Annotated in this window: 48 protein-coding genes, 6 tRNA genes and 1 other RNA gene (1 of these 55 running past the window's edge); 36 read left to right on the top strand and 19 right to left on the bottom strand. The window is 49.7% G+C overall.

All coding sequences use genetic code 11. The features are described 5' to 3' along the window. Window positions 1-1,301, top strand: partial view of a glycoside hydrolase family 1 protein gene (locus BIY29_RS13130; protein ID WP_121575559.1) — the 3' portion only. The gene continues 115 nt to the left of window position 1, outside the view; the window shows 1,301 of its 1,416 coding nt (coding positions 116-1,416); its start codon lies beyond the left edge, outside the window; its stop codon occupies window positions 1,299-1,301. After that, entirely contained in the window at window positions 1,294-2,586 is a 1,293-nt protein-coding gene (locus BIY29_RS13125; protein WP_121575558.1) for a carbohydrate porin, read from the top strand. The genes BIY29_RS13130 and BIY29_RS13125 overlap by 8 nt, the downstream gene beginning before the upstream one ends. Window positions 2,587-2,658: 72 nt before the next feature. Here the strand turns inward: BIY29_RS13125 and BIY29_RS13120 are convergent, their stop codons facing one another. Then, window positions 2,659-3,477, bottom strand: coding sequence for an acetoacetate decarboxylase family protein (locus tag BIY29_RS13120; protein ID WP_121575557.1), 819 nt, complete (start codon window positions 3,475-3,477; stop codon window positions 2,659-2,661). 230 nt (window positions 3,478-3,707) lie between these two features. Here BIY29_RS13120 and BIY29_RS13115 point away from each other — a divergent pair, with 230 nt between their 5' ends. The 6 genes from BIY29_RS13115 (at window position 3,708) to fhuB (ending at window position 12,826) form a co-directional block, all read left to right on the top strand. Next, window positions 3,708-4,586, top strand: a complete 879-nt coding sequence (locus BIY29_RS13115) for a LysR family transcriptional regulator (protein WP_121575556.1) — start codon at window positions 3,708-3,710, stop codon at window positions 4,584-4,586. Between the two features lie 359 nt (window positions 4,587-4,945). After that, window positions 4,946-5,923, top strand: coding sequence for a zinc-binding dehydrogenase (locus BIY29_RS13110; RefSeq protein ID WP_121575555.1), 978 nt, complete (start codon window positions 4,946-4,948; stop codon window positions 5,921-5,923). A gap of 494 nt (window positions 5,924-6,417) precedes the next feature. Further along, entirely contained in the window at window positions 6,418-8,910 is a 2,493-nt protein-coding gene (mrcB, locus tag BIY29_RS13105) for a bifunctional glycosyl transferase/transpeptidase (protein WP_121575554.1), read from the top strand. 217 nt (window positions 8,911-9,127) lie between these two features. Next, entirely contained in the window at window positions 9,128-9,925 is a 798-nt protein-coding gene (gene fhuC, locus BIY29_RS13100) for a Fe3+-hydroxamate ABC transporter ATP-binding protein FhuC (RefSeq protein WP_121575553.1), read from the top strand. Between the two features lie 2 nt (window positions 9,926-9,927). After that, window positions 9,928-10,848, top strand: coding sequence for a Fe(3+)-hydroxamate ABC transporter substrate-binding protein FhuD (gene fhuD, locus BIY29_RS13095; protein ID WP_121575552.1), 921 nt, complete (start codon window positions 9,928-9,930; stop codon window positions 10,846-10,848). Beyond that, window positions 10,838-12,826: a Fe(3+)-hydroxamate ABC transporter permease FhuB gene (fhuB, locus tag BIY29_RS13090; protein WP_121575551.1), complete on the top strand. Its 1,989-nt coding sequence runs from the start codon at window positions 10,838-10,840 to the stop codon at window positions 12,824-12,826. The genes fhuD and fhuB overlap by 11 nt, the downstream gene beginning before the upstream one ends. Before the next feature lies 1 nt (window position 12,827). On the opposite strand, the gene BIY29_RS13085 is transcribed toward fhuB, so the two are convergent. Beyond that, the gene (locus tag BIY29_RS13085; RefSeq protein ID WP_121575550.1) at window positions 12,828-13,418 is read right to left on the bottom strand and encodes a LysE family translocator; all 591 of its coding nucleotides are present in this window, start codon (window positions 13,416-13,418) and stop codon (window positions 12,828-12,830) included. Between the two features lie 138 nt (window positions 13,419-13,556). On the opposite strand from BIY29_RS13085, the gene BIY29_RS13080 reads away from it, so the two are divergent. Next, the gene (locus BIY29_RS13080) at window positions 13,557-15,017 is read left to right on the top strand and encodes an aminotransferase-like domain-containing protein (RefSeq protein ID WP_121575549.1); all 1,461 of its coding nucleotides are present in this window, start codon (window positions 13,557-13,559) and stop codon (window positions 15,015-15,017) included. Between the two features lie 9 nt (window positions 15,018-15,026). Here BIY29_RS13080 and BIY29_RS13075 read toward each other — a convergent pair whose 3' ends face one another. Both BIY29_RS13075 and hemL read right to left on the bottom strand, forming a co-directional pair. Then, the gene (locus BIY29_RS13075; protein WP_121575548.1) at window positions 15,027-15,650 is read right to left on the bottom strand and encodes a glutathione S-transferase family protein; all 624 of its coding nucleotides are present in this window, start codon (window positions 15,648-15,650) and stop codon (window positions 15,027-15,029) included. A 152-nt stretch (window positions 15,651-15,802) separates the two neighbouring features. Next, complete coding sequence (hemL, locus tag BIY29_RS13070) at window positions 15,803-17,083, bottom strand: glutamate-1-semialdehyde 2,1-aminomutase (RefSeq protein ID WP_121575547.1); 1,281 nt, start codon at window positions 17,081-17,083, stop codon at window positions 15,803-15,805. Window positions 17,084-17,356: 273 nt separating this feature from the next. Here hemL and erpA point away from each other — a divergent pair, with 273 nt between their 5' ends. Further along, window positions 17,357-17,701, top strand: a complete 345-nt coding sequence (erpA, locus tag BIY29_RS13065; protein WP_121575546.1) for an iron-sulfur cluster insertion protein ErpA — start codon at window positions 17,357-17,359, stop codon at window positions 17,699-17,701. A gap of 99 nt (window positions 17,702-17,800) precedes the next feature. Here the strand turns inward: erpA and BIY29_RS13060 are convergent, their stop codons facing one another. The 3 genes from BIY29_RS13060 to mtnN form a co-directional block, all read right to left on the bottom strand. Next, window positions 17,801-18,073, bottom strand: a complete 273-nt coding sequence (locus tag BIY29_RS13060) for a hypothetical protein (protein ID WP_121575545.1) — start codon at window positions 18,071-18,073, stop codon at window positions 17,801-17,803. Between the two features lie 151 nt (window positions 18,074-18,224). Beyond that, a complete protein-coding gene (gene btuF, locus BIY29_RS13055) occupies window positions 18,225-19,043 on the bottom strand; it encodes a vitamin B12 ABC transporter substrate-binding protein BtuF (protein ID WP_121575544.1) in 819 nt (272 codons plus the stop codon). 2 nt (window positions 19,044-19,045) lie between these two features. Beyond that, entirely contained in the window at window positions 19,046-19,747 is a 702-nt protein-coding gene (gene mtnN / locus BIY29_RS13050) for a 5'-methylthioadenosine/S-adenosylhomocysteine nucleosidase (protein ID WP_121575543.1), read from the bottom strand. Window positions 19,748-19,860: 113 nt separating this feature from the next. Here mtnN and dgt point away from each other — a divergent pair, with 113 nt between their 5' ends. The 7 genes from dgt (at window position 19,861) to BIY29_RS13015 (ending at window position 28,044) form a co-directional block, all read left to right on the top strand. Next, on the top strand, window positions 19,861-21,372 hold the full coding sequence (gene dgt, locus BIY29_RS13045; protein WP_121575542.1) for a dGTPase: 1,512 nt from the start codon (window positions 19,861-19,863) through the stop codon (window positions 21,370-21,372). Between the two features lie 132 nt (window positions 21,373-21,504). Beyond that, on the top strand, window positions 21,505-22,947 hold the full coding sequence (gene degP / locus BIY29_RS13040) for a serine endoprotease DegP (protein WP_121575541.1): 1,443 nt from the start codon (window positions 21,505-21,507) through the stop codon (window positions 22,945-22,947). A gap of 178 nt (window positions 22,948-23,125) precedes the next feature. Further along, window positions 23,126-23,899 (top strand): sugar diacid recognition domain-containing protein, encoded by a 774-nt coding sequence (locus BIY29_RS13035; protein ID WP_121575540.1) that lies wholly within the window; start codon window positions 23,126-23,128, stop codon window positions 23,897-23,899. Window positions 23,900-24,240: 341 nt separating this feature from the next. Next, entirely contained in the window at window positions 24,241-25,245 is a 1,005-nt protein-coding gene (locus BIY29_RS13030; RefSeq protein WP_420808420.1) for a sulfate ABC transporter substrate-binding protein, read from the top strand. Between the two features lie 111 nt (window positions 25,246-25,356). Continuing rightward, window positions 25,357-26,169, top strand: coding sequence for a sulfate ABC transporter permease subunit CysT (cysT, locus tag BIY29_RS13025; protein WP_121575539.1), 813 nt, complete (start codon window positions 25,357-25,359; stop codon window positions 26,167-26,169). A gap of 11 nt (window positions 26,170-26,180) precedes the next feature. Then, window positions 26,181-27,062, top strand: coding sequence for a sulfate ABC transporter permease subunit CysW (gene cysW / locus BIY29_RS13020; RefSeq protein WP_121575538.1), 882 nt, complete (start codon window positions 26,181-26,183; stop codon window positions 27,060-27,062). Further along, entirely contained in the window at window positions 27,052-28,044 is a 993-nt protein-coding gene (locus BIY29_RS13015) for a sulfate/molybdate ABC transporter ATP-binding protein (protein ID WP_121575537.1), read from the top strand. Before cysW ends, BIY29_RS13015 begins: the two co-directional genes overlap by 11 nt. 229 nt (window positions 28,045-28,273) lie before the next feature. On the opposite strand, the gene BIY29_RS13010 is transcribed toward BIY29_RS13015, so the two are convergent. From BIY29_RS13010 to BIY29_RS12990, 5 genes are all read right to left on the bottom strand, one after another. Continuing rightward, a non-coding RNA gene (locus BIY29_RS13010) (RtT sRNA) lies at window positions 28,274-28,401 on the bottom strand. 46 nt (window positions 28,402-28,447) lie between these two features. Continuing rightward, a tRNA-Lys gene (locus BIY29_RS13005) sits at window positions 28,448-28,523 on the bottom strand. 7 nt (window positions 28,524-28,530) lie between these two features. Next, a tRNA-Val gene (locus BIY29_RS13000) sits at window positions 28,531-28,606 on the bottom strand. A gap of 44 nt (window positions 28,607-28,650) precedes the next feature. Beyond that, a tRNA-Val gene (locus tag BIY29_RS12995) sits at window positions 28,651-28,726 on the bottom strand. A gap of 45 nt (window positions 28,727-28,771) precedes the next feature. Then, window positions 28,772-28,847: transfer RNA gene (locus BIY29_RS12990), tRNA-Val, on the bottom strand. A gap of 271 nt (window positions 28,848-29,118) precedes the next feature. Here BIY29_RS12990 and gltX point away from each other — a divergent pair. From gltX to BIY29_RS12975, 3 genes are all read left to right on the top strand, one after another. After that, a complete protein-coding gene (gltX, locus tag BIY29_RS12985; RefSeq protein WP_121575536.1) occupies window positions 29,119-30,534 on the top strand; it encodes a glutamate--tRNA ligase in 1,416 nt (471 codons plus the stop codon). 233 nt (window positions 30,535-30,767) lie between these two features. Further along, window positions 30,768-30,843 (top strand) — tRNA-Ala (locus tag BIY29_RS12980). Window positions 30,844-30,889: 46 nt separating this feature from the next. Further along, window positions 30,890-30,965 (top strand) — tRNA-Ala (locus BIY29_RS12975). 86 nt (window positions 30,966-31,051) lie between these two features. On the opposite strand, the gene ung is transcribed toward BIY29_RS12975, so the two are convergent. Beyond that, window positions 31,052-31,738, bottom strand: a complete 687-nt coding sequence (ung, locus tag BIY29_RS12970) for a uracil-DNA glycosylase (RefSeq protein WP_121575535.1) — start codon at window positions 31,736-31,738, stop codon at window positions 31,052-31,054. 364 nt (window positions 31,739-32,102) lie between these two features. Here ung and grcA point away from each other — a divergent pair, with 364 nt between their 5' ends. Next, window positions 32,103-32,486, top strand: a complete 384-nt coding sequence (gene grcA / locus BIY29_RS12965; protein ID WP_121575534.1) for an autonomous glycyl radical cofactor GrcA — start codon at window positions 32,103-32,105, stop codon at window positions 32,484-32,486. A gap of 89 nt (window positions 32,487-32,575) precedes the next feature. Here the strand turns inward: grcA and srmB are convergent, their stop codons facing one another. After that, on the bottom strand, window positions 32,576-33,904 hold the full coding sequence (gene srmB / locus BIY29_RS12960; protein WP_121575533.1) for an ATP-dependent RNA helicase SrmB: 1,329 nt from the start codon (window positions 33,902-33,904) through the stop codon (window positions 32,576-32,578). Window positions 33,905-34,037: 133 nt separating this feature from the next. On the opposite strand from srmB, the gene trmN reads away from it, so the two are divergent. After that, a complete protein-coding gene (trmN, locus tag BIY29_RS12955) occupies window positions 34,038-34,784 on the top strand; it encodes a tRNA(1)(Val) (adenine(37)-N(6))-methyltransferase TrmN (RefSeq protein ID WP_121575532.1) in 747 nt (248 codons plus the stop codon). Window positions 34,785-34,820: 36 nt separating this feature from the next. On the opposite strand, the gene nadB is transcribed toward trmN, so the two are convergent. After that, a complete protein-coding gene (gene nadB, locus BIY29_RS12950; protein ID WP_121575562.1) occupies window positions 34,821-36,422 on the bottom strand; it encodes an L-aspartate oxidase in 1,602 nt (533 codons plus the stop codon). Between the two features lie 364 nt (window positions 36,423-36,786). Between nadB and rpoE the strand changes: the two genes are divergently transcribed. The 11 genes from rpoE to acpS all read left to right on the top strand — a co-directional run bounded on the left by rpoE (window position 36,787) and on the right by acpS (window position 46,254). Further along, a complete protein-coding gene (rpoE, locus tag BIY29_RS12940) occupies window positions 36,787-37,362 on the top strand; it encodes an RNA polymerase sigma factor RpoE (RefSeq protein ID WP_121575530.1) in 576 nt (191 codons plus the stop codon). 57 nt (window positions 37,363-37,419) lie between these two features. Continuing rightward, complete coding sequence (gene rseA, locus BIY29_RS12935) at window positions 37,420-38,067, top strand: anti-sigma-E factor RseA (RefSeq protein ID WP_121575529.1); 648 nt, start codon at window positions 37,420-37,422, stop codon at window positions 38,065-38,067. Then, window positions 38,067-39,020, top strand: coding sequence for a sigma-E factor regulatory protein RseB (gene rseB, locus BIY29_RS12930; protein WP_121575528.1), 954 nt, complete (start codon window positions 38,067-38,069; stop codon window positions 39,018-39,020). The genes rseA and rseB overlap by 1 nt, the downstream gene beginning before the upstream one ends. After that, window positions 39,020-39,490 carry a SoxR-reducing system protein RseC gene (gene rseC, locus BIY29_RS12925; RefSeq protein WP_121575527.1) on the top strand — a complete coding sequence of 157 codons (471 nt, stop codon included), beginning with the start codon at window positions 39,020-39,022 and terminating at the stop codon, window positions 39,488-39,490. The genes rseB and rseC overlap by 1 nt, the downstream gene beginning before the upstream one ends. A gap of 284 nt (window positions 39,491-39,774) precedes the next feature. Beyond that, entirely contained in the window at window positions 39,775-41,574 is a 1,800-nt protein-coding gene (gene lepA, locus BIY29_RS12920) for a translation elongation factor 4 (RefSeq protein WP_121575561.1), read from the top strand. Between the two features lie 16 nt (window positions 41,575-41,590). Then, window positions 41,591-42,550, top strand: coding sequence for a signal peptidase I (gene lepB / locus BIY29_RS12915; protein ID WP_121575526.1), 960 nt, complete (start codon window positions 41,591-41,593; stop codon window positions 42,548-42,550). A 180-nt stretch (window positions 42,551-42,730) separates the two neighbouring features. After that, complete coding sequence (rnc, locus tag BIY29_RS12910) at window positions 42,731-43,411, top strand: ribonuclease III (RefSeq protein ID WP_121575525.1); 681 nt, start codon at window positions 42,731-42,733, stop codon at window positions 43,409-43,411. Next, complete coding sequence (gene era / locus BIY29_RS12905) at window positions 43,408-44,313, top strand: GTPase Era (protein WP_121575524.1); 906 nt, start codon at window positions 43,408-43,410, stop codon at window positions 44,311-44,313. Before rnc ends, era begins: the two co-directional genes overlap by 4 nt. Before the next feature lie 11 nt (window positions 44,314-44,324). Next, on the top strand, window positions 44,325-45,062 hold the full coding sequence (gene recO / locus BIY29_RS12900) for a DNA repair protein RecO (RefSeq protein WP_121575523.1): 738 nt from the start codon (window positions 44,325-44,327) through the stop codon (window positions 45,060-45,062). 80 nt (window positions 45,063-45,142) lie between these two features. Next, entirely contained in the window at window positions 45,143-45,874 is a 732-nt protein-coding gene (pdxJ, locus tag BIY29_RS12895; RefSeq protein WP_121575522.1) for a pyridoxine 5'-phosphate synthase, read from the top strand. Then, entirely contained in the window at window positions 45,874-46,254 is a 381-nt protein-coding gene (gene acpS, locus BIY29_RS12890) for a holo-ACP synthase (protein ID WP_121575521.1), read from the top strand. The genes pdxJ and acpS overlap by 1 nt, the downstream gene beginning before the upstream one ends. Window positions 46,255-46,257: 3 nt before the next feature. On the opposite strand, the gene BIY29_RS12885 is transcribed toward acpS, so the two are convergent. After that, a complete protein-coding gene (locus tag BIY29_RS12885) occupies window positions 46,258-46,518 on the bottom strand; it encodes a YfhL family 4Fe-4S dicluster ferredoxin (RefSeq protein WP_121575520.1) in 261 nt (86 codons plus the stop codon). Between the two features lie 361 nt (window positions 46,519-46,879). Between BIY29_RS12885 and pdeH the strand changes: the two genes are divergently transcribed. After that, window positions 46,880-47,671 (top strand): cyclic-guanylate-specific phosphodiesterase, encoded by a 792-nt coding sequence (gene pdeH / locus BIY29_RS12880; RefSeq protein ID WP_121575519.1) that lies wholly within the window; start codon window positions 46,880-46,882, stop codon window positions 47,669-47,671. 801 nt (window positions 47,672-48,472) lie between these two features. Continuing rightward, a complete protein-coding gene (locus BIY29_RS12875) occupies window positions 48,473-49,981 on the top strand; it encodes a sensor domain-containing protein (RefSeq protein WP_121575518.1) in 1,509 nt (502 codons plus the stop codon). 41 nt (window positions 49,982-50,022) lie between these two features. On the opposite strand, the gene BIY29_RS12870 is transcribed toward BIY29_RS12875, so the two are convergent. The 3 genes from BIY29_RS12870 to BIY29_RS12860 form a co-directional block, all read right to left on the bottom strand. Then, the gene (locus tag BIY29_RS12870; RefSeq protein ID WP_121575517.1) at window positions 50,023-51,384 is read right to left on the bottom strand and encodes an HlyD family type I secretion periplasmic adaptor subunit; all 1,362 of its coding nucleotides are present in this window, start codon (window positions 51,382-51,384) and stop codon (window positions 50,023-50,025) included. Next, window positions 51,371-53,557, bottom strand: coding sequence for a type I secretion system permease/ATPase (locus BIY29_RS12865; protein ID WP_121575516.1), 2,187 nt, complete (start codon window positions 53,555-53,557; stop codon window positions 51,371-51,373). The genes BIY29_RS12870 and BIY29_RS12865 overlap by 14 nt, the downstream gene beginning before the upstream one ends. Window positions 53,558-53,657: 100 nt before the next feature. Next, window positions 53,658-55,010 (bottom strand): TolC family outer membrane protein, encoded by a 1,353-nt coding sequence (locus tag BIY29_RS12860; protein ID WP_121575560.1) that lies wholly within the window; start codon window positions 55,008-55,010, stop codon window positions 53,658-53,660. A 380-nt stretch (window positions 55,011-55,390) separates the two neighbouring features. On the opposite strand from BIY29_RS12860, the gene BIY29_RS12855 reads away from it, so the two are divergent. Beyond that, the coding region (locus BIY29_RS12855; RefSeq protein WP_121575515.1) for a retention module-containing protein at window positions 55,391-57,671 on the top strand (2,281 nt) is incomplete at its 3' end.

Genomic DNA, 57,671 nt, shown 5'->3' with positions numbered 1-57,671 from the left:
TAGGGCTAATGCATGATATAAAAGAGCGCGTTGATGGTGATTTTAGTCTAAAAGATATCGCCATTGATTTTTACCATTTATATCCTGAAGATATTGCGCTATTTGCAGAAATGGGTTTTAAGTGCCTTCGCACTTCTATTGCCTGGACACGTATATTCCCGCAAGGTGATGAGGAATTACCCAATGAAACCGGCCTGGCATTTTATGACCGGCTCTTTGACGAGCTTGCAAAATATAATATTCAGCCGTTAATCACTCTTTCCCATTACGAAATGCCTTATGGACTGGTGGAGAATTACGGCGGCTGGGCCAATCGTAAAACTATTTCATTTTTCGAACGCTACGCAAAAATCGTTTTTGAGCGCTATAAGGATAAGGTCAAATATTGGCTGACGTTTAACGAGATCAACATCTCTCTGTTCAACTGTTTTACCGGGCTGGGCATACCCTTAAACAGCTCGCGGCAGACTATCTACCAAGGCATTCATCACCAACTGGTGGCCAGCGCCAAAGCGGTGAAACTGTGCCACGACATCATTCCGGACGCAAAAATCGGCAATATGGTTGCGGCCATGCCTCATTACCCACTGAGCTGTAGCCCGGATAATGTGCTGGAGGCGCAAAGAAAGAATCGTGAATGGCTATTTTTTTGCGATGTCCAGGCGCGCGGTGATTACCCTGCTTATATGGCGCGTTTTTTTGCAGAACAGAATATCTCGCTGGATATTACGGAGGATGATCGTCAGGCGCTTAAAGAAACTGTCGATTTTATTTCCTTCAGTTATTACATGAGCTGCTGCGCCACAACCGATCAAGATGTCATCAAAGCTGCGGGCAATATTATGAAACTGGTCAACAATCCCTATCTGGCCAGTTCTGAATGGGGATGGCAGATCGACCCGGAAGGAATGCGTTACTTACTCAACATGCTCTATGACCGGTATCAAAAGCCACTGTTTATCGTTGAAAACGGTTTGGGAGCGAAAGATGTTGTTGAACCGGACGGTTCTATCATTGATGACTATCGCATCAGCTATCTTAACGACCACCTATGGCAAGTGAGAGAGGCCATCGCGGATGGCGTTGTGGTGCTGGGTTATACCAGTTGGGGGCCTATTGATTTGGTCAGCGCTTCTACGGCTGAAATGTCAAAGCGGTACGGGTTCATTCATGTCGATCGTGATGACAATGGCGAGGGAACGCTGGCTCGCCGCCGCAAAAAAAGTTTCTTTTGGTATAAAGACGTCATCAGCAGTCAAGGACAAACCATAACTTCAAATCGGAGAAAAGAGAATGAATAAGAACTGCTCGATTTTATTTTTCCCCCTGTTGGCGTTCTCAATCGGGAATGCCTTTGCCGCTGGCAACAATTGCCAATCTTATGATCGGTTTTTGCCTAAAGGGGCGGAGACGCCAGCCATTTCTTCCGCTTGCGATACGGTATCGCCGGAGTGGGGCGGACTTAGGCAGGACATGGCCGACCACGGCTTTTATACGCAAGTGCAGATGTTGACGAACCTCACTTATGATGTAGCGGGCAACTGGCGCAATAACCCCAATTATGTCGGACAACGTCTGACCACCGGCAACTATATTACTGCGGATCTTACTTACGATTTGTCCCGGCTTGGCTTCGGCGAGGGGGCGCAGTTCGTTATATCGGGTACATACGCCTACAACAACTATAAGGGGAATGGTCAGGATGGGCATCCCTTTATCGCGAATGCCTATATTATTCAACCGGTATTTACCGACAGGGTAATCTTGCGTTACGGCTATACGCCTTTGCTTAACCACTTTTACGGTTTATATCTGGGGACAAGTTCGGCGTCATCGGCGTTGGGGCCAACAAGCGTAATGTTAAATCAGGCTGGGTTGGCTAGTTTGAAACCCAGCCCTTCGGCGGATATCCGTTTCTTCTCGGAAAATAAAAGATGGTATGACCATCTGGGGGTCGCACGCAGTCAGAGTACCGATGGGTTAAAAGCGGATTCAAAATATAACACCTATGGGCTGCGCTGGCAGGTTCCTAACGCGGGAACATTGGTGATTAATGAATTCGGTTATAAAGTGGCGCCGGACGCCAATGAATCAATGAAGTGGTATCGTGCAGGTTCGGTATATAACAAAAGCCCCTATCTTAACTACAAGACTGAGAAGTATGACAGCAGCACTAATTCTCATTATATAGCGGCAACCTATCAGCTTAACCAAATAGATAACAGTATGCCTTATAGAGGCTGGTATGTTGATGGAAAAGCCAACTATGCACCTGCGGAAAAAAGTTTATTTAATGCCGATTTATCACTGTCGTTATTTAGCATAGGGCCGTTCGATACACGTCCTGATGACATGCTGTCATTTGGTTTCTCCTATAATAAGTTCAGCAATGACGCTAAAGATTATTTTGAAAGAAACGGTGGTAATGCGGAGAAATACAGTACCTCATTATCAGCGTCTTATACGATGCGTCTACATAGTGGTGTTTACTGGACGAACCAGTTGTCTTATACCCATCATCCTGCGGTCACTGTGAAAGAGGATGATGCCTACAATTTACTGACTCAAATAGTCATTAACTTATAGTTGGATGCTGGTAAGCAGTGAAAGATGAGGAGCTATAGGCTCCTCATTTTTTCCTGGGGTATGGGTGTTTGACTATTTAGCGTGTGGTTCATCCCAACCGAAGAAGGAGTAGGGGAGATAGGCGTTTGAATCAATTTCTGTGTAATACTTATCTTCAGCGCTAATCAGGGAAATATTTCCGGTTATGATATTGGCGCCAAGTACTTTTATTACCGGCAATGAAGCCCACGGATCGTGCCTGGACCAGTTCAAATGAACATCGCCTCTGCCAGTTTTGACCGCTTTTGTTGGTTCCATTTTTAACCACATCGGTTGCAAAAGAGGTTTTATTCTTGTGCGTAGCCCGACAGGCCAAATATAATTAAATGCAGCCAAATGGTCGGGTTTAAAGGGCAGCATTTTATTCAATTCACTATTAAGACTTTCGTATTCGGGGTCGTTTGGTTCTTGCGTGGCATCACAACTGTAAGATGCGTAGCAAACACCATGTCGAGCGCAATACGCTGTAAAAACGTCACCATCATAAGCCGAGCCGACATGGCCGACTTTCTTAGGATACCCATTGGCCTCACGGCCTAAAAAAGAACCTTGATCGGTGTTAAGGGTCATGGCAACAACAAGTTTTCCTTCAATTCCCAATTTTTCGTCGACTACGCCGATCGCTAATGCTGCTTCTTTATATGCCACATCAAAATTAGTGTGTTTAAAGTCATTAAGTCCGATTTCAACCAATGGTCTGCCGCGAAGTTTCAGGCCAGGGGGAATGATCGCATCCAACGCTTCTTTGCTGGTTTCATACAGAACGGAAAGAACATCCGCTTCAAATAAACTTTCTTTATTCTGAAAAGCCGGCCACGTTTGACTTTTTAAGTCGTTTTTTACAAAGCCCATCAAATTAATCCTCTTAATGACAGTACATTTAATAAATAAGTGAATCTTTCACGTGATTAGCACACCGCTGAAAATCTCAACGTCAGTCTATAGACAAGCCGCCGTCAGCGACCGACTCAGTCCCGACACGTTATCTCATGGCGGCCATGTGTTTGCCTCCCTTTTGTCAGTCATGCTAGCATATCTCCATTTTCGAATAACCAAGCAAAAATGGAACTTTGTTTTTTATTATGGAAACACCACTCGATTATGGTTTGATCGCGATTTTTATCGCTGTGGCGGATGAGGGCAGTTTTTCCAGGGCTGCCGCCAGACTCAGGATCAGCAACGGTACGGTTAGCCGCGCCATCGTCAAACTTGAAAAGAGTGTCGGCGCTGAGTTGATTCATCGTACCACGCACAGTATGGCGCTTTCGACGGCGGGTATCGCGCTCTATGAGCGCACGGCGCACTATCTGAAGGCATTGGACGAGGCGATGACGACATTGCCTGAACGCGCCGAAATACCGTCGGGGTTACTGCGGATTACGGCGCCTCGTGATTTCGGCGCCATTGTGCTGCCGCAACTCCTTTTACAGTTCGCCCGGCGCTATCCCGCTATCACGTTCGATTTACGTATCACGCGTTCCTATCCGGATCTTGTCGGGGAGGGAATTGATGTGGCAATCCATCCCATGACGGTGCCGCTGAAGGATTCAATGCTCAAGGTTCGGCATCTTGGCACGCCCAAAGGGGAATTTTATGCCGCTCCGTCATACCTGGCGCGGCGTGGAAAGCCACGAGTGATCGGCGACGACGGTCACGATTGGGTCTTCCATTCCGCGATTGTCGCACTCTGGCAATTACAAAAATTGCCGACCAGGTATCTTGTGGACGACTTCTTCCTGGCTCGCAATTTGTTGCGTGACGGTGCAGGCGTCGGGCCGTTGCTCACCTTTATCGCCGAACCTTACGTGCGAGAAGGCCTGTTGGAACCTATACCCATCCCGCCACCATCGGAATCCAGAGGGACGTATGTGCTGTTGTACCCGTCGAGCGGTCAGGTTCCAAAAAAAGTGAGCGTGTTTTGCGAATTTATCATCAACTGGGTGCAGCGCTATCCACTCTGATTGCCCTCAAATGAAGAGACTGATGTATTAAACCCTCTTTTATCAATGTCATATACGGCTAGATTCGTCCTGCCTTCTGACCGCATCGGCCACGACGCAAAGAGGGCAGTGAGGTCATAACTGGCAGGTGTTTCCATAATGAAAAACAGTTTTTAATTTTCTCCTACCGATGAAGGCAGTGATTCAATGCTAGCATAACTACGTACTTGGTACTTGACGGGCGAATCGAGTGGCCTTACCGGTGCTGAATTACTCGCCGGGGGAAGCGGTCATTGCCTGAAGCCAGCCTGATGGGCCGCTTCCGGCTTTATCAAGGGCGGTTCGCCCAGTGGTAATCCCATAGTCTTAAGGAGAATACGATGCGTAGCGCAACTCACGATGTTTTTGGCGATCCGGCTGAAGTCCTCCGCCAGTCCGATGTGCCAACACCCGAACCTGGGCCAGGGCAGGCCCGGATCCGTACCATTTTTTCCCCGATCCACAACCATGACCTCTGGACTGTGCGCGGCGAATATGGCTACAAGCCCGAACTGCCAGCCATAGGTGGCAGCGAAGCGGTCGGTATTGTCGATGCTCTGGGAGAGGGAAGCGATACCGCTCTGCTTGGCAGGCGGGTCGTCACGGCTTCCGCACATGGCACCTGGGCGGAGTATTTCCTTGTTGATGCGGAGGGTCTGCTTCCGGTGCCGGATGCAATTTCCGATGAGGTGGCCGCGCAACTTATCGCGATGCCGTTCAGCACCCTCTCGCTGCTGGAATCTCTAGGCGTGACGGAGGGAGATTGGATCATCCAGAACGGTGCGAATGGAACGGTTGGCAAGTCGCTGTCCATGCTGGCGCGGGCCAGAGGTATCCACACCGTCAATCTGGTCTGGCGCGACGCAGGCGTTGAGGCACTGACGGCGCTTGGTATCGACAATGTAGTCTCCACGGCCCAGCCGGATTGGAAAGCGAAGGTGCGGTCCCTCGTCGGCGACGCCGCGATCCGTGCCGCTGTCGATTCCGTCGGTGGGGCGGCGACTGGCGATCTTGCGGATCTTCTTGGCGAAAAGGGGCTGCTGGTGTCGTTCGGAACGGTAGCTGGAGAGGCCATGCAGATTCCATCCGGGACGATGGTTTTCAAGCAACTGACGTTGAAGGGCTTCTGGGCCAGTAAGGTTCTGAGCGATATGCCCGCCGAACACAGAGCTGAGTTGCTCGACGAGCTATTGAGGCTGGCGGCCAGCGGACGGCTAGTGCTGCCTGTGGAGGCGGTTTTCGGTCTGGATGAGGTGTCCTCGGCGGTGAAGGCCGCCCTCAAATCCGGCAAAATCGGCAAGGTGCTGCTCCGCCCGTAGGCCGCAGCGACCCGTCTTGGTTATTTGTCCTTCTTTCTTAATATACCCTTCATCTTTCAAAATACGCGGCACGCCTCTCCTTAATGCATGGAAAGGCGTATTTTAATTTCTCAATGCCTGGTTAGTCTGGGCTATTTTACAAAAATAGTGCTTTCTTTTAAGTCATCACTCAGATGTGGATGTCTGCTTTTAATTTCGGCGTTACTTAAGGTTATCAATGTTTAATGTTATTCTGTCAAAATTTGATGGATTAGAATTGGTGTCGATAAGAATGCATCAAATTGAGCGTAACTAATTGTAAATGATATTTATTATTTCCGCTGTGCCTGTTGGTTATGAGACAAAAAATGTCTGGCCGAACGACCCGGCGCACCAGAAAATATCGCAACCATTAATTTCAGATGTTTCCTCTTCTTTATAACAGACGGTGGAAACAGAGTAAGTGGCCTGACGAAAGCAACTGGCCGTTACAACCTGACGGAGAAGTAACACTAATGTCTCGGGATGACCGCGAACCTATCGGACGCAAGGGAAAAGCGTCAGGACGTAAACCTGCTCGCAGGCAGGCAGTACGGCGCCGCAGGGATGACGACTATGATGATGATTATGAAGATTATCAGGACGATTTTGATGACGATGATGATGGCTATGACGACGATGGTTATGATGGTGAGGGCAGGATGACGCGAAAACCGCGTAAGAAACGGCGCTGGCTGGGGCTTTTCATCAAGCTGGCTCTGGTGTTCGCCGTGTTGCTGGCGATCTATGGCGTGTATCTCGACAGCCAAATTCGCAGCCGTATTGAAGGTAAAGTGTGGCAGTTGCCGGCGGCCGTGTATGGACGCATGGTCAATCTGGAACCTGGGATGCCTTATAACCAGAAAGAGATGATTGGCCTGCTGGAAGGGATGCAGTATCGCCTGGTCACCCGGATCACGCGTCCCGGTGAGTTCAGCGTGCGCGGCAACAACATTGAAATGCTGCGGCGTCCCTTTGATTTTCCTGATGGCAAAGAGGGGCAGATTCGCGCCCGGCTGACGTTCAGTAACGATCGTTTGTCGCAGATCCAGAATCTGGATAACCAGCGTAATTTCGGTTTCTTCCGTCTTGATCCGAAATTAATCACCATGATGCAGTCACCCAATGGTGAGCAGCGCCTGTTTGTGCAGCGTGCCGGGTTCCCCGATCTGCTGGTGGACACGCTGATCGCCACGGAAGATCGCCATTTTTACGAGCATGATGGCATTAGCCTGTATTCCATTGGCCGCGCATTTTTAGCCAATATCACCGCCGGTCGGGCGGTTCAGGGCGGAAGTACGCTGACGCAGCAGTTGGTGAAAAACCTGTTCCTGACCAATGAGCGTTCCCTGTGGCGTAAAGCTAACGAAGCGTATATGGCGCTGATCATGGACTATCGCTATAGCAAGGATCGCATTCTGGAACTGTACCTCAACGAGGTCTATCTCGGTCAGAGCGGCAGCGACCAGATTCGTGGGTTCCCGCTGGCCAGTCTTTACTATTTCGGCCGTCCGGTGAATGAGCTGAGTCTCGATCAACAGGCACTGCTGGTGGGGATGGTGAAAGGGGCGTCGCTGTATAATCCGTGGCGTAATCCTAAAATCACGCTGGAGCGGCGCAATCTGGTATTACGGTTACTTCAGAATCAGCAGGTTATTGATGCCGATCTGTATAACATGCTGAGTGCGCGTCCGCTGGGGGTTCAGCCTAAAGGCGGCGTCATCAGTCCTCAGCCTGCGTTTATGCAACTGGTTCGCCAGGAATTACAACAACGGCTGGGGGATAAAGTCAACGATCTGTCCGGCGTGAAGGTTTTCACCACGCTGGATCCGGTATCGCAGGATGCCGCAGAAAAAGCGGTGGAAGACGGGATTCCGGCATTAAGGGCCGCACGGGGAGTTAACGATCTGGAAGCCGCGATGGTGATCGTCGATCGTTTCAGTGGTGAGATCCGCGCTATGGTCGGGGGGGCGCAGACGCAATACGCCGGGTTTAACCGCGCCTTGCAGGCGCGTCGTCCTGTCGGGTCGCTGGCAAAACCGCCCACTTACCTGACGGCTCTGAGCCAGCCTGATACGTATCGCCTGAATACCTGGCTGTCGGATGAACCGTTGTCGCTGAAACAGCCCAACGGCCAACTGTGGCAGCCGAAAAATTACGATCGCCAATTCCGTGGGCGCGTCATGCTGGTTGATGCGTTGGCAAATTCACTCAACGTGCCAACGGTGAATCTGGGAATGGCGGTGGGGTTGGATCAGGTTACCGCCACGCTGAAACGGCTGGGTATTCCCGAGAATGTGATTGAACCGGTGCCTTCGATGTTGCTGGGGTCGATTAGTCTGACGCCAATGGAAGTGGCGCAGGAATACCAGACGATTGCCGGTGGTGGAAATCGTGCGCCATTATCGTCGTTACGCTCGGTGATTGCGGAAGAGGGTAACGTGCTGTATCAGAGTTTCCCTCAGGCTGAACGTGCGGTTCCCGCCCAGGCGGCGTACCTGACGTTGTACGGTATGCAGCAGGTGGTGGAGCGAGGTACGTCGCGCTCTTTGGCGGTCAAGTTCCCGAATTATCATCTGGCGGCGAAAACCGGCACCACCAACGATCTGCGCGATAGCTGGTTTGCCGGTGTGGATGGCAAAGAAGTGGCGATCAGTTGGGTTGGGCGTGATAACAATGGGCCGGCGAAACTGACCGGCGCCAATGGCGCGTTGACCATCTATCGCCGCTATCTGGAGAACCAGACGCCACTGCCCCTGATGCTCACGCCGCCGGAAGGCATTACCACCATGAACGTGGACGCAAGCGGTAATTTTGTCTGTAACGGCAGCAGCAGCGGGCGGGTATTACCGGTATGGACGGATAATCCACAGACGCTATGCCAGGCCAGCCAGCCGCAGGTGCCTCAGCCAGAGCAGCAAAATGGCGAGGGCGTGGCGGACTGGATCAAGCAAATGTTCGGCCAATAGACTTTCCTTCAATCCCCCGGTCATCCGGGGGAACTTTTTCTCCGGTTGTCTCTTGTGTTTCAACACGTTCTGCTTTCGTTCCCGGTATTGTAAATTCCTTGCGAACAACATTCCGTTACGCCTATTATGCAACCTTTATAATAATTATTATCATTTCCTTTTATTCCGATAACCATTAGCCGCCTCAGATTCAGGCAGGTATTGAAATCCAAACTTTATGCGAAATCAAAATGCACTGCCAGATACCACGTTCAGGCTGGATGATGTCAGCTTTACTATCGCCGGTCGTACACTGCTTCACCCGCTGTCCCTGACTTTTCCCGCAGGGAAAGTCTGCGGTCTGATTGGACACAACGGCTCCGGGAAATCCACGCTGCTGAAAATTCTTGGTCGCCATCAGTCGGCCAGCCGTGGTTCGGCCTGGTTGGGTGAACAGCCTGTCGACCACTGGGACAGCAAATCGTTTGCCCGTCAGGTCGCCTATTTGCCACAACAGCTACCCGCCGCAGAAGGCATGACGGTGCGCGAGTTGGTCGCCGTCGGACGCTACCCGTGGCATGGTGCGCTGGGGCGTTTTGGCCGTGCCGACCGCGAAAAAGTCGATGAAGCAATTATGCTGGTGGGGCTGAAAGCGTTTGCCAACCGTCTGGTAGATAGCCTGTCCGGTGGTGAACGGCAGCGAGCCTGGCTGGCCATGACGGTAGCTCAGGATAGCCGTTGTCTGTTATTGGATGAACCGACGTCGGCGCTGGATATCGCCCATCAGGTTGATGTCTTGGCATTGATCCAGCGCATGAGCCAGCAGCGCGGCCTGACGGTAATTGCCGTTTTGCACGATATCAATATGGCGGCCCGTTATTGCGATTATCTGGTGGCATTACGCGGTGGTGAAATGATTGCGCAAGGCGAACCGCTGGCGTTGATGCAAGGCCCGGTGCTGGAAAATATTTACGGTATTCCTATGGGGATATTGCCTCATCCTGGCGGTGGTGCGCCGGTAAGTTTTGTTTGCTGAATATGTCCGATTTATTGTCTTCTGCTGATTCACCAGACCAGAGACGTCGCCGTTTGTTGACGGCGCTGATGCTCTCTCCATTGTTCTACTCCGCCGCCAGCCGCGGTTCGGCTTATCCTGACGAACGGCGTATTGTGTCGCTGGAATGGCTACCGGCTGAGTTGCTGATGGCATTGGGTATCACGCCGCTGGGCGTGGCGGATACCCATAATTATCGCCTGTGGGTAGACGAACCCGTGCTGCCAGCACAGGTCATCGATGTGGGTTTGCGTACCGAACCAAACCTGGAACTGCTGACCCAACTTCGCCCCTCGCTTATTCTGTACTCTGAAGGTTACGGCCCGTCAGTGGATAAAATCACCCGTATTGCGCCCGTCATGGGGTTCGGTTTTAACGATGGCCGTGGCAAGCCGTTGACATTAGCGCAGGCATCGTTGGCAAAACTGGCGAATGCGCTAGGAATACCCGATGTGGCGGAGCGCCATTTACAGCAATTCTCTCAATTTATACAGCAGGCGAAAACAGGGCTGCGACCTTATACCCATCGTCCTTTGCTGCTGTTTTCCGTGCTGGATACGCGCCACGCGATAGTGATGGGCAGGAACAGTTTGTTTCAGGAAGTGATGGAAGAACTCGGGATTGAAAATGCCTGGCGGGGAGAAACCAATTTCTGGGGAAGTGCGATCGTGGGTATTGAACGTCTGGCTGAGATTAACAATGCTCATGCTCTCTGCTTTGATCACGGTAATGACGCCATAATGGAACAAGTGGCTGGCAGCCCGCTATGGCAGGCAATGTCGTTTGTGCGTCAACAGCGCTGGCAGCGCGTGCCGGCGGTCTGGATTTATGGCGGTACGCTATCGGCCATGCGTTTTTGCCGCGTATTGGAACAGGCATTGGAGGCGCGGCGTCATGTCAGTTAAAAACCGGATGTTTCCTCTCCTGCTGATGGGATTGCTGCTGGCGGCGGCGTTGGGGATAGGCGGTTACAATCTACAGCGGCAGTTACCCCTGGCGCTGTGGCAACAGGGAATATGGCAGCCGTCCACCGATGATATTCGGCAACTGCTGTTCCACTATAGCCTGCTGCCGCGTATGGCGCTTGCCCTGCTGGTGGGGGCCGGGTTGGGGCTGTGCGGGGTACTGTTCCAGCAGGTACTACGTAATCCGCTGGCGGAATCTTCGACGCTGGGGATCGCGACGGGAGCGCAGTTGGGCATCACGGTGGCAACGCTGTCGGTGCTGCCCGGTGGCGCATTTACCCAGCAAATTGCCGCGATGATCGGTGCGTTAACGGTTGGCGCGCTGGTGTTCGGCGTCGCCTGGGGCAAGCGGTTATCGCCGGTTACGCTGATACTGGCCGGGTTGGTGTTGAGCTTCTATTGTGGCGCGGTTAACCAACTGCTGGCGCTGTTTCACCATGATCAGCTGCAAAATCTGTTTCTGTGGAGCAGTGGCGCACTGAATCAGCAGGACTGGCATAACGTGCGGTTTGTCTTCCCCCGGCTGCTGGTGTGTTTCTGTCTGGCGTTATTACTGTTACGGCCATTAACTTTGCTGGGGCTGGACGATGGCGTGGCACGTAATCTGGGTCTGGGGCTATCTATGGCGCGGTTGGGCGCTCTGGGGCTGGCTATTTTCCTGAGTGCCCAGTTGGTCAATGCGGCAGGCATTATCAGTTTTATCGGTCTTTTTGCCCCGCTGTTGGCCAAAATGCTGGGAGCCAGGCGTTTATGGCATCGACTTTGGCTGGCCCCGCTGCTAGGCGCATTATTGCTATGCGTAACCGATCAGATCGTGATCTGGCTGACCGGCGTATGGCGTGAGGTGCCAACGGGCGCGGCGACAGCCCTGATAGGCGCGCCGCTGCTGTTGTGGCTGTTGCCGCGCTTGCGCACCAGTGGGCCGCCCTCTATGGCGGATCGTGCTGGCGTGCAGGCGACGGAGCGCCGTCAATGGGGGTTGTGGCTGTTGGGGGGCTGCCTGTTGCTGGCGGCGGTGGTGTTAACGGCGTTGTTGCTGGGAAAAGATGCGCAGGGTTGGCAGTGGAGCCGCGGCGATCTGTTAACCCAGCTATTGCCGTGGCGCTGGCCGCGGGTGCTGGCGGCGCTGACTGCGGGAGTGATGCTGGCGGTGGCTGGCACGCTGATACAGAAACTGACCGGTAATCCAATGGGCAGCCCGGAAGTGCTGGGGATAAGCGCTGGCGCGTCATTCGGCGTCATCATGCTGTTGTTCTTGGTGCCCGGTAATGCTTTCGTGTGGCTGATCCCCGCCGGAAGCGCCGGTGCGGCGCTAACACTGCTGACGATGATTTTCATTGCCGGGCGAGGCGGGTTTTCCACTCAACGGATGCTGCTGGCCGGTATCGCATTGAGTATGGCGTTCACCACGGTAATTACCCTGTTGTTAGCCAGCGGCGATCCGCGTATGGGCGGCGTGCTGACCTGGTTATCCGGGTCAACCTACGCCGTTGAAGCGGCTGATGCGGTGCGAACCGCCATTATCGCCGCAGTATTGTTGCTGATGGTGCCGCTGTGTCGGCGCTGGCTGCGTATTCTGCCGTTAGGCGCCACCACGGCCCGGGCGATTGGGGTGGCCGTTACGCCGGTGCGTCTGCTGGTGTTGTTATTGGCCTCGGTGCTGACCGCCCTGGCCACGCTGATGGTCGGGCCGATGAGCTTTGTGGGGTTAATGGCGCCGCATCTGGCGCGCATGATGGGGTTCAGCAGGGTCATTCCGCAATTGTGCTGTGCAGCACTGATTGGCGGTGTACTGATGGTGATTGCCGACTGGTGCGGCAGGATGGTGTTGTTCCCCAATCAGATCCCGGCCGGGTTACTGGCGACCTTTATCGGCGCGCCGTATTTTGTTTATCTGCTGCGCAAGCAGGTAAGCTAGGTTAGCTGGTGATATTGATCGCTTCCAGCATCATCCAGAGGGCGGTAATCACCAGCGACAATGCCATAACCGTGTTGAATAACTGTAGCTTCCAGGGTTGCTGAAGGTGTTTGCCGATTAGGTCGCCAAACGCCGCCCATACCAGTATGCAAGGCAGGTTTAGCGCCATAAAGGCGAACATGATGGTGAAAATGCCGCTGCTGGCGGTATAGAGCAGCGCCACGTTGCTGGCCATCAGCCAGGCTTTGGGGTTGACCGCCTGGAACAGTGCGCCCTGAAGCAGAGTCATCGGCTTACTTTTTCCCTTCAGTTCCGGTGCGGACGCACGTACAATTTTCCACGAAAGCCACAACAGGTAGCCGCACCCCAGCACGGTGAGCGGCACTCTTACCGTGCTCATCCAACTCAGCAACAGTTCCAGCGCCACGCCCATCAGCGCCGTTTGCAGCCCGCAGCCAAGCATGATGCCCAATAACATCGGCAGCGTACGCCGTATGCCAAAATTGACGCCGGAAGTCGCCAGCAGCAGGTTGTTGGGGCCGGGGGTAATCGACATAACGGTGACATAGCTGAAAAAAGAGGGATCGAGCATGGTGCTTTCCTTGTAACACTAAATAAGGGCACCATGATAAAGAGGGAAGAGGTATGGTAACAGATACACAAAAAGACTATTGTTATGAGTACAAATACTAATAAAGATTAATTGTACTCATCGATTAGCGAGGTGATTGTGTCCATTATCGATCCACAGGAAAGTACGCTTTATCAACAGTTAGCTGAAACCTTCGCCACGGCTATCCATCAGGGAACCTGGCAACCGGGAAGCCGTTTGCCCGCCATCCGCCGCGTAGCGGGATCGCAGCAGGTGAGTGTGAATACAGTGCTGAATGCCTGGCGAATTCTTGAAGATCGCGGCCTGATCGAAGCCCGCCCACAATCAGGCTATTTCGTTCGCGGGCGGCTGCCGTCGCTGACGAAAACCCGGCAGCACCGCGCACAGGTCATCTCACCGGGTAGTGAAAAACTGGACCTGATCGATACGGTCTTTGCGGCACAAAACCATCCTGATTATCTCAATATTTCTCTCGCCTGTCCGCAGAATACCGATTTTTATCCTACCGCCAAGCTCAGTCGCATAACCGCTTCATTACTGCGCCGCCATCCCGGCATGATTGGCCGTTATGCTTTGCCGCCGGGCAGTGAGCGGTTACGGCGTGAGGTGGCGCGGCGGGCGATGGATTCAGGCATATCGTTGAGTAGTGAAGACATTACGGTAACTCATGGCTGCATGGAGGCACTGCAACTGGCGTTACGGGCTGTAACCCGACCGGGCGATTGCGTGGGGCTGGAGACGCCAACCTATTTTTACTTGTTCCCGCTGCTGGCCAGTCTGGGACTTAAAACGGTGGAGATCCCGACCGATCCGCAACGCGGGCTGTCATTGGATGCATTGGCAATGCTGCTCTCAGAGCGAAGGCTTCAGGCGATCATTGCCATGCCCAATGTACAAAATCCACTAGGCTACAGTATGACGCTGGAGGATAAAAAACGACTGGCGAAACTGGTGAATGATTATCAGGTTCCGCTGATAGAAGACGGTTTGTATGGTGAACTACAGTTTAGCTGGCCGCTTTCTCCGGCGGTCAAGGCGTTCGATCGTGACGGCTGGGTGATTTACTGTTCCAGCTTTACCAAAACGCTGGCGCCCGACTTTCGTATTGGCTGGGTGGCCGCCGGGCGGTTCAGTGCGACGGTGGCGCGGCTAAAAGCCGTGTCGTCAATGGCGGAGTCCGCCCTGTTATCAGAAACGCTGGCGCAGTTTCTGGAGTCGGGCGGCTATGATCACCATCTGCGAACGCTACGCCGCCGCTATGCTGCCCAGTTGGATGAAGCCCGTGGACTGATTGCTCGCCATTTTCCTCAAGGCACCCGCGCCACACAGCCGCAAGGCGGCTTTGTATTCTGGCTGGAGATGCCGGGCAATGTGGACGGCGTGGCGCTGTTTCATCGCTTGTTACAGGAGAAGATTTGTGTGACGCCCGGAGCGCTTTACACGCTGAGTGAGCGCTGCAAACATGCCATTCGCCTCTCCTGTTGTTACCCTTTTGATGAGCGTTATACCTATGCGCTCAAGCGTACTGGCGCACTAGCCTGCGAAATGAGCGGTATGGCACCGGGCAGTGAAAGTTAGTCGGGTGTTTTATGGGGTGCCGTTTCGCCCCCATAAAATATAGCCATTGCGTTTGCTTAAACGTTCATAGTAATCGCGAACCGCTGGGTAATCCGGATGATCCAACGGTGTTTCGTACCAGCGGTTGACCGATAGGCCAATGGGAATATCGGCAAGGGTGAAATCTTTCCCCGCCACATAGTGACCGGTTCTTTCCAACTGTTGGTTGAGGATACTCATGGTGTGCGACCAGTCTTTGCAGGATGCGGCCAGGAGATGCGGATCCTGATGGACGGGCGATTGGCGTACCAGCGACATAAACGCGTATCGCCATGAGGTATTGAGCTCGGCAGACTGCCAGTCGATCCACTGATCAATGGGCGCACGGGCGCGGGGATGTTGCGGATAGAGCCATTCACCGCCGTGGGCGTTAGCGAGATAGCGCAGGATCGCGTTCGACTCCCAGAGGGTGAAATCCCCCTCTTGAATGACGGGCACCATGGCATTAGGATTTAATGCTAAAAATTCAGGCTCACGGGGTGATTTATAGCCATCGCCCCACTCCTCGCGATGAAAGGGAAGCGCGAGCTCATCGCACAGCCAGAGTACTTTTCGAACGTTGATCGACGACGCGCGTCCTAAAATTTTCAACATGTTTTTTTCGCTTACTCCAGAAAATAAATTTATTGATAAATTATTTGGCGTGCGTTGTCATCCCTGAAAGAAAATAATTTCAGATATTCCCGCGAAAAAGACGGCGCCAGAGAGAGGGCGCCGTTGGAAAACAGAGAAAAACTCAGGCCGCTTTACAGCCGGGCAAAAGAATGATGTGCGGCTTCGATAGTGCGCTCAATATCCTGCTGGCTGTGGGCCAGAGACATAAAACCGGCTTCGAAGGCGGAAGGCGCCAGGTAAATGCCTTCTTCCAGCATCATGTGGAAGAAGCGCTTGAAACGGTCTACGTCGCTCGTCATGACTTCCTGATAGCAGGTGACGCGCCCGGCATCGGTGAAGAATAGCCCAAACATTCCTCCGGCCTGATTGATCACCAACGGAATATTGGCCGCTTTCGCCGCCGCCGACAGCCCGGCGGTAAGCTGTTCGGTCAGTTCGGTCAGTTTTTGATGTACGCCGGGTTTGGCGACTTCAGTAAGACAGGCAAAGCCTGCGGCCATAGCAATTGGATTGCCGGATAAGGTTCCGGCCTGATAAACCGGACCGGTGGGGGCCAGCGCTTGCATCACCTCGCGCCGGCCGCCAAACGCCCCGACAGGCATACCGCCGCCGATAATTTTACCCAGACAGGTCAAATCAGGCACCACGCCGTAGTGAGCCTGTGCGCCCGCCAGCGCAACGCGAAATCCGGTCATCACTTCATCAATGATCAATAAGGCGCCGAATTCGTCGCACAGCGCCCGCAGCCCCGGCAGGAATTCCGGCAGCGGCGGCACGCAGTTCATATTGCCGGCGACGGGTTCGACGATAACGGTGGCTATCTCCTCCGGGTATTGTTCAAAGGCGGAACGCACCGAGGCCAGATCGTTGTAGGTGCAGGTCAGCGTGTGGCGGGCGAAATCCGCCGGTACGCCGGGTGAATTCGGCTGGCCCAGCGTCAGGGCGCCGGAACCGGCTTTCACCAGCAGACAGTCGGCATGGCCGTGGTAGCAGCCTTCGAATTTGATGATTTTGTCGCGCCCGGTAAAACCCCGCGCCAGCCGGATCGCACTCATGGTCGCTTCGGTGCCGGAGTTGACCATACGCACCATGTCGATGGTCGGCACCAGTGACGTCACCAGCTGCGCCATCTGCACTTCCATTTCCGTCGGGGCGCCAAAGCTCAACCCGCGCTTGACCGCGGCGATCACCGCTTCGCGAATGGCCGGGTGATTATGCCCCAGCACCATTGGGCCCCAGGATCCAACGTAATCGATATAGGATTTACCATCAACATCATAAAGATAGGCGCCGTCTGCCCGTTCGATAAACAGGGGAACGCCGCCAACGCCGTTAAACGCACGAACCGGCGAATTGACGCCGCCCGGTATGAGTTGCTGCGCCGCCGCATACAGACTTTCAGATTTGTTCATTAAGTGCCCTGACTTTGCGTTTGTCGTGGAAAGTGATGCCATTCTAATAAACTGACCACCGTTATGAAATCGTTGTGCTGCTATCATGCCTGAAAACTTAATGCGTCTGCCCGGTGAGAATACCGGGACAACTGGCGCTGTGGCTGCATAATATGGGGATTAATTGGTCAATCAATGTCAAATCTTGAACGTTTTAACCCGCTATTGGATAATGAGAGTATGATTGGGTGAGCATGTGTATCACCTGATAAGCATTGAGTTGGGAGTAAAAATATGAGCGACGATGTAGCATTGCCACTGCAATTTACTGATGCAGCGGCGAAAAAGGTGAAACTCCTGGTTGCTGATGAAGAAAACCCTGAGCTGAAACTGCGGGTTTATATCACCGGGGGCGGTTGCAGTGGCTTCCAATACGGTTTTACTTTTGATGATCAGATTAACGAAGGCGATATGACCATCGAGAAGCAGGGCGTTGCGCTGGTGGTTGACCCGATGAGCCTGCAATATCTGGTGGGCGGCTCGGTCGATTACACTGAAGGCCTGGAAGGTTCACGCTTTATCGTGACTAACCCGAATGCCAAAACAACTTGTGGCTGCGGGTCTTCTTTCAGTATCTGATTCACCTGCCAGAAACCATAAAACCCGTGCAACTGAATGGCTGCACGGTTTTTTTACCTTCAACGGTAGATGCCTTCTTCCGGGGGAATGCCGGGTGGCTTACCACTCAACGGTAATTAGCCGCGTTTCCACACTGTTTTCTGTTTTGGCCGCTGATATGGTTGTCTGTTCGATCGGTATGCACGACTCGGTTATTTTAGGCTGAGACACGGAAGCGATATTACAGGCCATCTGGTATTGGTTAAACAGCGACTCAACTGCGCATGAAGGATGAATAGTCAGTTGGACATTAATGCGCCCACTGCTATTTTCCGCATAAGCTGCGCCACAGACCGCCAGAAGCAGGCCTGCGCTAAACAACGCATATTTCATTTTCAGTTTACCTGGTGTTAAAAGCGCCGATTTCGGCGCAAAAATTGCCTATATCACAGATGATGTTTTCGTCGGCGGGTTGTTTTTATTTCCGCTGCTGCGGCGATATTACCGGCAAAGTCGCGTTGTGGAAACAGTGAGGGTTAATGTGCTAATCAGTTTTTTTCAATTCGTCTAATTGCCGGCAGATTTGTTCCGCCGCCAGTAATAACCGGGGGCCGCTTCGATTAAACCAGTCTTCATTGACCACCATCACCGGCACCGACAGTTGGGGGCGCCAAAAAGCCTGTGTATTGGCAATGGCATCGGGCGAGCCGCTAATAATAATGACTTGCGGTTCACGCATCAGCACCTGCTCGCGGCTGACCTGCGGCCAGGGAACCGGGCTGTCGCTGAAAATATTCTGAGCGCCGCACAACGCCACCACCTGGCTTTGCAACGTACCTTTCGCTGAGGTGAATAGCGGCTGGGAACCAAACTGGATAAAAACTCGATGCGGCTGATTCGCCGCGTAGCGTTGTCTGAGGGCCACGAGGCGCTGACGAAGCGCGGCGGCGGTTTGTTCCGCCTGCTCGGGATGCGAACTGTATTGTGCCAGCAGCATCAGGGCGCCCGGAATATCGTCAAGTGTTTTGGGATCCAGATAAACCACGGGAATACCAAAATTGGCTAGCTGTTCCAGTGGTCGTTGCGGATTGCCTTCACGCCAGGCCAGAATCAGGTCGGGTTTTAACGCGAGGATACGTTCAAGGTTAATGCCCTGCCAGGAGGCAACCTGCTCCAGCTTTTGGGCTTCCGGGGGATAGTCAGACCAACTGCTGACCGCCACTAACTGTGTTCCCATACCGGCGGCGTAAGCCATTTCGGTTGCATGGGGCGCCAGGCTTATCACGCGCTGAGGCACCGCCTCAGCCGCGCTAACCGCCGAAAGCAACAGAAGTCCCAACAGCCAGAGGAGTCGCTGTTTCATGATTACCGGCGTTCTGCCAGTGTCTGTAGCATGGTTTCCACCATGCGGGTGGATTGCTGGGCCGCAACTGCCAGAAACTCATCAAAGCTCAGGTGAGACACCTGATCGGCGACATCGGAAATCGCCCGTACAATGACGAAAGGCACGGAAAACTGATGACAAACATGGGCAATGGCGGTGGCTTCCATCTCTACCGCGATAGCCTGAGGGAAAGTGCCTCGGATACGAGCCAGCGGTTCCGCGCCGTTAATGAATGCGTCACCACTGACCACCAGACCGCGCACCGCATTCAACTGAAGTTTTGCAATGGCATCCTGCGCCAGCGTAATTAAATCCTCATCGGCAATAAACGCCGCCGGGCAGCCAGCCATCTGCCCTGGCTCATAACCAAAGGCGGTGACATCGGCATCGTGATAGCGAACCTCATTGGATATCACAATATCGCCGACCTTCAGCGTGGCGGCAAGCCCGCCTGCCGAACCGGTGTTAATCACCACGTCTGGCTGATAGTGATCCAGCAATATGGTGGTGCCCAGAGCGGCGGAAACTTTACCGATACCGGACTTCAATAACGCGACATCGACACCATTTAACTGACCACTGTAGATTTCGCAACCTGCACGCTGTAAGGTTTGACGGTTTTCGATCCGATCGCGCAGTAAGGTAACTTCTTGTTCCATAGCGCCGATAATGCCGACTTTCATAGTGTTCCCCACAAATTTTGTTATAAATAGCATAAGTATCACGTCGGCTAGTCTATCATGGCTGACGGGGTTAAATGGAGACGGTGATGCAGCGGCACTCAATGGAGAATCCTATGTCCGGTATTGATTTTGCGAAAAAAATGAGTTTTCAGCGGCCTCTCAGCAGTAAGCCGATTACCGCCGAGGATGAATATTCCATTGTGCGTCAGTTTGAGAGCGATCGCGGACGCATCATCAACTCCGCCGCCATTCGCCGCCTACAGCAAAAAACCCAGGTTTTCCCGCTGGAACGTAATGCCGCAGTTCGTTCGCGCCTGACGCACTCCATGGAAGTTCAGCAGGTCGGGCGTTATATCGCCAAAGATATTCTGGCGCGCCTGAAGCGGGATAACCGGCTGGAAGCGCTGGGGTTGGCCCAGTTGCAAACCCCTTTCGAAAGTATGGTGGAGATGGCGTGCCTGATGCATGACATTGGCAATCCTCCCTTCGGTCATTTTGGCGAGTCGGCGATTAATAACTGGTTCGGGGCGTTGATGGACGTCAGCTATCAGGGCGGCGTCTCTGAACGGGCAGACCGCTGCCACGTTGGCGTGCTGTGCCTGCGCGATGACCGTCTGGACGAGTTGCGACGCCGTATTCGCCAGGATTTAAGCCATTTTGAAGGCAATGCACAGGGCATTCGTATGGTGCATACCTTGCTCAAGCTGAATCTGACCTACGGACAGGTTGGTTGTATCTTAAAATACACCAGGCCGGCCTATTGGCGCGGCGACGTACCCGCACAGTACGACTACCTGATGAAAAAACCGGGTTATTATCTGGCTGAGGAAGCATTCGTTACCACACTGCGGGAAGAGTTATCGATGGGGGAATTTCATCGCCATCCGCTGACTTACATTATGGAAGCGGCAGACGATATTTCTTATTGCATTGCCGATTTAGAAGATGCGGTAGAGAAAGATATTCTCACGATTGAACAGCTCTATGAGCGACTGCACCAGACCTGGGGCGAGGTTCAGCCGGGAGATTTATTCAGTAAAACCGTGGGCCGGGCTTTCGAAAACCAAAATCGTCATCCGTGGCGCAGCATTAATGATCAATTTTTTATGAATCTGCGGGTTAACACGGTGGCCAAGCTGGTGCCACATGCCTCGCAACGTTTTATTGATAATTTGCCGGAAATCTATACCGGAGCGTTTAATCAGGCGCTGCTGGAGGATGAAAGCGAACAGAATTGTTTATTGAAAATATTTAAAAATGTTGCATTAAAGTACGTATTTAACCATCACGAGGTTGAGCAACTGGAGCTTCAGGGCTATCGGGTTATCCGGGGGTTGCTGGATATCTATAGTCCGCTGCTTGATATGTCGTATCAGGATTTCAGCCAACTGGTGAAGGAAAGCAGGCACAAATGCTATCCGATTGAAACGCGTTTATATCATAAATTGTCCAGTAAACATTGCATGGCTTACCGGGAGGCTGTTGAGGGGCTGCAACACTTATCCCAGGAAGAACAGGAAATTCGTGAATATTATTACCGCGCCCGGTTAATTCAGGATTATATCAGCGGTATGACCGATGTTTATGCCTATGATGAGTATCGTCGGCTGATGGCGGCGGAATAATAACTTTTGTAAAGCGAACCAATATTTTCTTACGCTTCATCATCTTCCATTGATGAACTTTGTTGAGCCATATTTATCTTATACGGCACGGACGGTAAGACTTGCCTGTTGATTACTATGAGACATCTTCCCATGAAAAGAAAATTATTAGTTCTAAGCGCACTGACGTTAAGCCTGGCGATAACGATGGGGGCTGGCGTGACCACTGCGGCAGAGCCGGTGTCATCCTTATCTGCGACGAATTCGCTTCCCAGCCTGGCGCCGATGCTGGAAAAAGTCATGCCTGCGGTTGTCAGTATCTATGTGGAAGGACATACCCGCGTTGCCAAAGAAAAAATTCCCCAGCAGCTACAGCCTTTCTTTGGTGAGGATTCCCCATTCTGTCAGGAGGGTTCACCGTTTCAGGGATCGCCGATGTGTCAGGACGGTGGCGATGATGACGGGGACGGGCAGCCCTCCAACCAGCAAAATTTTCAGGCGCTGGGAGCCGGTGTGGTCATCAATGCTGAAAAAGGCTACGTGGTGACCAATAATCACGTAGTGGATAACGCCGACAAAATTCAGGTACGCCTTAATGACGGTCGTAAATATGATGCCAAAGTGATCGGCAAAGATCCCCGATCTGATGTTGCGCTGATACAACTGAAAGATTTCAAGAACCTGACGGCGGTCAAAATGGCTGACTCCGACCAACTGCGCGTTGGTGACTATACTGTCGCCATCGGTAACCCTTATGGCCTGGGGGAAACGGCAACCTCCGGGATTGTATCGGCGCTGGGCCGCAGCGGGTTGAATATTGAAAATTATGAAAACTTTATTCAGACCGATGCCGCCATCAACCGGGGAAATTCCGGTGGGGCATTGCTTAATCTTAACGGTGAATTGATCGGTTTAAATACCGCTATTCTGGCGCCAGACGGCGGCAATATCGGTATCGGTTTTGCCATCCCCAGCAATATGGTGAAAAGTCTGGTCGCTCAGATTGTCGAGTTTGGTGAAGTGAAACGCGGCGAACTGGGGATTACCGGGACAGAGCTGAATTCTGAACTGGCGCAGGCGATGAAAGTGGATGCGCAGCGCGGTGCCTTTGTCAGCCAGGTGCAACCGAAATCAGCCGCGGCTGAAGCGGGCGTTAAAGCGGGTGACGTGATTGTATCGTTGAACGGCAAGGCGATAAGCAGCTTTGCCGCGTTACGGGCGCAGGTTGGCTCATTGCCTGTTGGCAGCAAAGTGTCGCTGGGTTTATTACGTGACGGCAAACCGCTAACGGTGGATGTGGCGCTACAGCAAAGCAGTCAGGCTCAGGTTGCATCGGGTAATCTCTATTCCGGTATTGAAGGCGCCGAATTAAGCAATACCCAAATAGATGATCAGAAAGGCGTAAAAGTCGATAACGTGAAAGCGGGTTCAGCGGCGGCGAAAATTGGATTGAAAAAGGATGACGTCATCCTTGGTGTGAACCAACAGCCGGTGCAGAATCTTGGCGAACTGCGTAAAATTCTGGACAGCAAGCCCGCTGTTCTGGCATTGAATATCCGCCGCGGCGACAGCAATATTTATCTGCTGGCACAATAATCCCACTCTGTTAAAGCCGGGTGTTACGCACCCGGCTCTCCCTCTTTTGCGCGGTTTGCATTTTGTGAGATCTTCCACAGTTTCAAGTGAACCCCTCGTTCTTTGTTAATTTGCACAATGTACGGCGCAGAACGTGGCGTTATGCTGGCGCAATTGTCAATTCCCCTCCGAGGTTGAAATGGCGTCGTATCATCTTAATGCCAAAATGGCACAGGATATTGTCGCACGGACAATGCAAATTATTGATAGTAATATCAATGTCATGGATGCACGCGGTAAGATCATTGGCAGCGGCGATCAGGAGCGTTTGGGTGAATTGCATGAGGGAGCAATGCTGGCGCTATCTCAGGGACGGGTTGTCGACATTGACGACGCGGTTGCACTTCATTTGCACGGTGTTCGTCCCGGTATCAATCTGCCACTGCGTATTGACGGTGAAATTGTCGGGGTGATTGGTCTGACCGGCAACCCCGGACAGTTACGTCAGTACGGCGAACTGGTCTGCATGACGGAGAGCAGCCGCCTGCGGGTACGTGTGGCTCTGGGATACTACTTCTCCGGCCCCGGCAGTATTGCCCGGTCTTATCGCACAGCCCGGACAACCATGAGCGTCGGCAAGCAGCGTATGCTTTCACAACGCTGCTATTATTATCAGGATTTAATGTTGCCGGTATTACTGGATAGTTTACGGGGTGGCTGGCAGGCGAATGAACTGGTACGCCCCTTGACCAAACTTAAGGTAATGGACGGCAATGGCCTGTTACGCCGGACATTGAGCGCCTGGTTCCGCAATAATGTCCAACCCGGCGCGACGGCAAAAGCATTATTCATTCATCGCAACACGCTGGAGTATCGTCTTAATCGTATCTCTGAGCTTACCGGGGTAGATCTGGGTAATTTCGACGATCGTCTGCTGCTGTACGTTGCTCTGCAACTGGATGAAGAAGAATAAACACTGACAACGCAGAGTAGGGGGCAGCGCAGACCGCTCCGGCAATATCATTTACTTAGATTGAAAACTATTACATAACGATTAACAATATAACGCGAGAGTATAAATTATCGCGAAACAGTATTTTTGCCACTTTCCCATATCCTCTATTGTCACTTCCATGTTGTCGGTCTGATATCTCTGTGCAAGCCGCGCTAATCAGTCGCATTCATCGTTATTTTTTTGAGTCCAACTGATGCAAAACGTCAGGAATGATAACCCATTAACCCGTTATCCTGGGGCGATATAATGTTCTGGGCGGGAATAAATACTGTCAATTTTAGGGAGTGATAATGATGTCAATACGTCGTCTGGGATTATCTCTTGCTACGGCAACGCTATTGTTTTCTGGCATTGCCTCTGCGGCAACAGAATTATTGAATGTTTCTTACGATCCTACCCGTGAATTGTATCAACAATATAACGCCGCGTTTATCAAGCATTGGAAAGCGACCACGGGTGAAGATATTTCGATCAAGAATTCGCATGGTGGCTCAGGTAAGCAGGCCCGTTCAGTTATCGACGGCTTACAGGCTGATGTCGTGACGCTGGCGCTGGCCGGGGATATTGATGCGCTTAATCTGAATCAACAAATTATCGATCCGAAGTGGCAAGCGCGCTTACCTGATAACAGTACGCCTTATACTTCCACCATCGTTTTTCTGGTGAGAAAAGGGAATCCAAAACAGATTAAAGACTGGGACGATCTGGTGAAACCGGGCGTTGAAGTGATTACGCCAAACCCGAAAACCTCTGGCGGCGCCCGCTGGAATTTCCTGGCGGCCTGGGCTTATGCCAAGGCACAACCCGGCGGTAATGATGAAACGGCGCTGAAGTTTGTCACCGAGTTGTATCGCAATGCGCCGGTGCTGGATACTGGCGCCCGTGGCTCGACGATCAGCTTTGTTCAACGCCAACTGGGCGATGTTCTGCTGGCCTGGGAAAACGAAGCCTACCTGTCCCTGAAAGAGCAGGGCGGCGATCAGCTTGAAATTGTCACGCCATCACTGTCTATTCTGGCTGAACCTCCGGTCGCGGTGGTTGACAAGGTAGTGGAACGTAAAGGAACGCGGAAACAGGCGGAAGCGTATCTGCAATACCTTTATAGCGATGAAGCGCAACGGATTATCGGTAAAAACTTTTACCGTCCGCGTAATGCCAGCATTGCCGAAGAATTTAAAGATCAGTTCGCCACCGTGAAGCTGGTGACCATTGATAAAGATTTCGGGGGCTGGAAAGCCGCACAGGATACTTTCTTCAACGATGGCGGTGTATTCGATAAAATATTTCAGGAAATCAATAAGTAATTAACAATTCTTTTTTTGTTGGCATTGGTAAGCCGCTGTTTTCAGCGGCTTTGATTCGTCGGCACGCTATAATTAGCCAGAATCTCTGAGCATGACTATTAAAGGCACGGTATGTCACAACGTTCTTCCTCGGTAATTCCCGGTTTCGGATTAACTTTAGGTTTCAGCCTGAGTTATTTAGGGTTGATTGTACTCATTCCGCTGGCCGGTATGTTTCTTTATGCCAGCCAATTGACGTTGGTACAGTTCTGGGAACTGATTACCAGCCGACAAGTGCTTTTCTCTCTTCAGCTTTCTTTTGGTACGGCGCTGATGGCCGCCTTTATCAACGGTATTCTGGGAACGCTGTTGGCATGGGTGTTAGTGCGTTATACCTTTCCCGGTCGCAAGATCATCGATGCGATGATCGATATGCCCTTTGCCTTGCCGACCGCCGTGGCGGGTATTGCGCTAACGGCCCTTTATGCGCCGAATGGCCTGATTGGTTCGTTGTTTCCCTTTAAAATTGCTTACACCAGCATTGGTATTACGCTGGCATTGATTTTTGTTACTTTGCCATTTGTCGTCAGGACATTGCAGCCTGTTCTTGCCGATATTCCCAAAGAAATCGAGGAAGCGGCAGCCTGTCTGGGTGCGCGTCCACTGCAAGTGTTCCGTCATGTTTTGATTCCTGCATTGCTTCCAGCCTGGTTAACCGGTTTTGCTCTGGCGTTTGCCCGTGGTGTGGGGGAGTACGGTTCAGTGGTGTTTATCGCCGGTAATATTCCTTTTAAAACAGAAATTTTGCCGCTGCTGATCGTCTCTAAACTCGATCAGTATGATTATAAAGGCGCCACCGGGATTGGTGTGTTTATGTTGCTGGTTTCTTTCATTATGTTGCTGTTGATTAATTTATTGCAGCGCCGCATTCAACCGAAACTGTAAGGCATGTCGTGATGGAACAGGTTATTTCCGCTCAGGCCCGTGCAACAAAATCCAAAAAAAAGCCTGCAACGTACTACGTTTTAGTATCTCTGGCGTGGATCGTTTTTTTCCTGATTTTAGTTTTGCCGTTGCTCATGGTGGTTACGCAAGGATTGGACAATGGCCTTGTGGCATTCTGGGATGCCATTACCGAACCCGATGCGATCTCCGCGTTGAAACTGACATTACTGGCAACGGTGATTTCGGTTCCGCTCAACGTCGTCTTTGGTCTTGCAACCGCATGGTGTGTGACTAAATTTGAATTCCGCGGTAAAAGTTTTTTGCTGGCGTTAATTGATTTACCTTTTTCTGTATCGCCCGTGGTTGCCGGTTTAGTCTATGTCCTGCTGTTTGGGGCGCAGAGTAAACTGTATCCGTTCCTGACCGCCCATAATCTGGAAATCGTTTACGCGGTGCCGGGGATTGTGCTGGCGACCATTTTCGTCACGCTGCCTTATGTGGCCCGTGAATTAATTCCGTTGATGGAGCAGCAGGGTTCACAGGAAGAAGAGGCCGCCAGGCTGCTGGGCGCTAACGGTTGGCAGATGTTCTGGCATATCACGCTGCCTAATGTGAAGTGGGCACTAATTTATGGCGTGGTGCTGTGTACCGCCAGGGCAATGGGGGAGTTCGGGGCCGTATCCGTTATCTCCGGGCATATCCGTGGGTTGACCAACACGCTGCCGCTGCATATCGAAATTCTTTATAACGAATACAATATCGTCGCTGCTTTTAGCGTCGCCATACTGCTATTGGTGATGTCGCTGGTCGTTCTTCTATTACGCCAGTGGAGCGAGAGCCGCCTGACGAAGCAAATACAGAAACAACAGGAGTTGACCAAAAATGAGCATTGAGATCCGCAATATTAATAAACAATTTGGTCAGTTCCAGGCCCTGAATCAAATCAATCTGGCCATTCAGAGTGGCGAACTGGTGGCGCTGCTGGGGCCGTCTGGATGTGGTAAAACCACGTTATTGCGCATTATCGCCGGTTTGGAACAGCCAGACAGCGGCAACATTATTTTTCATGGTGAGGATGTTTCGGTTCACGACGTGCGCAAGCGTAATGTGGGATTTGTTTTTCAGCACTATGCCTTATTTCGCCACATGACGGTGTTTGACAACGTGGCGTTTGGGCTGCGGATGAAGCCGAAAAATATCCGCCCGTCGAAACGAGACATTGAACGGAAAGTCCATGAATTGCTCAATCTGGTGCAACTGGACTGGCTGGCGGATCGCTATCCCGAACAGTTGTCCGGTGGTCAGCGTCAGCGTATCGCTCTGGCCAGAGCGTTGATTGTCGAGCCAAGTATTCTGTTGTTGGATGAACCCTTTGGCGCGCTGGATGCCAAAGTGCGCAAGGAACTGCGTCGCTGGTTATCCCGGTTGCATGAGGATATCAATCTGACGTCGGTGTTTGTCACTCACGATCAGGAAGAAGCGATGGAAGTTGCCGATCGTATCGTTCTGATGAATAAAGGCGTCATTGAACAAATTGGTTCGCCTGATGAAGTTTATAATCACCCGGCCAGTGAATTTGTTTATCACTTCCTGGGCGACAGTAATCTTCTGAAGATTGAACAGACTGAAGAAACCATCCTGTTTCGTCCACATGAAGTGGCGTTGTCTGTTCAGGCTCAGGAAGGCTATCAGCCGGTCATTGTTCGTGATATTCGCCCGTTGGGTGCATTAACCCGTTTGTCATTGAAGATTGGTAATCAACAGGAACTGATAGAAGCTGAAGTTGCAAAAGACGATCTGAGTCTGCATGGTTTGCAAAAAGGGGATGTTATCCAGTTCAAACCGAAACGCTATAATCATGACTGGGAAATCTGATGGTTGTCTGATCTGTTTATGGCATAAAACTTATAAAAACGCTCTTATCAGGGCGTTTTTTGCTGAAACGGGCAAAATAAGATATTGGTAGAGGTAAGTATTTGCAGAGTAACGTTATATTGCCAGCAGTGTTGAAAAAGCAATCGCAGTACTTGCTGTGTAAGAAAACGACACGCGCAACATAAGAATAAGGTGGATTTATTTCAGGAAGGTAAAACTTTGCGGATATTGGTGGGTCGTGCAGGATGACTCGGCCTTTGGCCTCGCCCCTTCGGGGTCAACGCTGACGCGTTGCTGTCTCGCTTCGCTCGGCTCGAACCTGAACGCAGGTTCTCACCCGCACGACACGCGCAACATAAGAATAAGGTGGATTTATTTCAGGAAGGTAAAAATTTACGGATATTGGTGGGTCGTGCAGGATTCGAACCTGCGACCAATTGATTAAAAGTCAACTGCTCTACCGACTGAGCTAACGACCCGCAGAAGTGGTGGGTGATGACGGGATCGAACCGCCGACCCCCTCCTTGTAAGGGAGGTGCTCTCCCAGCTGAGCTAATCACCCACTTCTGGACTTCACTTGCAGCAAGAAGACCGCTGGCATGAGATTGGTGGGTGATGACGGGATCGAACCGCCGACCCCCTCCTTGTAAGGGAGGTGCTCTCCCAGCTGAGCTAATCACCCAATCTCACTTCTTCTTACTTTACACAACGCTTCACTCTAAAAGAGTGGTGGGTGATGACGGGATCGAACCGCCGACCCCCTCCTTGTAAGGGAGGTGCTCTCCCAGCTGAGCTAATCACCCCCGCTGTGTGGAGTCGCATTATAGGGATAGTTGAAAGTGAGTCAACGCTTTTTAAAAGTAAAATGGTTGTTCGTTGTAAAATTAGGCAGGGCGTCTTGTTTCTGCCTGTAAGCGATGCTCCCTTATTCACTTCAGCAAGTAATAAACCCTGGTGTGGCACGTTACAGCGTTGAGGAATCGGGGCAGAATGATAGAATGTTGTCCACTTTTGTTATTTGAACCCATGTCGGTATAAGCTGATATGGGTTGCGTAAAAAGGCTGTAATCCCAAATGAAAATCAAAACCCGTTTCGCGCCCAGCCCAACTGGCTATCTTCACGTCGGCGGCGCTCGCACCGCACTTTATTCCTGGCTATTCGCCCGTCATCAAAACGGTGAGTTTGTATTGCGGATTGAAGATACCGATCTGGAGCGTTCTACGCAGGAAGCGATCGATGCCATTATGGATGGCATGAACTGGCTGAATCTTGATTGGGATGAAGGTCCGTATTATCAGACCAAACGCTTTGACCGTTATAACGCTGTGATTGACCAGATGGTGGAAAACGACACGGCTTATAAATGTTATTGCTCAAAAGAACGTCTGGACGCGTTGCGTGAAAAGCAGATGGAGAACGGCGAGAAGCCGCGCTATGACGGCCATTGTCGTGATTCCCATGAACATCACTCCGATGATGAACCTCACGTGGTGCGTTTTCGTAACCCGCAGGATGGCTCCGTTATCTTTAACGATCGCATCCGTGGTTCGATTGAGTTCAGCAATCAGGAGCTGGATGATTTGATCATCCGCCGTACCGATGGCTCACCGACCTATAACTTTTGTGTGGTGATTGATGACTGGGATATGGAAATTACGCATGTGATTCGTGGTGAAGACCATATCAACAATACTCCCCGTCAAATCAATATCTTGAAAGCATTGGGTGCGCCAGTACCGGAATATGCGCATGTTTCCATGATTCTGGGTGACGATGGTAAGAAACTGTCCAAACGTCACGGTGCGGTTGGTGTAATGCAGTATCGTGACGACGGTTATCTGCCAGAAGCCTTGCTCAACTATCTGGTTCGTTTGGGATGGTCTTCTGGCGATCAGGAAATCTTCTCTATTGAGGAAATGAAAGTGCTGTTCTCATTAGATGCCATCAGCAAATCCGCCAGTGCATTCAATACCGAAAAGCTACAATGGTTGAATCACCATTATATTAATCACCTGCCGGCAGAATACGTGGCAACCCATCTGGCGTGGCATATTGAACAGGCAGGCATTGATACGCGTACCGGCCCGCAACTTAGCGAACTGGTTACCTTACTGGGCGAACGCTGCAAAACCCTGAAAGAGATTGCGGCTTCCTGCCGTTATTTCTATGAAGACTTTGATCAGTTTGATGCCGATGCAGCGAAGAAACATTTGCGCCCAGTCGCTCGTCAGCCGCTTGAACGGGTACGTGCGAAGTTGTCAGCTATCACTGAGTGGACGGCAGAAAACATTCATCATGCTATTCAGGGAACCGCCGATGAACTGGGACAAGGCATGGGTAAGGTTGGTATGCCGCTGCGTGTGGCCGTAACCGGGGCAGGGCAATCTCCCGGTGTTGATGTTACGGTACAGGCTGTTGGTCAGCAGCGTTCGCTGGCGCGTATTGATAACGCGTTGGCATTTATTGCGGAACGTGAAGCCCAGCAATAACCGCCGTTGCTAAATTTACCGTGATAAACAAAACCCCCGGCTCCAAATTTCCCGGGGTTTTTAAGGGTAAAAAATGCATGGTATCTGATGCTCCAGTTACCATTTTTCTCTGAATGACAGCATGTTTGGCGTCTTTTTCAGCGGTTAACCTCATAAAAAGATTTAGCCGTTGACACGGGTATGCGGGTTTCATATTATGCGACCCGTTCGCAGGGATACTGCCTGTCAGAAACGGGGCTATAGCTCAGCTGGGAGAGCGCTTGCATGGCATGCAAGAGGTCAGCGGTTCGATCCCGCTTAGCTCCACCAAACTTGTTCATGTTTGGTTTCTGCACCACGAACATTCCACATTTGTGGGGCTATAGCTCAGCTGGGAGAGCGCTTGCATGGCATGCAAGAGGTCAGCGGTTCGATCCCGCTTAGCTCCACCAAATCAATATATCTTTTCCTTTTTATATTATCCCCATATTTAAAACACGCTGATCTTCTGCCCTCACCGTCTGAAGGCAGTGTATCTTTACTGATTCTCTGGCAGACGCGGCGTCCAGTCTATCGGGGCAATTCCTTGTTGCTCAAGGAATTGGTTGGCCTGGGAAAAGTGTTTACATCCCAGGAAACCGCGATGGGCTGACAAAGGGGAAGGGTGTGGCGCTTTCAGTATGTGATGGCGCTGGCGGTTAATAATGTTACCTTTTTTCTGCGCGTGCGACCCCCACAGTAAAAAGACAATGCCTTCCCGTTTTTCATTCAATGCTGCGATAACGCGGTCGGTAAAGGTTTCCCAACCCAGATTGGCATGTGAATGAGCCTGACCGGCCTCAACGGTTAACACCGTGTTTAGCAATAGCACCCCTTGTTCAGCCCAGCTTTGCAGGAAACCATGCCGTGGGATTTCAAAGCCGGGTATGTCATTGGCCAGTTCTTTATAAATATTGACCAGTGACGGCGGCGCGGGAACGCCTGGACGAACGGAAAAGGAGAGTCCATGCGCCTGGTTAGGGCCGTGATAGGGATCCTGACCAAGGATAACCACTTTGACCTGATGAAGTTCGGTAAAGCGGAAAGCATTAAAGACATCTTTCTGTGGGGGGTAAATGGTTTTTCCGGCTGCACGTTCTTTGCCAACGAATTCAAGCGTATTAATAAAGTATGGCTGCTGTTTTTCTTGTGCCAGTACGTCATGCCAGGTTAGGGAAGTCGCCATCATACACTCTCTGTCCATAGGGTGAATTTTATTGCCAATAGCTTACCGTTCAATTGTGCCGAGGTAAAACCGTTACGGCAGGAAAATAGGCAGAGTTATTGATTGCTTTAAAAAAAATTGAAAATTTACAAAATTATTTTTACTCAGGGTGACTGGTAAATTTGATATAAAACAATAAATTGTCTGGGTTGCTTGATTGTGTGGGGTTTTAAAATTGATTTAAATCAAAGTTCCGCCATCATTGTACTGGTATATAAAGGATCAGATTCAGTTGATTTTATTCGAACGTTAAAAACTGACGGCAGTTTGTTGCTGATAGCGATTTTAAATTAAGACAATAACATGCCGTTTTACGGAGGCAATAATGGTTACTGGTATTCAAATCACCAAGGCGAGCAACAGCGCTCTGATCAATTCTTTCTGGTTGCTGGACGAAGAAAAATCTCAGGCACGTTGTGTCTGTGCAAAATCCGTTTATAGCGAGGATCAAATCGTTCCGGTGAGCGATTTGGGCCAGATCGAATATCGTGAAGTACCGTTGGAAATCAAACCAGAAGTACGGGTGGAAGGCGGTCAACATCTGAATGTTAACGTGTTGCGTCGGGAAACACTGGAAGATGCGGTTCAACATCCGGAAAAATATCCGCAGTTGACTATCCGTGTTTCTGGTTATGCTGTACGTTTTAACTCTTTGACGCCAGAGCAGCAGCGTGACGTTATCACCCGTACTTTTACTGAAAGTTTGTAAATATTCATTTTGGCTTTATCAGAAATTGTGATTTAAAACAATTGGTTAAAACAAAGGGAGCCACGGCTCCCTTTTTTGCATCTCTGGTTTTATTCACGGCCAGCAGGTTCATCTGCTTTTGTGACCGGCTGGCGACGTTTACCGATGTTTTTGCTATCCCGGTGACGTACTTTCACCTTGACCTTCTCTTTGTCTTTGTCTTTCTTTTCTTTCCGCTTGGCCAACGCTTTCTTGGATGGCTTGCCCGTGGTTTTGACGCTTGGCGCTTTGGTGGTTGGGCGAAGCTCTTCAACAATGCGGGGTTTGAGCGGTTCATTTAAGTAACGGCTGATTTTGCCAAGCAGCAGATGATCGTGTGCCTCGACAAAAGAGATGGCACAGCCTTTACGGCCCGCACGACCGGTGCGTCCAATACGGTGGAGATAAGTATCCGCAGTACGCGGCAGGTCAAAGTTGAATACGTGGCTGACGTCATTGATGTCTATACCACGTGCGGCAACATCAGTCGCCACCAGAACGTTCACTCGTCCGTCGCTCAGACGTTTAATCGCTTCGTTACGCTTGGCCTGTACCATTTCACCTTCAAGATAGCAGGCGGCAATCCCGGCTTCACGTAACCAGGCAACCAACTCATGCACTCGCTCACGCTTACGCACGAAAACGATTGAGCGGGTAGCCTCCGGTTGTTTCAACTGGTGGCAAAGCAGAGCCGTTTTGTGTTTGATATCGTCGGCACGGTAGTACCATTGCAGAATTTTTTTACGTTCGCGGCGTGAGGGATCGGCTTCAACTTCAACGGGATCATTCAGCAAACGCTCGGCAAAGTCTTTAATCGCCTGGCCTTCCAACGTGGCGGAAAACAGCAGAGTCTGTTTGCGCCAGCGGGTTTCGCCAGCAATATGCTCAATATCCTGTGCGAACCCCATATCCAACATTCTGTCTGCTTCATCCAGAATCAGGGTTTCTACTGCGCGACAGTCGAAGTTTTCTTCTTTAATGTACTGAAGCAGACGGCCCGTTGTTGCAACCACGACATCCTGATTTTCGCTGAACACTTCGGCATGGTTCATGTAAGCCACCCCGCCGGTAATGGTGGCGATGTCCAGGTGGGTGTGTGCCGCCATGATGCGCGCCTGATCGGCAACCTGCATGGCCAGTTCACGTGTCGGCGTTAAGATCAGAATACGAGGCGGCCCGGATTTTTTACGAGGAAAATCTAACAGATGCTGCAAGACCGGCAGCAGGTAGGCTGCGGTTTTACCCGTGCCTGTCGGCGCTGAACCCAGCACATCGCGGCCATCCATTGCGGGTGGGATTGCCGCCGACTGGATTGCCGTCGGACGTTCATAACCCATATCGCGCAGGGCGTCTAACAGGCTGTCATCAAGATCTAGCTCGGAAAAATTTGTTGCTGTCATGGTCTACCTCTGTTTGGGGCGCTGATTATAGACGCATTAGCCGGGTTCTTCACCTGTTTAAACAGACAACCGCGCTTTTACTGTATGGATGTTTATCCTATGCTACGACGGTTTTAATCTGGAACGAATAATAATGAGTGAGCAATCTGATAATAAGCCGACACTGCGTCGTGATGGATTTACCTTCAAACAGTTTTTTGTCGCGCACGATCGCTGTGCCATGAAGGTGGGAACCGATGGCATATTGCTGGGGGCTTGGGCGCCGGTTTCCGGCGTGTCGCGGGCATTGGATATTGGCTGTGGCTCTGGCTTGATCGCACTGATGCTGGCTCAGCGGACTAATCATGATGTTCAGATTGATGCGGTTGAGCTGGATACTGCGGCAGGTTGTCAGGCTGGTGAAAATATCGCCGCGTCTCCGTGGTCTGAGCGTATGACGGTTTACGTTGATGACATTGTGAGTTTCGCTGCGGCCAGAACGGCAAGTTATCCACTGATTATCAGTAACCCTCCTTATTTCACACCCGGTGTCGCCTGCGGTTCGGTGCAGAGGGCTCAGGCCCGTTATACCACTGCGCTGACGCATGAGACCCTTCTTGACTGTGTGCGGCGTCTGATCACTCCCGATGGCATGTTCTGCGTGGTATTACCCATACAGGTCGCTGGCGGTTTTATTCTGCTGGCGCAGCAGCAGGGCTGGTTTATCCGCCGGCGCACGGACGTAAGCGAATATCATTCACGGCCTGCGCATCGCACCCTGCTGGCGTTATCACGGCAATCCGGAGGCAGCCAGGCGCAGCAGTTGGCGATACGTGATACGGATCATCACTACTCTGCTGATTTTCAGGCGCTGACAAAGCGTTTTTATCTATTTATGTAGGTTCCTGTTATCAGGAACCTACATAAAAGGGACGCGCTATGGGGCAAGGATTGTGGGTTTAGGGGCATCGAACTGGTTTGGATAATCAAGGGTGTAATGCAATCCGCGGCTTTCTTTTCTTTCCAGCGCACAGCGAACAATTAGCTCTGCCACCTGTACCAGATTGCGTAACTCCAGCAAATTATTGGAAATACGAAAATGTGAGTAATACTCATCAATTTCCTGTTGAAGCAGAGTAATGCGGTGTAATGCCCGTTCCAGCCGTTTTGTGGTGCGCACGATCCCGACATAGTCCCACATAAATAGCCTTAGTTCATGCCAGTTATGCTGGATAACAACTTGTTCGTCCGAATTGTCGACCTGGCTTTCATCCCAGGCGGGCAGTTTCTTAATAGGCTTGATTTGTGGCAGGCGTTGCAGGATATCTTCTGACGCAGACCAACCGTATACCAGGCACTCCAATAAGGAATTCGATGCCATGCGGTTTGCGCCGTGCAGCCCGGTATAGCTTACTTCACCGATGGCATACAGCCCGTCGAGATCGGTTCGTCCGTGCTGATCGACCATCACGCCGCCGCAGGTGTAGTGTGCGGCGGGGACTATAGGGATGGCGTCACAGGTAATATCGATGCCCAGCGATAACAGTTTTTCATAGATGGTGGGAAAATGCTGTTTAACAAACTCCGCGGGTTTGTGGCTGATATCCAGATACATACAGTCAGCACCCAGGCGTTTCATTTCGTGGTCAATCGCTCTGGCGACGACATCCCGCGGGGCGAGTTCGCCTCTGGGATCGAAATCAGGCATGAAACGACTGCCATCTGGGCGCTTCAGATAAGCCCCCTCTCCACGCAGGGCTTCGGTCAACAGGAAGTTGCGCGCCTGCGGGTGGAATAAGCAGGTTGGGTGAAACTGATTAAACTCCAGGTTGGCCACCCGGCATCCCGCACGCCATGCCATGGCAATGCCATCGCCGGATGAAATATCCGGGTTAGTGGTGTATTGATACACTTTGGATGCGCCGCCGGTGGCGAGAACGACGGTTTTCGCCCGACAGGACTCGACCACTTCCCGTTCACGATTCCAGATGTATGCGCCTACAATCCGCCGGGTTCCCGGCAGACCCAGTTTATTGGAAGTGATCAAATCGACGGCGTTACAGCGTTCCATAATATGGATATTGGGATGAGACTGGGCTTTTTGCACCAACGTATTTTCTACTTCTTTCCCGGTTGCGTCAGCCGCATGTAAGATCCGGCGATGGCTATGCCCCCCTTCGCGGGTAAGGTGATAGCGCTCTTCACCGCTGGTGCTGGTTTCCGTATCGAATAGCACGCCCTGATCGATCAGCCATTGCACACAGTTTTTGGCATTGCTGGCAATGAACTCCACGGCTTCACGCTCGCACAATCCATCACCCGCGATTAATGTGTCTTCAATATGTGAGTCGATACTGTCGGTCTCATCAAAAACCGCCGCAATACCGCCCTGGGCATAGAAAGTCGACCCTTCATTAAGCGGGCCTTTACTGAGAACGGTAACGTTTGCCTGAGAAGCCAGGCGAAGAGCGAGAGATAGCCCGGCAGCGCCGCTGCCAATGATCAATACATCACAGGAGTATTCAGTGGTCGGTTGCATGTTCGTATCGTCAACGTAAGAAAGGAGAGGAAAACCGATGGTAGCACTCAATGTTTTATCCATGTATTGATTTTTATCGCCCTGTAAAGATGTATAAATACCCGATCCCAGGAGGGGTGGGCCGTGCTAATGCTATGGATTTATCGTATTATCGGCCCGGTATCATCATGATAAATGAAAAAACCTTGCGTACTGGCGCGAATGCGTTGTGGGCACGGTTAAACAACGGTAAGTACAGAAAATTGACTACCCGGAACTTTGTGTCATGCATTGACTCTAAGCTAGTGCTTGCTCTGGGTACAACTATAATGGCTGGCAGTACTATTTTACGTGTGGAGAACGGTTTGAGGAGATATTACCTCGGATGAGCGAGCAGCTGGCAGATCAAGTCCTGGTAGAGAGGGTTCAGAAGGGCGACCAAAAATCGTTTAATTTACTGGTTATTCGCTACCAGCATAAGGTAGCGAGCCTGGTATCCCGTTATGTACCTCAAGGGGATGTACCCGATGTGGTACAGGAATCGTTTATCAAAGCGTATCGTGCATTGGAATCATTTCGCGGCGATAGCGCTTTTTACACATGGCTGTACCGGATTGCGGTGAATACGGCGAAGAACTATCTGGTTGCTCAGGGCCGACGTCCGCCTTCCAGTGATATCGATGCCAATGACGCTGAGAACTATGAAAATGCGGGCGCATTGAAAGAAATATCGAACCCTGAGAATTTAATGTTGTCAGATGAGCTAAGAAGTATTGTTTTCCGTACTATTGAGTTGTTACCGGAAGATTTGCGCCTGGCAATTACGCTGCGTGAATTAGATGGATTGAGCTACGAAGAGATTGCCGTGATTATGGATTGCCCTGTCGGCACTGTTCGTTCTCGTATCTTCCGGGCACGGGAAGCCATTGATAATAAAGTACAACCGCTTATTCAACGTTAGTGTGTTTCAAGCGCTGCGCATGATTAATGATGGATTTGACAAGGTAAGGGTATCGGTATGCAGAAAGAGAAGCTTTCCGCTTTAATGGATGGTGAGGCAGTTGATTCCGAACTGCTGAATTCCTTGTCACGAGATGACAAGTTGCAGCAAAGTTGGCAAAGTTATCATCTAATCCGCGATACATTACGTGGGGATATTGGTGAAAATGTAATTCACCTTGATATCGCTTCCCGTGTTGCTGCTGCAATTGAAAAAGAGCCTGTTCGTCTGGTTCCGCAAGCGCAACCAGAGTCTCAGCCACATCCTGAACGTTGGCCTCAGGTGCCGTTCTGGTATAAGGTTCGTCCGTGGGCCAGCCAGTTAACTCAGATAGGTGTTGCGGCCTGCGTGTCTTTGGCCGTTATTGTTGGCGTTCAGAATTATAATCGTGTAGGGGTGTCGGACGGTGTAACGGAGTCTGCCGCGTTCAGCACGTTACCAGCAATGGGAACCGCATCGCCAGTGAGTCTGGGTGTTCCTTCGGAAAATATCGTGTCCCATAGTGGTCAACAGAAATCTGATGCGCAGCGTAACCGTCTCAACGCTATTTTGCAGGATTATGAACTACAGCGCCGCCTGCACGCGGAGCAACTCCAGCAGCATGACGATCAGCAAGCTGCGATTCAGGTTCCAGGAACGCAATCATTAGGAACTCAGCCTCGGTAATGAAGCCTGTCTGGTTTGCCGCCTGTTTACTGATTGGCTGTTTGTTTTATTCCACCATCGCTCCGGCGCAAACTGCGTCCGGGGCGTTGTTGCAACAAATGAACAGCGCCAGCCGTGCCTTAAACTATGAAATCTCTTTTATCAATATCACCCGCCAGGGATTTGAGTCGCTGCGTTACCGTCACGCGGTGATTGATAATCGCCCATTGGCGCAGTTAGTGTTTATGGATGGGCCGCGTCGTGAGATCGTGCAGCGTGGCAATGAAATCAGCTATTTTGATTCCGGTCTTGAACCTTTTACTTTGGCGAGCGATCACATTGTCGATTCACTACCCTCGCTGGTTTACGCGGATTTCCAAAAAATTGCACAGTATTACGACTTCGTGCCTGCTGATGGACGCGTTCGCATTGCCGATCGCCTGGCGGTGGGGATCCGAATTATTTCACGGGATGCAACGCGTTATAGCTATGCTGTTTGGGTTGACGCAGAGTCTAAACTGCCTTTGCGGGTCGATTTGCAGGATCGTAATGGTGAGCGTCTGGAGCAATTTCTGGCGACGTCTTTAATCATCAACGATGACATCGTAAACGTGATGCGTCCGCTGGAAAATATTCGTCTTCCCCCGTCATTGTCGACACCCGTCTCGGAAAATATCGATTTTGCCTGGTCGGCAGAGTGGTTGCCGCTGGGGATGAAAGAGGTTTCGCATAGCCGCAGAACGTTGCCGGGTGTCAATCTCCCTATTGAAACGCGTTTGTACAGTGATGGTCTGTTTAGTTTTTCCGTCAATATCAGCCCATCTTCCGAAGCGCAAACCGAACAGGCTGTTCGAACCGGAAGGCGTTCAATACACACTGAGGTTCGTGATAATAACGAGATCACGGTTGTTGGTGAGATCCCGCCCGCCACGGCTAAACGTGTGGCAGACAATATTATCCTGAAGGCGAAATAATGATTAAAGAATGGGCGACCGTTATTTCATGGCAGGACGGTATAGCGGTACTACACTGTGAACAACGTTCAGGATGTGGTAGCTGCCAATCGCGTTCAACCTGTGGAACAGGGCTGTTGAACCAGTTAGGCGCGTCAGCCGAACACAGGTTTCATGTGCCCTGTGAACAACCATTGCAAACAGGGCAGCGGGTTGAGCTGGGCATCGCCGAAGCAAGTTTGCTACAGTCCGCCGTTATGGTCTACTTTGTTCCGCTGGTAGGGTTGTTTGCCGGATCAGCGTTATTCCAGACTCTCTTTACCAATGAATTCTCTGCAATTTTAGGCGCGTTTATCGGTGGCGGCCTGGCTTTTTTATCGGTGAAACGCTGGTCGGGAAACCTGGGTAAAAACAGTCGCTATCAACCTGTTATTCTGCAAATTGCGCTTCCCGGCGAGTTATTACAAATTAAAACCGTAACTGAGTCATAGAATGATGTGTGCTGGGAAAGATGAAGATGGCGTCATTTTTCCTTTATTATCCCCCGTTCTGTTTAGCCGTTGTTATCGATTTAATATCTTCTTTCATCCCGTCTTCTGACATTGCGAATAAAACCGTCATAATCAAAGGTAATGCGCGGTACATGACTAGGTTTTCAGCCGCCCGGCATGTAGAATGCAGCGATTCAGGTAGAAGGCCATTGCTGCTGTTTTCACCTAATGCGTATGCCCATCGGCAAGAATTTCAGGAATATCAAGGTAGAAAAATTTTTATAATGAAGCATATACGAAATTTCTCCATTATTGCCCACATCGACCACGGTAAGTCGACGTTATCTGACCGTATTATCCAGATTTGCGGTGGTTTAACCGAACGTGAAATGGCTGCGCAGGTTCTGGACTCAATGGATTTGGAACGGGAACGCGGTATAACGATTAAAGCGCAGAGTGTGACGCTGGATTACAAAGCGCTGGATGGTCAAACTTATCAGTTAAATTTCATTGATACGCCTGGACACGTCGACTTCTCTTATGAGGTTTCGCGCTCGCTGGCCGCTTGTGAAGGTGCTTTGCTGGTTGTTGATGCCGGTCAGGGGGTTGAAGCTCAGACATTAGCGAACTGTTACACCGCGCTTGATATGGATTTGGAAGTGGTTCCGGTGCTGAATAAAATCGACCTGCCTGCCGCTGATCCGGATCGTGTTGCCCAGGAAATTGAAGATATTGTCGGCATTGATGCGACGGATGCGGTGCGTTGCTCGGCTAAAACCGGTATTGGCGTACCTGATGTTTTAGAGCGTCTGGTGAGGGACGTTCCACCCCCTCAGGGGAGTGTGGAGGCGCCGTTACAGGCACTGATTATTGACTCCTGGTTTGATAACTATCTGGGCGTTGTTTCACTGGTGCGCATTAAAAATGGTTCTATGCGTAAAGGTGACAAAATCAAAGTCATGAGTACCGGGCAGGTTTATAACGCCGATCGTTTGGGGATTTTCACCCCGAAACGGGTTGACCGCGACGTGCTCAACTGTGGTGAAGTTGGCTGGCTGGTTTGTGCCATCAAAGATATTCTGGGGGCGCCGGTTGGCGATACGCTGACATTGGCTCGTCAGCCAGCAGAAAAAGCGTTGCCGGGATTCAAGAAAGTCAAACCTCAGGTTTATGCCGGGTTATTCCCAATCAGTTCTGATGATTATGAAGCCTTCCGCGATGCGCTGGGTAAACTGAGCCTGAACGATGCTTCCCTGTTTTACGAACCGGAAAGCTCTACCGCGCTGGGCTTTGGTTTCCGCTGTGGTTTCCTGGGGCTGTTGCACATGGAGATCATTCAGGAACGGCTGGAGCGTGAGTACGATCTGGATCTCATCACCACCGCGCCTACGGTTGTTTATGAAGTCGAAACAACAGGCGGGGAGACGATCCATGTCGATAGCCCGTCGAAACTGCCGCCACTGAACAATATTCAGGAATTGCGAGAACCTATTGCTGAATGCCATATGTTGATGCCGCAGGAATATCTGGGCAATGTCATCACGTTGTGCATTGAGAAGCGTGGTGTACAGACCAACATGGTCTATCACGGTAATCAGGTTGCGCTCACTTATGAAATTCCGATGGCGGAAGTGGTACTTGATTTCTTTGACCGGTTGAAGTCGACTTCCCGAGGTTACGCTTCTCTGGACTATAGCTTCAAACGTTTTCAGGCCTCCGACATGGTGCGTGTTGATGTGCTTATCAATGGTGAACGAGTGGATGCGTTGGCACTGATTACTCACCGGGAAAATTCACAGTACCGTGGTCGCGATCTGGTGGAAAAAATGAAAGACCTTATTCCCCGTCAGCAGTTTGATATTGCTATTCAGGCTGCGATTGGTAACCACATCATTGCTCGTTCTACCGTGAAACAGTTGCGTAAGAACGTACTGGCGAAATGTTATGGCGGTGATGTCAGCCGTAAGAAGAAACTGTTGCAGAAACAGAAAGACGGTAAGAAACGTATGAAGCAGGTAGGCAACGTTGAATTACCGCAGGAAGCCTTCCTGGCTATTTTGCACGTCGGTAAAGACAACAAATAAATCCTGAGGAGTTGGCATGGCCAATATGTTTGCCGTAATTCTGGCGTTGGTAACGCTAGTCACGGGAATTGTCTGGTGCTTTGAACGCTTTATGTTGGCACCAGCACGCCGGAAAAAATTTGCGGCATCGAATGCGCTGACGGATAACACCGTATTGTCAAAATCAATTGGGCAACCTGGATGGATTGAAACCGTCGCTTCCATATTTCCGGTGGTGGCGCTGGTTTTAGTTGTGCGTTCATTTATTTATGAACCATTTCAGATTCCGTCCGGTTCAATGATGCCGACATTATTGATAGGTGATTTCATCCTAGTAGAGAAATATGCTTACGGTATTAAAGAACCCTTTACTCAGCAAACCTTAATTGAGACAGGTCACCCGAAACGTGGCGATATTGCGGTATTTAAATATCCATCCGATCCTAAGGTTGATTTTATCAAACGGGTGGTCGGGTTGCCGGGCGATCGTGTCAGTTATAATCCCTTGAGTAAGCAGGTTACCATTCACCCTGCTTGCGACGGTCAGCAAATTTGTGATAAGGCGCTGGCTGTAACCTATAATAATGTGCAGCCCAGCGATTTTGTTCAAACATTCAATCAGCCAGGCTTGGGATCCCATAGCGGTTTTTATCAGATCCCGGCGAATGAAAATAATGCCGATGGTGTTCGCATGGGCATACGTAAAGAGTCGTTGGGAAATGTGACGCACAATATTCTGATTGTTCCAGGCGTACAGGATCAGCTTGGCGGATATTATCAGCAGTCTCAACAACAGCTCGCTACGTGGATTGTACCTGCCGGTCATTATTTCATGATGGGGGATAATCGCGATAACAGTCTGGATAGTCGTTATTGGGGTTTTGTGCCAGAAAGAAATCTTGTTGGTAAAGCAACCGCCATCTGGATGAGCTTTGAAAAACAGGAAGGTGAATGGCCTACCGGGGTTCGATTGAACCGTATTGGCCGCATTCACTAATCAGGTAATAAACACGCAGCATTATTATGCTGTCCGTTGTAGAATATTTTCAGAAATGCACGCAGGCTGGCTCCCGGTCGGGGGGCCAATGCAAACGAAACAGTTTTGGCAAATCATTAGCGAGTCAGGGCTGTTCCGTGTGTTGTTGTTTTTGACGCATTGTTGATCTATTGGTAACACATGAACCCCATCCTAATAAACCGTTTACAAAGAAAGCTGGGCTATACTTTTCAGCAGCACGACCTTTTGTTACAGGCCCTGACGCATCGAAGTGCCAGCAGTAAGCACAACGAACGGCTCGAGTTCCTGGGCGATTCCATTCTGAGTTTTGTTATCGCGAACGCGCTGTATCACCGTTTTCCCAAGGTAGACGAAGGGGATATGAGCCGGATGCGAGCAACGCTGGTTCGCGGCAATACACTGGCAGAAATTGCGCGTGAATTTGAATTGGGAGAGTGCCTGCGTTTGGGGCCGGGTGAGTTGAAGAGTGGAGGTTTCCGCCGTGAATCCATTCTGGCTGATACGGTAGAAGCTCTGATCGGTGGTATTTTTCTCGATAGTGATATTCAGACCATTGAGCGATTGATCCTGAATTGGTATCAAAGCCGACTGGATGAAATCAGCCCTGGCGATAAGCAAAAAGATCCGAAAACGCGGTTACAGGAATTTTTGCAAGGGCGTCACTTACCGCTGCCAACCTATCTGGTTGTGCAGGTACGTGGTGAGGCGCACGATCAGGAGTTTACTATCCATTGTCAGGTAAGTGGTTTTAGTGAATCGGTCATTGGCACCGGTTCGAGCCGCCGGAAGGCTGAACAGGCTGCGGCAGAACAAGCGTTGAAAAAACTGGAGCTTGAATGAGCGAAGAACAGACATACTGCGGTTTTGTCGCGATTGTTGGTCGGCCTAACGTTGGTAAATCTACATTACTGAATCAGTTGCTGGGGCAAAAAATCTCTATTACCTCGCGTAAACCTCAGACAACACGCCACCGCATTATGGGTATTCATACCGAAGGGCCGTATCAGGCTATCTACGTGGATACCCCAGGGCTGCACATTGAGGAGAAACGGGCAATCAACCGCCTGATGAACCGTGCTGCCAGCAGTTCTATTGGTGATGTTGAGCTGATTATTTTTGTGATAGAAGGCACCCACTGGAACGATGATGATGAAATGGTGCTGAATAAACTGCGCGATCAGAAACATCCTGTCCTTCTGGCGATTAATAAAGTGGATAACGTAACAGATAAAAGCAAGCTGTTGCCGCATATTCAATTTATCAGTCAGCAAATGAACTTTCTGGATGTCGTGCCGATTTCTGCGGAAAAGGGTACAAACGTAGATACGGTTGCCAGTATTGTTCGCAAGCATTTGCCTCAGGCAACGCATCATTTCCCGGAAGATTACATAACCGATCGCTCTCAGCGCTTTATGGCTTCCGAAATTATCCGTGAAAAGCTGATGCGCTTTTTGGGTGAGGAATTACCCTATTCGGTAACGGTAGAAATTGAGCGTTTTGTGACCAATGAGCGTGGCGGTTATGACATTAATGGTTTGATTCTTGTCGAACGTGAAGGTCAGAAAAAAATGGTGATCGGGAATAAAGGCAGCAAGATCAAAACGATCGGCATTGAAGCCCGTCATGACATGGAAGAGATGTTTGAAGCCAAAGTTCACCTCGAATTATGGGTAAAAGTAAAATCAGGTTGGGCAGACGACGAACGTGCTCTGCGAAGCCTGGGTTACAGTGAAGACTTGTAAGGCCCACGCCGATGGAAGGCTGGCAACGCGCATTTGTCTTGCATGGGCGACCTTATAGCGAAACCAGTTTATTGCTGGATTTGTTCAGCGAAAGTGACGGACGGGTTCGGATTCTGGCAAAAGGAGCACGTGCGCGCCGTTCCAGTTTGAAAGGTTGTTTGCAACCATTCACGCCTCTGCTGGTACGTTGGAGCGGGCGGGGCGAAGTGAAAACCTTACGCAATGCCGAACCGGTATCGCTGGCGCTTCCTCTTACCGGCGTGATGCTCTATAGCGGTTTATACGTAAATGAGCTACTTGCCCGGGTTCTGGAGCATGAAACCAATTATTCCGCGCTCTTCTTTGATTATCTCAGTTGCTTACAACAGCTTGCTTCTCAGAATACTTCACCTGAGCCAGCGTTGCGGCGCATTGAGCTAGGCTTGTTGGAGAACCTGGGATATGGCGTGGATTTTCTTCACTGTGCGGGTAGTGGCGAACCTGTTGCCGATACCATGACCTACCGGTATCGTGAAGAGAAAGGTTTTATAGCCAGTCTTATCGTCGATAACAATAGTTTTACTGGCTATGAGTTGCGGGCGCTGGCGTCACGAGAATTTCCCGATTCGGCAACATTACGGGCGGCCAAGCGTTTTACCCGCATGGCATTAAAACCTTATCTTGGTGGTAAACCTTTGAAAAGTCGTGAACTGTTTCGCCAATTTTTACCTAAATTTATTTTACCGCCCCTTCCTCCTTCTGATAAATAATCCTGTCTCTCCTGTACCCAGAAAGTAGAACATCAGTGTAAACTGCCTCATGTTACACATTATTTTATCGAGGATTTATCATGGCTGAACTGTTATTGGGCGTTAATATCGATCATATCGCTACGCTTCGTAATGCCCGCGGTACTAACTACCCTGATCCGGTGCAGGCCGCATTTTTATCAGAACAGGCCGGAGCCGATGGGATTACAGTCCACCTGCGTGAAGACCGACGCCATATCACTGATCGTGACGTGCGCATCCTGCGGAAAACCATTCAAACCCGTATGAATCTGGAAATGGCAGTGACTGAAGAGATGGTGAATATTGCCTGCGAGTTGAAACCCCATTTTTGCTGCCTGGTACCTGAAAAGCGTCAGGAAGTGACAACCGAGGGAGGATTGGATGTTGCTGGCCAGCAGGAGAAAATGAACGATGCGGTCGCCAGATTAAGCCGTGCAGGGATCCTGGTGTCTTTATTCATTGATGCGGATGAACGCCAAATCGAGGCGGCTGTCGCCAGTGGTGCGCCTTACATTGAAATCCACACCGGCGCTTATGCGGATGCCGTTGATGATAAGGCCCGACAACATGAGTTTGAGCGTATCCGCGAGGCGGCGGCCTATGCGGCGGGAAAAGGACTGAAAGTGAACGCCGGTCACGGTTTGACGTATCATAACGTACAGCCTATTGCGGCTTTGCCGGAAATGCATGAACTGAATATTGGTCACTCAATCATCGGACGTGCGGTGATGAGTGGCTTGAGCGCCGCAGTCGCCGAAATGAAGGCATTAATGCGGGAAGCCCGCCGCTGATGGCGATCCTGGGGCTGGGGACGGATATTGTCGAAATCGCTCGTATCGAATCTGTGGTTGAGCGTTCAGGTGAGCGGCTGGCCCGCCGCATTCTAACAGAAAATGAGTGGCTGCAGTATCAACAGCATCAGCAGCCAGTTCGCTTTCTTGCCAAGCGTTTCGCCGTTAAAGAAGCGGCGGCGAAAGCCTTTGGAACAGGGATTCGTAATGGACTGTCTTTTTCTCAATTTGAGGTATTTAACGACGAACTGGGGAAACCTTGCCTGCGTTTTTTCGCCAAAGCCTCTGAATTGGCTGCTCATCTGGGGGTAAAGAATGTGCATGTTACTCTGGCTGATGAGCGACGTTACGCTTGCGCGACGGTGATTATCGAAGATTGATGTTTAGAGTTTGTCAGCATGATGCATTAACACATATTTTTCCCACAGTTGCTCATTGTTTTCCCGGTGTTCAGGATCCTTGATGATGGTGTTGTCGATTGGACATACTTTCTGACAAGTTGGCGTGTCGTAATGTCCGACACATTCTGTACACCGGTTTGCATCAATTTCGTAGATATCCATTCCCATTGAGATAGCCTGGTTAGGGCATTCAGGTTCACACATATCGCAATTGATACATTTATGGGTGATGAGTAATGCCATGATGATCTTCTATCTTACAAACAGGGCGCAGATTATACCTGCTGACAACTATTTAAACACGATCAACTGTTATTGATGAGCAAATAGATGGTTAAGTTACAGGGTAAATTAACCATCTATTCGTTAAATTGGATCTGGATTTATCCTTTAAACTGTACTAAGTAGTCGATATGACTGTGACTTTAAGCGTTTAACATATTGATTTTAAATATCAATTAATGTAATTGTGATACTGGTTTTATTACTTTCGCCGTATCGTGAGCATAGATTTATTTTTATCACCGATAAAGTTTGTTTTTGGAGAGTCGATAACGGTATATGCCCGTATGATATGGTTTTTATAACGAATAGTGTCAGTCTAATGGCGGAACTCATAGTGCAACAGGAAGGGAATGTTAATCAGTTTGGGCTATTGTTTCCTCAGCAGGGGGACGTTGAACTATTGGATTATAATTATTGGCATCAATGCCAGCGGCGGTATACTTTTCAGCCAATTTACCTAACGTCGGGTAAATTGATGGCTATTGAGCTATTAACCTCAGTTTTTTCTCCTGCCTTGCCACAAAAATTTATTTCTCCTGAAAAATACTTCGCCAACATCAATGTTGAAGAGCGTCTGCAAATTATTGTAGAACAACTGCAACTTTTATCGCATTGGCATCGGCGTTTTATTCGTGACGAACTGGTTGCATCGGTCAACATTGATGGTATGACGCTGCTTGCTTTACAAAAGAGTCATGAAGCGAAAAGGCTTATCTCTTCGATGCCCTGGATTCGTTTTGAAATGGTAGAAAATCAGGGGGGCTTACCGAAAGAAACATTAACAAAACTTCCTGAAGCACAAACCCTTTGGTTGGATGATTTTGGCTGTGGGATGGCGAATTTTTCATCATTAATGTTGGCGCAATACGATTGCATTAAAGTGGCCCGCGAACTCTTCATTCTGCTACAGCAAAGCAGCGAAGGTCGTTCGGTTTTCCCTGCGTTGATCGCTTTACTTGCACGCTTTTGCAATTATGTTGTTATTGAAGGAATTGAAACAAAGGAAGAGTTGGCCATTGTTAAAGCATCCCATGCGGATGCTGCCCAGGGGTACTATCTCTCTCGTCCGCAGCCATTTGATAACTTTGATACGCTGAGAACAGAACTCTAGATGAAAAATTTTCATTCCATGCTGTGAGCATGTAACACATACCTTTGTGATACGAGCGGTTCTAAATCTGGTTCTTCATCCTCCTCTATTTCCCCTAAACTCATTACAGTGGCTAATGCTTGTTAACTTCAAGAAAATCGGATGCTCTATGATAAGCCTTCTCTATAGTTAAAATGATATATTCATTTGTTAATTTAATTATTATTATTGTTTTATTCCTTGTTTTTTGTTAATTCCAGTGTTTTATATTATTAGTGAAGGGTGGGGTACTCTTTATGACTTTTTTAGTATGTATATGGCTTGCACAGGGCAAGTGCTTAAGTAATTTTATATATTATTAACTACTTGATTATTAATCATAAAAAAATAACTGTTTGTTACTAACGATCGAAAATCATTTTATGATAGATTTTGTTGATTAAAATGGTGATATTTATTGGTATAATTGATTTGCTTACAAAAAATTGATGTTCAGAATATATCGTCATGTACTCCGTGGAATATTTTTAAATTCCATTAGAGAAACTTATAACGTAATCAATTACTAATATTAAATTAAAACACTTTTTTGATCTTTTTAGTCTTAATTTACGCACAGCCATATGCGAGGGTTTTATGTTGATATTTCTATGTTTCTGAATTCACCAGCTATCTGGAGCATTTTTTCTTTCATCCTTTCTGCTCTCTGGAAATGTGCCGATCCTGAAAATCGACGGGATAGGGGTTTGTTACCGGGATTTTTCGTCATCAGTGCTATGATTTGTACGATCAGGACCACTCGGGACTGAGGAGAGTGTTATTGTGTATGAAATTATAATAACCATATTATTATTACTGTTGTTGTTTTCTTCTGTAAAGAATAGAAAAATTAAACAAAAGTTTAACTCTGAGCAGAAAAAACAAAATTTTCTAAACATGATTTTCTTTGCGACAGAATATAGTCCTGCTTCTATTATGATTGCGGATGAAAATTGTGAAATCATTTACGTCAACCGCCAATTTATTACCATGTCTGGCTATATGCCGGATGAAGTTATTGGCAAAAAAACGAATATATTAAGCTCGGGTTTGACCAATGCTGCCGTCTATGAAGATCTTTGGTCTACCATAAATAAAGGTGATGTTTGGAGTGGCGAGTTTGTTAACCGCCGGAAAGATGGGCAACTTTATTGGGAAAAAGCCAATATCGTTAAAATATATAATAAAGCAAACAATTCAACTCAATATGTTGGCGTTAAACTTGATATCACTGAGAGAAAAATTCAAGAACATCATGATAATTCCTATAATCGAGCATTAGAACTCCTATCAAGCGGCGCACCGTTAAAAGATATTCTTGATGCAATCATATTCAGCGTAGAAGAAAAAAATCCTGGTCGTATTGTATGTTCAGTATTACTGGTTGATAAGGATAAGAAATGCCTGACTTTAGGGTCGGCACCCAGTTTGCCTGGTTTTTATAAAAATGCGATTCATAACGTTAAGATTGCTGATGGCGTCGCCTCATTTGGAACCGCAGCTTATACAGGAAAAAGAGTAATAGCAGATGATATCTCTATTCATCCTGATTGGTCTTTATATAAAGGTTTGGCTTTATACGCTGGTTTGCGTTCGTGCTGGTCTGAACCTATTTATGGCCAGAATAAAGAAATATTAGGTGTGCTGAGTGTTTATCACCGAAAAGTGTATGTTCCTAATGATGAGGAAATTTACTCTATTGAGAAATCTGCCCAGCTAATATCGATTGCCATAGAACGATATCGTGCGATTGATATGCTGCGGCGAAGTGAGGAGCACTATCGCCAATTGGCACATTATGATTCATTAACTTCATTGGCGAACGGCTTAACGTTTGCAGAACAAATGGAGCAGGCAATTCTGTTGTCTAAGCAAACAGGCAGAAAGATTGCATTGATGTTCCTTGATCTTGATAGGTTTAAACAGATAAATGATTCTTTCGGACATGCTGTCGGCGATTTGTTATTAAAAGAAGCCGCAACACGAATGCGTGATGCGGTAAGAGATTCAGATACGGTATACCGGCGCAGTGGCGATGAATTTATTATCTTATTGCAAGGTATTAAGGAGGTTGATAACACATTGTATGTTGCTGATAAAATTCATAATGCGTTAAATAAACCCTTTGATATTGAAGGGAAAAGGCTTGATATATCCTGTAGTATAGGTATCGCCCTGTATCCAGAGCATGGCACTGACTCGCTGACATTAGCCATTAATGCGGACTCTGCAATGTATCAGGCAAAGGCTATGGGGCGTAGTCATACTCAAATTTATCATGATATTAAATAATCATAAATAAAAAGGCTCTGCTAAAAAGAGCCTTTTCCCAATCATCGTTCTCGCAATGCTTCAGCCCTGGCTCGGAGGATCGGTTTTAACAAGTAGCTAAGAATTGTTTTCTTTCCCGTTATTATATCAACCGATGCCACCATACCTGGAATAATAAGGAGCGGTTTCTCAGCGGTTCCCAAATAGTTTTTATCAGTGCGCAAACGAATAATATAAAAACTATTCCCTTCTTTATCGGTCACTGTATCTGGACTAATTTGTTCTAGTTGACCTTTCAGTCCGCCATAGACGGTGTAATCATAAGCGGTAAGTTTAATAATGGCTTCCTGACCGGGGTGCAGAAAAGCGATATCCTGAGGGCGGATTCTGGCCTCGACCAACAGATTGTCATCCAGCGGAACAATCTCTACTAAATCACTTCCTGGCTGAATAACGCCACCAATGGTGTTAACCAGAATTTGCTGGATAATACCCCGGACGGGAGAAACGACGAGTGTACGATTTACCCGATCTTCCAAAGCCTTGCCAGTGGCAGCGATCTTATTCAGGTTGGTTTGCGCTTCGTTCAATTGTGACAATGCATCGCTTTTGTAACGCCCGCGAGTTTCCTCAATTTTATTCTCAATCTCTTTGATGGCCGATTCGGCGCGGGGGATAGACAGCGTGATGGATTCAAGCTGACCTTTGGTTTCCACTTCTGCTCGCCGCAAACGCAGCACTTCCACCTTTGAAATGGCGCCTTCGGCGATAAGTGGTTCAGACATCCTGATTTCTTGCTGGAGCAGATTCAGGCTATTGCGAAACTGGATCTGTTTAGCGGAGAAATCACGCAGCTCCTGTCGGCGCTGTATCAACTGTTCTTCCAACCCGGAAATCTCATTGCGGAATTGCTGACGTCGGCTGTTATATAGCTCTCGTTCGCCATTAGCCACTTCCGGCGATCGGGCGGCGATGTCTGCAGATAACGTTAAATCCTGATCGTTAATCTCAGCACTCAGGCGCTCAATTCTCAAGGTTAAAGCAAGCCGATCTGCTTCGGTTTCCCCTACATTGGAGGCGAAACGGGTATCGTCAAGCCGCAGTAATGGATCGCCGGCCTGAACGACCTGACCTTCACGAATAAACAGTTCGGTGACAATACCGCCTTCCAGATTCTGGATTTTTTGCAGCCGTGAGGAGGGGATTGCCTTGCCATCACCGCGTGTAACTTCGTCTACGTTTGCGAATGCCGCCCATAGAATGAAGAATAAGAAAAAGGCCCCGATACTCCATAGTGTAATACGAATGATTCTGGGGGAGTCCTCCTCCATGGCGTGATTGACTTCGGGCATGGTCTGAAGGTTATCTTCATCTCGTCCGGTAAAATAACGCCTGATACGTTTAGCATATTCAACGAGACGCATTGATCTGTCCTTTCTTTAAGGCATCCATCACGATGGCCTTTGGCCCATCGGCAATAATGCGTCCTTTATCAACAATAACTAAACGATCAACTAATGCCAGCATAGACGCCCGATGTGTCACCAGCAATAGCGTTTTATTGGCGATCACGGGTACTAACGCCTGTTTAAGCCGATCTTCACTGGTGTTATCCATAGAGCTGGTTGGCTCATCAAAAACCAGAATAGGCGGATCGAGCAATAACGCTCTGGCCAGCGCAACCGCCTGGCGCTGACCACCAGATAGTTGCTGCCCACGCTCACCGACCTGAAGGTTGTAACCGTCTGGATGCAGGCGGGCAAAATCATTAACCCCTGCTATTTCGGCCGCCTGTAGCATGATTTCATCTTCAACGTAACGGGCTCCACTGATCAGGTTATCGCGTAGTGATCCACTGAAAAGCTGAACGTCCTGTGGAACATAACCGATGTTGTGCCGCAGATCGCTGACATCCAACTGACGCACGTCCACATCATCAATAAGGATATTACCTGCTGCGGGTTGGTAAAGATTGACAATCAGTTTTTGCAGAGAGCTTTTACCTGAACCACTCCGCCCGATAATGCCCACTTTTTCACCTGCGGCGATTGAAATATTTATGCCTTGCAGAGAGCTGTTTTTCTGCTCAGGATAATGGAAGGTCACATCACGAAACTCGATGCTGCCGCGAATGCTTTCCCGCTTAAGCGGGCGCTCACTTTCACTGCGCTCCTGTGGTAGTTGCATCATTTGTTCCGTCGTGACCATTGTCAGGCGAGCTTGCTGGTAACGAGTAACCAGTCCTGATAGTTGCCCCAGTGGTATCAGCGCCCGGCCATTCAGCATATAGCAGGCGATTAACCCCCCCATGCTGAGTTTTCCATCAATTAACATATATACGCCGATCACAATCATGGCGACGCCAGCAACTTGTTGAAACCATTGCGTCAGATTAACGGCCAATGATGATAATGCCTTGGCTCGCATTTCCAGCCGACTGAGGCTGCCAATAGTCTGTTCCCACTGATATTGCCGTTCGCTTTCGGCATTATTCACTTTTATTGCATCCAGACCGCTTAATGTTTCGATAAGCGTAGCCTGACGTTCACTGGCAAGCTGCATTGTTTTTTCAATCGTGGCCGATAGCGGTTTTTGCAGCGCCCAACTGGTAAGCAAAGCAACAGGGTAGGCGAGTATTGAAACCCAGACCAACGGCCCACCAATAATACCGATGACCAGCAGGAGTAATAATGTGAAGGGGAAATCGACAAGGGTTGTCAGCGTTAACGAAGAGAGAAAATCTCTGAGTGATTGAAACTCATGAATATTTTGTGCAAAACTGCCGACCCGCGCCGGGCGGGCTTTCATCGACATACCCGTGATGCGTTCAAATAGCGTGGCCGAGATGATCAGATCGGTTTTTTTGCCTGCAATATCAAAGCAAATTCCACGTAGTGTTTTTAATATCAAATCGAAGATAAACGCACCGGTAATACCAATCGCCAACACCCATAAGGTTGCCGTTGCTTGATTGGGAACAACCCTGTCATAGACATTCATAATGAACAGCGGCGTTGCCAATGCGATGATGTTAATCAGCAGACTGGCAAGAACTGCGTCCATATAAAGAAAACGCGACAGTTTAAGCGTATCTTTAAACCAGGATTTGGTGCGGGGAATGAGTGAGTCATGCTGAATATCAAATTGATGGCGAGGTTGAGCGAACATCACCAGCCCCAGATAGTTCTGTTGCAATGTGTGGTGCTCGACGGTAATTTCCCCGCCTTCTGTTTCACTGGGCATAATACGGGCACTGCCATCGGCATTCCAGCCCAATAAAATTGCCGCTCTTCCCTCACTCAGCAACAACATTGCCGGCAGCGACATTTCATCAATTTTGTTTAGCTGGCGCTTAAGCACTCTGCCTTGTAATCCTGCACGGGCCGCGGCTCTGGGCAATAACTTCACCGACAGACGCTGGTTGGCAAGTGGTAATCCTGCGGTTAAGGTTGATCTACTGGCTGATTTTCCCTGCAAAGCACAAAGTATCAGCAAGCTATCCAGCAAAGGATCGTCATGACGGTTACGAGGATCGCTATGCTTATGGGCAACCGATTCGTCAGGATTTTTAGTATCTTGAACAGAATGCAATTTCATTTAGCTGAAATTTCCCTTACTCAACGCAATCCCTGCAATTGGTTTACGTCCCCGTGGGGCTTGAGCCTGAATACAAGCATGATTTATCGATAATGGATAATTAATTCAGTCCGGGTAACTCTGCGCGAGCTGTCACGTTCGTAAGACTATTACCCGCCGCGGGCGCCGGGATCGATAAACTATTCAATAAATCACCCATACGCGATTTTATCCGGTATTCGCTGAACAACGAAATAAACCGGACTTCCACCAAGCGCCGCTGCGCGGTAAATAACTCATTTTCACTGTCCAGCAAGTCCAATAGTGTCCTTTCGCCCAGACTAAACTGTTTCTGATAAGCGGTACGCACTTTCATACTACGGTTAGCATATTCTGCTGCAATAGGAAGTTGCTGGCGGGCATTGTTTAATGCAGACCACGACAATCGAAGTTCTTCATTGAGCTGGCGTAGGGCGTTATTTCTTAAATCCTGTGCTTCTTTTATTTGATAAGCCTTTGATTCTATTCCTGCTTTACCGCTTCCGCCTTCGTAGAGGTTGTAACGCATTCTTAGCATCGCCTGCCATTCGTTGTTGTGACCGCGACTACCATCAATGTTGTTATCCATACTACGCGCCAGTTCAATATTTACTCGTGGATAAAAGGTGGATTTCGCCGCTTCGTACTGCTGTTCGGTCGCTTCAATATCGGACTCGGCGGATTTTAACGCCGGACTATTAGCCCGCATGATACGTTGCGCTTCTTTCAGCGAAGCGGGCAGGATAATGGTGGAATCGCTGGGAAGAACCAGATTAGCAGCTTCTTTGCCGATGACACTATGGTAATTGGTTTGGGCATCATCAAGATTTGTTTTTTCTGTCAGAAGATTATTGCGCGCCTGAGCCAAACGGGCTTCTGCCTGTTCCAGATCAGCAAGGCGACCAACACCTTGTTCACTACGCAGTTTTATTTGATCGTAGATACGTTCGTGATTGGCAAGGTTGGCTTCGGCCAGCCGTACAAACTCCTGACGCTGTAACACATCAAGATAAACCTGCACGGCATCTAATGCTGTAGTTTCGCTGGTATTTAAGACTTTGTACGCACGGGAGTTCACCGTTGCGCGTTGCCGCCCAACCTCACTGGAAGTAGCAAAACCATCAAAAACCATCTGGCTTAAGTTGATACTGGATTCACTGCGATTCAGCCCAGTACGGTGATTACCGCTGGCGCGTGTTGACACGCTGTCTGTTTCTTCACGGCCTGCTCCCGCATTTAACGTGATGGAGGGAAGATAGCCCCCTTTGGCTGCACTTAAATCATGGTCAGCCGAGAAACGGCTATTAATGGCAGCGCTGACTTCAGGGTGTGTGTTAAGCGAGTGTTTAATTGCATCCTGAATAGTATCGGCATAAGTGTTACCGGTAAAAACCGTAATGAGAAACAATATAGAAGTTCTATATATACACGCCATAATATTAATTTCCTTCATAATAGTTGATTTTGTGATTATTCCTATTTTTCCATAAAGCAGTGATATTAATAGCTTGTTAGCTAATGTAATTATATGTCTATTAATATCAATGACTTATTTTTTTTGTAAGCAAAAGAAAGCGAACTAAAACATGTTAATTATTTTATATGAGTAAAGTTCTGGAAAGAATATTTCGAATTTTTTATTATATTGGTCATCGAGTCAAGCGCTGACGCATAAGACAGCTAATTGATAACTACTTCTCAATAATTTGTCAGGACGACATTCAGCACGATAAACCTGTCAGGATGATGCCGAGATCCTAATTACCGTAGTTTATTAAAATATAAAAATAATATAGATATCAAGGAGAAGCTATTATGAATGGCATTATCGGTATCATCAAATTCGTTATTGGTCAGGTTTTTGTCATCGCACTGGATGGCAGCCAACGGTTACTGGTCGCAGGTGAACGCATCTATAGCGGAGAAGAGGTCGTTACGGGAGATAACGGCGCTGTTTCCATCGCATTGCCTGACGGTCGCACACTGGATTTAGGCCGTGATAGCCGCTGGAGTGATGTTGCAGGTGTAGCATCTCAGAAAACGGCGGATGTGGACGATGAAGTCGCTGCTTTACAATCTGCCATTGCTCAGGGGGAAGATCCGACACAAGTGTTGGAACCCACGGCGGCAGGAAATGATGTTGTGGGTGAGGCCGGAGACGGTGGTGGTGGTCATACCGCCGTAGTGTTGGATCTCACAGGTGAAATTGTTGATATATCAACTGCAACAGGTTACGAAACTACGGGTTTAGCCTCCAGCACAGATTCCCCCATCGAGGGGGGGGATGCCAGCACTACGGTGCTGGCAGCGTCTGACACCAATAATCCTGATAGCTCGATACCTCCTTCTCTGACGCTTGCCTTTAATAATGACGGTACCGTTAGCTTTAGCTTTACCAGTCCTCCTGTGGGGTTCGATGAAAGTGATATTACCGTCGATAACGGTACACTGACGAGTCTAATTCAGGATCCGAACGCTCCCATGCTATGGACTGCTGTACTTACTCCAGCCTCCCGTTTTGAAGGGGAAGTCCGCGTTAGTGTTCCTGATGGCAGCTACACTGACGAGTCAGGAACATCAGGCACTGGCGTTAGTGGTACGATAACGGTCGATACATTGGCACCCGATGCATCTATTACTATCGATACTGTCACCGGGGATGATGTGATAAATATTGCCGAGTCCGGTCAGAACGTGAATGTCAGCGGCAAGGTCGGCAATAATGTGCAGGCCGGTGATGTGGTGATGGTCACCGTGGGATCTGAAACGTATCAGACCACGGTGAATGCCGATGGTGTTAGCTGGAGTGTTAGCGTGCCGGGCAGCGTACTGGCGGCGAATACTGAGATCAATGCCAACGTCACAACCCGTGATGAGGCAGGCAACGAAACCACGGCGAATACCAGCCGCACTTATGATGCGGATACCGTGGCTCCACATGCCTCGATCACCATTAACACTATCGCCGGTGACGATAGTGTTAATATCGCCGAGTCCAATCAGACGGTTAATGTGACAGGCCGCGTTGGTAATAATGTGCAGGCCGGTGATACGGTTACGGTAACCGTCGGTTCAGAGACCTACCAGACCACGGTCAATGCCGATGGTATTAGCTGGAGTGTTAGCGTACCGGGCAGCGTGCTGGCGGCAAACACTGAGATTAATGCCAGCGTCACTACTGCCGATGCGGCGGGTAATAGCACTACGGCAAGCGCTGATCGTTCTTACACTGTCGACACCGTAGCGCCGGAGGCCTCCATCACTATCGACACTGTCGCTGGTGACGATGTGGTGAATATCGATGAGTCCAATCAAGCCATCAACGTGACCGGCAAGGTTGGTAATAACGTTCAGGCCGGTGACGCGGTGACGGTCACCGTGGGTGCGGAGACCTTCCAGACCACGGTGAATGCCGATGGTGTTAGCTGGAGCGTGGATGTGCCGGGCAGCGTACTGGCCGGTAATACCGAGATTAATGCCAGCGTCACCACTGCCGATGCGGCGGGTAATAGCACTACGGTAAGTGCGGATCGTTCTTACACTGTCGACACCGTAGCGCCGGACGCGTCGATCACCATCGACACCATTGCCGGTGATGATAGGGTAAATATTGCCGAATCCAGCCAGTCCGTGAATATCAGCGGCAAGGTTAGCAACAATGTGCAGGCCGGTGATACCGTCACGGTAGCAGTCGGTTCAGAGACCTACCAGACTACTGTCAATGCCGATGGTATTAGCTGGAGCGTAGATATTCCGGGTTCTGTACTGGCTTCCAACTCGGCAGTTAGCGCCAGTGTCACCACTGCCGATGCGGCGGGTAACACCACCACCGCAGAGGCCAGCCGTCCTTACGCCGTCGATACGGTAGCCCCGGACGCCTTGATCAGCATCGACACTATTGCCGGTGATGATAGGGTGAATATTGCCGAATCCAGCCAGTCTGTGAATATCAGCGGCAAGGTCGGCAATAATGTGCAGGCCGGTGATGCGGTAACGGTCACCGTAGGCAATGAAACCTACCAGACCACGGTCAACGCTGACGGCACCAGTTGGAGCGTGAATGTGCCGGGCAGCGTACTGGCCGGTAATACCGAGA

The organism is Brenneria alni (assembly GCF_003666245.1).
GTDB lineage: Bacteria > Pseudomonadota > Gammaproteobacteria > Enterobacterales > Enterobacteriaceae > Brenneria > Brenneria alni.
This window is presented reverse-complemented; position numbering and strand designations above follow the sequence as displayed.

What these genes read in the sequence shown, in the direction of transcription:
- BIY29_RS13125 (WP_121575558.1), top strand. Translation starts at nt 1,294, where the DNA reads ATGAATAAGAACTGCTCGATTTTATTTTTCCCCCTGTTGGCGTTCTCA.
- BIY29_RS13120 (WP_121575557.1), bottom strand. Translation starts at nt 3,477, where the DNA reads ATGGGCTTTGTAAAAAACGACTTAAAAAGTCAAACGTGGCCGGCTTTT.
- BIY29_RS13115 (WP_121575556.1), top strand. Translation starts at nt 3,708, where the DNA reads ATGGAAACACCACTCGATTATGGTTTGATCGCGATTTTTATCGCTGTG.
- BIY29_RS13110 (WP_121575555.1), top strand. Translation starts at nt 4,946, where the DNA reads ATGCGTAGCGCAACTCACGATGTTTTTGGCGATCCGGCTGAAGTCCTC.
- mrcB (WP_121575554.1), top strand. Translation starts at nt 6,418, where the DNA reads ATGTCTCGGGATGACCGCGAACCTATCGGACGCAAGGGAAAAGCGTCA.
- fhuC (WP_121575553.1), top strand. Translation starts at nt 9,128, where the DNA reads ATGCGAAATCAAAATGCACTGCCAGATACCACGTTCAGGCTGGATGAT.
- fhuD (WP_121575552.1), top strand. Translation starts at nt 9,928, where the DNA reads ATGTCCGATTTATTGTCTTCTGCTGATTCACCAGACCAGAGACGTCGC.
- fhuB (WP_121575551.1), top strand. Translation starts at nt 10,838, where the DNA reads ATGTCAGTTAAAAACCGGATGTTTCCTCTCCTGCTGATGGGATTGCTG.
- BIY29_RS13085 (WP_121575550.1), bottom strand. Translation starts at nt 13,418, where the DNA reads ATGCTCGATCCCTCTTTTTTCAGCTATGTCACCGTTATGTCGATTACC.
- BIY29_RS13075 (WP_121575548.1), bottom strand. Translation starts at nt 15,650, where the DNA reads ATGTTGAAAATTTTAGGACGCGCGTCGTCGATCAACGTTCGAAAAGTA.
- hemL (WP_121575547.1), bottom strand. Translation starts at nt 17,083, where the DNA reads ATGAACAAATCTGAAAGTCTGTATGCGGCGGCGCAGCAACTCATACCG.
- erpA (WP_121575546.1), top strand. Translation starts at nt 17,357, where the DNA reads ATGAGCGACGATGTAGCATTGCCACTGCAATTTACTGATGCAGCGGCG.
- BIY29_RS13060 (WP_121575545.1), bottom strand. Translation starts at nt 18,073, where the DNA reads ATGAAATATGCGTTGTTTAGCGCAGGCCTGCTTCTGGCGGTCTGTGGC.
- btuF (WP_121575544.1), bottom strand. Translation starts at nt 19,043, where the DNA reads ATGAAACAGCGACTCCTCTGGCTGTTGGGACTTCTGTTGCTTTCGGCG.
- mtnN (WP_121575543.1), bottom strand. Translation starts at nt 19,747, where the DNA reads ATGAAAGTCGGCATTATCGGCGCTATGGAACAAGAAGTTACCTTACTG.
- dgt (WP_121575542.1), top strand. Translation starts at nt 19,861, where the DNA reads ATGTCCGGTATTGATTTTGCGAAAAAAATGAGTTTTCAGCGGCCTCTC.
- degP (WP_121575541.1), top strand. Translation starts at nt 21,505, where the DNA reads ATGAAAAGAAAATTATTAGTTCTAAGCGCACTGACGTTAAGCCTGGCG.
- BIY29_RS13035 (WP_121575540.1), top strand. Translation starts at nt 23,126, where the DNA reads ATGGCGTCGTATCATCTTAATGCCAAAATGGCACAGGATATTGTCGCA.
- cysT (WP_121575539.1), top strand. Translation starts at nt 25,357, where the DNA reads ATGTCACAACGTTCTTCCTCGGTAATTCCCGGTTTCGGATTAACTTTA.
- cysW (WP_121575538.1), top strand. Translation starts at nt 26,181, where the DNA reads ATGGAACAGGTTATTTCCGCTCAGGCCCGTGCAACAAAATCCAAAAAA.
- BIY29_RS13015 (WP_121575537.1), top strand. Translation starts at nt 27,052, where the DNA reads ATGAGCATTGAGATCCGCAATATTAATAAACAATTTGGTCAGTTCCAG.
- gltX (WP_121575536.1), top strand. Translation starts at nt 29,119, where the DNA reads ATGAAAATCAAAACCCGTTTCGCGCCCAGCCCAACTGGCTATCTTCAC.
- ung (WP_121575535.1), bottom strand. Translation starts at nt 31,738, where the DNA reads ATGGCGACTTCCCTAACCTGGCATGACGTACTGGCACAAGAAAAACAG.
- grcA (WP_121575534.1), top strand. Translation starts at nt 32,103, where the DNA reads ATGGTTACTGGTATTCAAATCACCAAGGCGAGCAACAGCGCTCTGATC.
- srmB (WP_121575533.1), bottom strand. Translation starts at nt 33,904, where the DNA reads ATGACAGCAACAAATTTTTCCGAGCTAGATCTTGATGACAGCCTGTTA.
- trmN (WP_121575532.1), top strand. Translation starts at nt 34,038, where the DNA reads ATGAGTGAGCAATCTGATAATAAGCCGACACTGCGTCGTGATGGATTT.
- nadB (WP_121575562.1), bottom strand. Translation starts at nt 36,422, where the DNA reads ATGCAACCGACCACTGAATACTCCTGTGATGTATTGATCATTGGCAGC.
- rpoE (WP_121575530.1), top strand. Translation starts at nt 36,787, where the DNA reads ATGAGCGAGCAGCTGGCAGATCAAGTCCTGGTAGAGAGGGTTCAGAAG.
- rseA (WP_121575529.1), top strand. Translation starts at nt 37,420, where the DNA reads ATGCAGAAAGAGAAGCTTTCCGCTTTAATGGATGGTGAGGCAGTTGAT.
- rseB (WP_121575528.1), top strand. Translation starts at nt 38,067, where the DNA reads ATGAAGCCTGTCTGGTTTGCCGCCTGTTTACTGATTGGCTGTTTGTTT.
- rseC (WP_121575527.1), top strand. Translation starts at nt 39,020, where the DNA reads ATGATTAAAGAATGGGCGACCGTTATTTCATGGCAGGACGGTATAGCG.
- lepA (WP_121575561.1), top strand. Translation starts at nt 39,775, where the DNA reads ATGAAGCATATACGAAATTTCTCCATTATTGCCCACATCGACCACGGT.
- lepB (WP_121575526.1), top strand. Translation starts at nt 41,591, where the DNA reads ATGGCCAATATGTTTGCCGTAATTCTGGCGTTGGTAACGCTAGTCACG.
- rnc (WP_121575525.1), top strand. Translation starts at nt 42,731, where the DNA reads ATGAACCCCATCCTAATAAACCGTTTACAAAGAAAGCTGGGCTATACT.
- era (WP_121575524.1), top strand. Translation starts at nt 43,408, where the DNA reads ATGAGCGAAGAACAGACATACTGCGGTTTTGTCGCGATTGTTGGTCGG.
- recO (WP_121575523.1), top strand. Translation starts at nt 44,325, where the DNA reads ATGGAAGGCTGGCAACGCGCATTTGTCTTGCATGGGCGACCTTATAGC.
- pdxJ (WP_121575522.1), top strand. Translation starts at nt 45,143, where the DNA reads ATGGCTGAACTGTTATTGGGCGTTAATATCGATCATATCGCTACGCTT.
- acpS (WP_121575521.1), top strand. Translation starts at nt 45,874, where the DNA reads ATGGCGATCCTGGGGCTGGGGACGGATATTGTCGAAATCGCTCGTATC.
- BIY29_RS12885 (WP_121575520.1), bottom strand. Translation starts at nt 46,518, where the DNA reads ATGGCATTACTCATCACCCATAAATGTATCAATTGCGATATGTGTGAA.
- pdeH (WP_121575519.1), top strand. Translation starts at nt 46,880, where the DNA reads ATGGCGGAACTCATAGTGCAACAGGAAGGGAATGTTAATCAGTTTGGG.
- BIY29_RS12870 (WP_121575517.1), bottom strand. Translation starts at nt 51,384, where the DNA reads ATGCGTCTCGTTGAATATGCTAAACGTATCAGGCGTTATTTTACCGGA.
- BIY29_RS12865 (WP_121575516.1), bottom strand. Translation starts at nt 53,557, where the DNA reads ATGAAATTGCATTCTGTTCAAGATACTAAAAATCCTGACGAATCGGTT.
- BIY29_RS12860 (WP_121575560.1), bottom strand. Translation starts at nt 55,010, where the DNA reads ATGGCGTGTATATATAGAACTTCTATATTGTTTCTCATTACGGTTTTT.